At 75.2% G+C, this 56,757-nt stretch carries 47 protein-coding genes (1 of these 47 only partly in view); 25 read left to right on the top strand and 22 right to left on the bottom strand.

The genetic code is table 11. The features are described 5' to 3' along the window. Positions 1-205 precede the first annotated feature (205 nt). Positions 206-1,378: an N-acetylmuramoyl-L-alanine amidase gene (locus tag RMN57_RS35855; RefSeq protein WP_313767478.1), complete on the top strand. Its 1,173-nt coding sequence runs from the start codon at positions 206-208 to the stop codon at positions 1,376-1,378. Positions 1,379-1,587: 209 nt separating this feature from the next. Here the strand turns inward: RMN57_RS35855 and RMN57_RS35850 are convergent, their stop codons facing one another. Beyond that, positions 1,588-2,499, bottom strand: coding sequence for a glutaminase (locus RMN57_RS35850; RefSeq protein ID WP_313768073.1), 912 nt, complete (start codon positions 2,497-2,499; stop codon positions 1,588-1,590). Between the two features lie 268 nt (positions 2,500-2,767). Here RMN57_RS35850 and RMN57_RS35845 point away from each other — a divergent pair, with 268 nt between their 5' ends. The 3 genes from RMN57_RS35845 to RMN57_RS35835 all read left to right on the top strand — a co-directional run bounded on the left by RMN57_RS35845 (position 2,768) and on the right by RMN57_RS35835 (position 8,150). Then, positions 2,768-5,950, top strand: a complete 3,183-nt coding sequence (locus RMN57_RS35845; RefSeq protein WP_313767477.1) for a protein kinase domain-containing protein — start codon at positions 2,768-2,770, stop codon at positions 5,948-5,950. 194 nt (positions 5,951-6,144) lie between these two features. Beyond that, positions 6,145-7,389, top strand: a complete 1,245-nt coding sequence (locus tag RMN57_RS35840; protein ID WP_313767476.1) for a glycosyltransferase — start codon at positions 6,145-6,147, stop codon at positions 7,387-7,389. A 101-nt stretch (positions 7,390-7,490) separates the two neighbouring features. Continuing rightward, positions 7,491-8,150 (top strand): hypothetical protein, encoded by a 660-nt coding sequence (locus RMN57_RS35835; protein ID WP_313767475.1) that lies wholly within the window; start codon positions 7,491-7,493, stop codon positions 8,148-8,150. A 149-nt stretch (positions 8,151-8,299) separates the two neighbouring features. On the opposite strand, the gene RMN57_RS35830 is transcribed toward RMN57_RS35835, so the two are convergent. Then, the gene (locus RMN57_RS35830) at positions 8,300-9,232 is read right to left on the bottom strand and encodes a LysR family transcriptional regulator (RefSeq protein WP_313767474.1); all 933 of its coding nucleotides are present in this window, start codon (positions 9,230-9,232) and stop codon (positions 8,300-8,302) included. 121 nt (positions 9,233-9,353) lie between these two features. On the opposite strand from RMN57_RS35830, the gene RMN57_RS35825 reads away from it, so the two are divergent. From RMN57_RS35825 to RMN57_RS35815, 3 genes are all read left to right on the top strand, one after another. Continuing rightward, entirely contained in the window at positions 9,354-10,325 is a 972-nt protein-coding gene (locus RMN57_RS35825) for a reductase (RefSeq protein WP_313767473.1), read from the top strand. A 1-nt stretch (position 10,326) separates the two neighbouring features. Then, positions 10,327-11,223, top strand: a complete 897-nt coding sequence (locus RMN57_RS35820) for an aldo/keto reductase (protein WP_313767472.1) — start codon at positions 10,327-10,329, stop codon at positions 11,221-11,223. A gap of 456 nt (positions 11,224-11,679) precedes the next feature. Then, complete coding sequence (locus RMN57_RS35815) at positions 11,680-12,879, top strand: transposase (protein ID WP_313767471.1); 1,200 nt, start codon at positions 11,680-11,682, stop codon at positions 12,877-12,879. On the opposite strand, the gene RMN57_RS35810 is transcribed toward RMN57_RS35815, so the two are convergent. The 4 genes from RMN57_RS35810 to RMN57_RS35795 form a co-directional block, all read right to left on the bottom strand. After that, on the bottom strand, positions 12,829-13,149 hold the full coding sequence (locus RMN57_RS35810; protein ID WP_313767470.1) for a hypothetical protein: 321 nt from the start codon (positions 13,147-13,149) through the stop codon (positions 12,829-12,831). The two genes, RMN57_RS35815 and RMN57_RS35810, sit on opposite strands and share 51 nt — an antisense overlap. A 200-nt stretch (positions 13,150-13,349) precedes the next feature. Continuing rightward, positions 13,350-13,589: a hypothetical protein gene (locus RMN57_RS35805; protein WP_313767469.1), complete on the bottom strand. Its 240-nt coding sequence runs from the start codon at positions 13,587-13,589 to the stop codon at positions 13,350-13,352. A gap of 281 nt (positions 13,590-13,870) precedes the next feature. After that, positions 13,871-14,755, bottom strand: a complete 885-nt coding sequence (locus RMN57_RS35800; RefSeq protein WP_313767468.1) for a PfkB family carbohydrate kinase — start codon at positions 14,753-14,755, stop codon at positions 13,871-13,873. Between the two features lie 4 nt (positions 14,756-14,759). Next, on the bottom strand, positions 14,760-15,686 hold the full coding sequence (locus tag RMN57_RS35795; protein ID WP_313767467.1) for a pseudouridine-5'-phosphate glycosidase: 927 nt from the start codon (positions 15,684-15,686) through the stop codon (positions 14,760-14,762). 112 nt (positions 15,687-15,798) lie between these two features. Between RMN57_RS35795 and RMN57_RS35790 the strand changes: the two genes are divergently transcribed. Beyond that, on the top strand, positions 15,799-16,701 hold the full coding sequence (locus tag RMN57_RS35790; protein ID WP_313767466.1) for a LysR substrate-binding domain-containing protein: 903 nt from the start codon (positions 15,799-15,801) through the stop codon (positions 16,699-16,701). Between the two features lie 36 nt (positions 16,702-16,737). Here the strand turns inward: RMN57_RS35790 and RMN57_RS35785 are convergent, their stop codons facing one another. Together RMN57_RS35785 and RMN57_RS35780 are read right to left on the bottom strand one after the other, a co-directional pair. Then, positions 16,738-18,312: a S8 family serine peptidase gene (locus RMN57_RS35785; protein WP_380235211.1), complete on the bottom strand. Its 1,575-nt coding sequence runs from the start codon at positions 18,310-18,312 to the stop codon at positions 16,738-16,740. Positions 18,313-18,594: 282 nt separating this feature from the next. Further along, positions 18,595-19,326: a hypothetical protein gene (locus tag RMN57_RS35780; RefSeq protein ID WP_313767464.1), complete on the bottom strand. Its 732-nt coding sequence runs from the start codon at positions 19,324-19,326 to the stop codon at positions 18,595-18,597. A 263-nt stretch (positions 19,327-19,589) separates the two neighbouring features. Between RMN57_RS35780 and RMN57_RS35775 the strand changes: the two genes are divergently transcribed. Beyond that, a complete protein-coding gene (locus RMN57_RS35775) occupies positions 19,590-19,871 on the top strand; it encodes a hypothetical protein (protein ID WP_313767463.1) in 282 nt (93 codons plus the stop codon). Positions 19,872-19,971: 100 nt separating this feature from the next. Here RMN57_RS35775 and RMN57_RS35770 read toward each other — a convergent pair whose 3' ends face one another. The 3 genes from RMN57_RS35770 to RMN57_RS35760 form a co-directional block, all read right to left on the bottom strand. Further along, complete coding sequence (locus RMN57_RS35770; RefSeq protein WP_313767462.1) at positions 19,972-21,627, bottom strand: phospholipase D-like domain-containing protein; 1,656 nt, start codon at positions 21,625-21,627, stop codon at positions 19,972-19,974. A gap of 395 nt (positions 21,628-22,022) precedes the next feature. Beyond that, positions 22,023-23,672: a phosphoglucomutase (alpha-D-glucose-1,6-bisphosphate-dependent) gene (pgm, locus tag RMN57_RS35765; protein ID WP_313767461.1), complete on the bottom strand. Its 1,650-nt coding sequence runs from the start codon at positions 23,670-23,672 to the stop codon at positions 22,023-22,025. A gap of 192 nt (positions 23,673-23,864) precedes the next feature. Further along, the gene (locus RMN57_RS35760) at positions 23,865-24,164 is read right to left on the bottom strand and encodes a YciI family protein (RefSeq protein ID WP_313767460.1); all 300 of its coding nucleotides are present in this window, start codon (positions 24,162-24,164) and stop codon (positions 23,865-23,867) included. Positions 24,165-24,494: 330 nt separating this feature from the next. Here RMN57_RS35760 and RMN57_RS35755 point away from each other — a divergent pair, with 330 nt between their 5' ends. The 4 genes from RMN57_RS35755 (at position 24,495) to RMN57_RS35740 (ending at position 28,464) form a co-directional block, all read left to right on the top strand. Beyond that, a complete protein-coding gene (locus RMN57_RS35755) occupies positions 24,495-24,800 on the top strand; it encodes a hypothetical protein (protein WP_313767459.1) in 306 nt (101 codons plus the stop codon). Positions 24,801-24,909: 109 nt separating this feature from the next. After that, positions 24,910-26,439 (top strand): FAD-binding protein, encoded by a 1,530-nt coding sequence (locus RMN57_RS35750; protein ID WP_313767458.1) that lies wholly within the window; start codon positions 24,910-24,912, stop codon positions 26,437-26,439. A gap of 243 nt (positions 26,440-26,682) precedes the next feature. After that, positions 26,683-27,483, top strand: coding sequence for a VOC family protein (locus tag RMN57_RS35745; protein ID WP_313767457.1), 801 nt, complete (start codon positions 26,683-26,685; stop codon positions 27,481-27,483). Positions 27,484-27,618: 135 nt separating this feature from the next. Then, a complete protein-coding gene (locus RMN57_RS35740; protein ID WP_313767456.1) occupies positions 27,619-28,464 on the top strand; it encodes an SMP-30/gluconolactonase/LRE family protein in 846 nt (281 codons plus the stop codon). A 112-nt stretch (positions 28,465-28,576) separates the two neighbouring features. Here RMN57_RS35740 and pstS read toward each other — a convergent pair whose 3' ends face one another. Further along, positions 28,577-29,707 carry a phosphate ABC transporter substrate-binding protein PstS gene (gene pstS, locus RMN57_RS35735; RefSeq protein ID WP_313767455.1) on the bottom strand — a complete coding sequence of 377 codons (1,131 nt, stop codon included), beginning with the start codon at positions 29,705-29,707 and terminating at the stop codon, positions 28,577-28,579. A 287-nt stretch (positions 29,708-29,994) separates the two neighbouring features. Continuing rightward, positions 29,995-30,435 (bottom strand): carboxymuconolactone decarboxylase family protein, encoded by a 441-nt coding sequence (locus RMN57_RS35730; RefSeq protein WP_313768072.1) that lies wholly within the window; start codon positions 30,433-30,435, stop codon positions 29,995-29,997. A gap of 292 nt (positions 30,436-30,727) precedes the next feature. On the opposite strand from RMN57_RS35730, the gene RMN57_RS35725 reads away from it, so the two are divergent. From RMN57_RS35725 to RMN57_RS35715, 3 genes are all read left to right on the top strand, one after another. Next, a complete protein-coding gene (locus RMN57_RS35725; protein WP_313767454.1) occupies positions 30,728-30,895 on the top strand; it encodes an SflA family class IV lanthipeptide in 168 nt (55 codons plus the stop codon). 2 nt (positions 30,896-30,897) lie between these two features. Continuing rightward, positions 30,898-33,474 carry a class IV lanthionine synthetase LanL gene (lanL, locus tag RMN57_RS35720; protein ID WP_313767453.1) on the top strand — a complete coding sequence of 859 codons (2,577 nt, stop codon included), beginning with the start codon at positions 30,898-30,900 and terminating at the stop codon, positions 33,472-33,474. Positions 33,475-33,558: 84 nt separating this feature from the next. Beyond that, positions 33,559-34,053 (top strand): hypothetical protein, encoded by a 495-nt coding sequence (locus RMN57_RS35715; RefSeq protein WP_313767452.1) that lies wholly within the window; start codon positions 33,559-33,561, stop codon positions 34,051-34,053. Positions 34,054-34,197: 144 nt separating this feature from the next. Here the strand turns inward: RMN57_RS35715 and RMN57_RS35710 are convergent, their stop codons facing one another. Genes RMN57_RS35710 through RMN57_RS35695 form a run of 4 tightly spaced genes read right to left on the bottom strand, consistent with a single transcriptional unit; the run spans position 34,198 to position 40,725 of the window. Beyond that, positions 34,198-37,245, bottom strand: coding sequence for a bpX6 domain-containing protein (locus RMN57_RS35710; RefSeq protein ID WP_313767451.1), 3,048 nt, complete (start codon positions 37,243-37,245; stop codon positions 34,198-34,200). Next, positions 37,242-38,930, bottom strand: a complete 1,689-nt coding sequence (locus RMN57_RS35705; RefSeq protein ID WP_313767450.1) for a hypothetical protein — start codon at positions 38,928-38,930, stop codon at positions 37,242-37,244. Before RMN57_RS35705 ends, RMN57_RS35710 begins: the two co-directional genes overlap by 4 nt. Next, positions 38,927-39,523, bottom strand: a complete 597-nt coding sequence (locus RMN57_RS35700; RefSeq protein ID WP_313767449.1) for a hypothetical protein — start codon at positions 39,521-39,523, stop codon at positions 38,927-38,929. Before RMN57_RS35700 ends, RMN57_RS35705 begins: the two co-directional genes overlap by 4 nt. Continuing rightward, positions 39,520-40,725: an AAA family ATPase gene (locus tag RMN57_RS35695; RefSeq protein ID WP_313767448.1), complete on the bottom strand. Its 1,206-nt coding sequence runs from the start codon at positions 40,723-40,725 to the stop codon at positions 39,520-39,522. The genes RMN57_RS35700 and RMN57_RS35695 overlap by 4 nt, the downstream gene beginning before the upstream one ends. A 197-nt stretch (positions 40,726-40,922) precedes the next feature. Here RMN57_RS35695 and RMN57_RS35690 point away from each other — a divergent pair, with 197 nt between their 5' ends. Then, positions 40,923-41,609: a transcriptional regulator gene (locus RMN57_RS35690; protein ID WP_313767447.1), complete on the top strand. Its 687-nt coding sequence runs from the start codon at positions 40,923-40,925 to the stop codon at positions 41,607-41,609. Positions 41,610-41,718: 109 nt separating this feature from the next. On the opposite strand, the gene RMN57_RS35685 is transcribed toward RMN57_RS35690, so the two are convergent. Further along, the gene (locus RMN57_RS35685) at positions 41,719-42,270 is read right to left on the bottom strand and encodes a hypothetical protein (RefSeq protein ID WP_313767446.1); all 552 of its coding nucleotides are present in this window, start codon (positions 42,268-42,270) and stop codon (positions 41,719-41,721) included. A 370-nt stretch (positions 42,271-42,640) separates the two neighbouring features. On the opposite strand from RMN57_RS35685, the gene RMN57_RS35680 reads away from it, so the two are divergent. Next, a complete protein-coding gene (locus RMN57_RS35680; protein ID WP_313767445.1) occupies positions 42,641-44,194 on the top strand; it encodes an MFS transporter in 1,554 nt (517 codons plus the stop codon). A gap of 82 nt (positions 44,195-44,276) precedes the next feature. Here the strand turns inward: RMN57_RS35680 and RMN57_RS35675 are convergent, their stop codons facing one another. After that, positions 44,277-45,296, bottom strand: coding sequence for a chitinase (locus tag RMN57_RS35675; RefSeq protein WP_313767444.1), 1,020 nt, complete (start codon positions 45,294-45,296; stop codon positions 44,277-44,279). A gap of 367 nt (positions 45,297-45,663) precedes the next feature. Between RMN57_RS35675 and RMN57_RS35670 the strand changes: the two genes are divergently transcribed. Next, positions 45,664-46,242, top strand: coding sequence for a hypothetical protein (locus RMN57_RS35670; protein ID WP_313767443.1), 579 nt, complete (start codon positions 45,664-45,666; stop codon positions 46,240-46,242). Positions 46,243-46,322: 80 nt separating this feature from the next. Here RMN57_RS35670 and RMN57_RS35665 read toward each other — a convergent pair whose 3' ends face one another. Then, positions 46,323-47,180, bottom strand: coding sequence for an alpha/beta hydrolase (locus RMN57_RS35665; protein ID WP_313767442.1), 858 nt, complete (start codon positions 47,178-47,180; stop codon positions 46,323-46,325). A gap of 57 nt (positions 47,181-47,237) precedes the next feature. Between RMN57_RS35665 and RMN57_RS35660 the strand changes: the two genes are divergently transcribed. Together RMN57_RS35660 and RMN57_RS35655 are read left to right on the top strand one after the other, a co-directional pair. Further along, positions 47,238-47,723 carry a MarR family transcriptional regulator gene (locus RMN57_RS35660; protein ID WP_313767441.1) on the top strand — a complete coding sequence of 162 codons (486 nt, stop codon included), beginning with the start codon at positions 47,238-47,240 and terminating at the stop codon, positions 47,721-47,723. 313 nt (positions 47,724-48,036) lie between these two features. After that, complete coding sequence (locus RMN57_RS35655; RefSeq protein WP_313767440.1) at positions 48,037-50,388, top strand: calcium-binding protein; 2,352 nt, start codon at positions 48,037-48,039, stop codon at positions 50,386-50,388. A 73-nt stretch (positions 50,389-50,461) separates the two neighbouring features. On the opposite strand, the gene RMN57_RS35650 is transcribed toward RMN57_RS35655, so the two are convergent. Continuing rightward, complete coding sequence (locus tag RMN57_RS35650) at positions 50,462-51,673, bottom strand: ROK family transcriptional regulator (RefSeq protein WP_313767439.1); 1,212 nt, start codon at positions 51,671-51,673, stop codon at positions 50,462-50,464. Between the two features lie 162 nt (positions 51,674-51,835). After that, entirely contained in the window at positions 51,836-52,681 is an 846-nt protein-coding gene (locus tag RMN57_RS35645) for an SDR family NAD(P)-dependent oxidoreductase (RefSeq protein ID WP_313767438.1), read from the bottom strand. 109 nt (positions 52,682-52,790) lie between these two features. On the opposite strand from RMN57_RS35645, the gene RMN57_RS35640 reads away from it, so the two are divergent. From RMN57_RS35640 to RMN57_RS35625, 4 genes are all read left to right on the top strand, one after another. Continuing rightward, entirely contained in the window at positions 52,791-53,273 is a 483-nt protein-coding gene (locus tag RMN57_RS35640) for a MarR family winged helix-turn-helix transcriptional regulator (protein ID WP_313767437.1), read from the top strand. A 184-nt stretch (positions 53,274-53,457) separates the two neighbouring features. Further along, a complete protein-coding gene (locus RMN57_RS35635; RefSeq protein ID WP_313767436.1) occupies positions 53,458-55,266 on the top strand; it encodes a SpoIIE family protein phosphatase in 1,809 nt (602 codons plus the stop codon). A 115-nt stretch (positions 55,267-55,381) separates the two neighbouring features. Further along, complete coding sequence (locus RMN57_RS35630; RefSeq protein WP_313767435.1) at positions 55,382-56,386, top strand: helix-turn-helix domain-containing protein; 1,005 nt, start codon at positions 55,382-55,384, stop codon at positions 56,384-56,386. A 165-nt stretch (positions 56,387-56,551) separates the two neighbouring features. Next, positions 56,552-56,757, top strand: the 5' portion of a protein-coding gene (locus RMN57_RS35625; protein ID WP_313767434.1) for an RICIN domain-containing protein. 391 nt of this gene lie beyond the right edge of the window; only the first 206 of its 597 coding nucleotides appear in the window; its start codon is at positions 56,552-56,554; its stop codon lies off the right edge, out of view.

Raw genomic sequence — 56,757 nt, 5'->3', positions numbered from 1 at the left:
CGGGCAGCTCGGTGGGCACCGCGGCCCGGCGGGCCGCGCGAGCTGCACCTTCGGGCAAAGATGATCAGAAGGGCTCTCTGCGGAAACGATCATTCGGGTAGATTCACGGAGGTCTGACGATCAGTCGGCCAGGCTGTCGCGGCGGTGCGAGCCGCCGCGCGCCGCGCCGGCGCCCGCTCCGCCCATCCCCGAGGACAGGACGCCCATGCCCGTTCCGCACCCCGCCGTCAGCCGGCGCGCCGTCGTCGGCGCGATCGGCGCGGCGGCCGCCGCACTCGCCGTCTCCCCCGCCGCCCCCGCGGCCGCCGCGGTGACCACCACCCCCGCGCCCGGCACGGGCGCCACCGGGGGCCGGCCGCAGACCGCCCGGGCCGTCAGCGTCCCCGCCACCCGGGCGCAGTCCGCGGCCGGCGCGGAGGCCGCGAGCGTGCAGGCCGACTTCCCGATCCGGTACGTCGGGGTCAGCTGGGACGGCCCGCACCGTGGCGCCGCGATCCGGCTCCACCGTGACGGCGCGGCGCCGGGCCCCTGGCGCGCCCTGCCCGCAGGCTGCGCGGGCGGCCCCGACCGTCCGGCCCACCAGGACGCCGGCGCGAGCCCCCGCACCGCCACCGCGCTGATCGCCGCCGACGGCGCCTCCGGCTACGAGCTGCGGCTGCCCGACGGCGCGGGCAACCTGCGCACCACCGCGCTGGACACCGTGCACGGCCCGGCCCGCACCGCGGTGGTCGCCGCCGCCGCGCCGGCCACGCTCTGCGGTGCCGAGTACCTGCCGCGGGCCGCGTGGGGCGCCGACGAGTCGAAGCGCTTCAAGAACGGCGTGGAGAACTCCCCCGCCAAGTACTACCCGCTGCAGACCCTGACGGTGCACCACACGGACACCGCCAACGCCGACCCCGACCCGGCGGCCACCGTCCGGGCGATCTACGAGTACCACGCCGTCACCCTGGACTGGGGCGACATCGGCTACCACTTCCTGATCGACGAGGCCGGGCGGATCTACGAGGGCCGCTGGTCGGGCGACGACGGCCTCCCGGCGCAGGACGCCACCGGAAAGGTGGTGACCGCCTTCCACACCGCCGGCTTCAACTCCGGCAACCTCGGTATCGCGCTGCTCGGCACCCTCACCGGCCAGGAGCCCACGCCGCAGGCCCGCCGCTCGCTGACCGGCCTGCTCGCGCTGGCCGCCCGCACCCACGGGCTCGACCCGCAGGCGAAGGTGACCTACGTCAACCCGGTCAACGGGGTGACCAGGCCGGTCGACATGATCAGCGGCCACCGCGACTGGCTCGCCACCGACTGCCCGGGCGGCGTGATGTACGCGTCCCTGCCGGCGCTGCGTACCGAGGTGGCCGCGCTGGGCGGCGCCGGGAACTGAGCGCCGGGAACCGAGCGGCGTCCCCGGGACGCCCACAGGACGCCCGCGCGGGTCGCCCCCGTGCCCGCGCGGGCCCGGCCCCGGTCGCTCCGGTCCGGAGCGACCGGGGCCGCACCACACGGTGCGGCGACCGGGACCGGCCCGCCCCCGTGCAGCCCGGCCCGCGGTCCGGTGCAGCCGACCGCGGACACCGCCCGCAGCGGCGCCGCTCAGAACACCGACCAGCCCGTCGCCGTGGTGAGGGCGTCCAGCGCGGCCACCCCGAGGACGGAGTTGCCGGCCGCGTCCAGGCCCGGGCTCCAGACGCAGACGGTGCCCCGGCCCGGCAGTACGGCGAGGATCCCGCCGCCCACGCCGCTCTTGCCCGGCAGTCCCACCCGGTAGGCGAACTCGCCGGCCGCGTCGTAGGTGCCGCAGGTCAGCAGCACGGCGTTGATCCGCTTGGCCTCGCTGCGCGAGAGCAGCCGGCTGCCGTCGGCCCGGATCCCGTGGCGGGCGAGGAAGAGGCCGGCCAGCGCGAGGTCGCGGCAGCTCGCCGTGATCGCACAGTGCGCGTAGTAGTGGGCGAGGACGCTGTCGACCGGGTTGCGCAGGTTGCCGTAGCTGGCCATGAAGTGGGCCATGGCCGCGTTGCGGTGCCCGTGCCGGGCCTCGGAGGAGGCCACCGAGTCGTCCACCCCGACCTCGGGGTTGCCCGACTCCGCCTGGAGGAAGCCGCGGACCGCCCCCACCGCGTCGCCGGTCAGCTTCAGCAGCCGGTCGGTGACGATCAGGGCGCCGGCGTTGATGAACGGGTTGCGCGGGATCCCCTGCTCGGTCTCCAGCTGCACCAGCGAGTTGAACGGGTTGCCGGAGGGCTCGCGCCCCACCCCGGCCCAGAGGCCGTCGCCGCCCTCCGCCAGGGCCAGCGCCAGGGTGAACAGCTTGGACACCGACTGGATCGAGAACGGGTGCTGCCAGTCCCCCGCGCCGAACACCTCGCCGTCGACGGTGGCGATCGCCATCCCGAAGGCGGTCGGGTCGGCCTGGGCCAGCGCCGGGATGTAGTCGGCGACCCGACCGCGCTCCGGCGACCGGCGGGCCGTCTCCATGGCGTCGTCCAGCAGTACGCGGTAGTCCACATCGTTCACCCGGACATTCTGGGCCACCGCCCCGAGCTGGCACGATCCGGGTCCGCCCGGCGGCCCCGGGCCCGGGGTGCGCCGGCCTGCGGGTGCCCCGCCGACCACCGCCGCGCGAACCTGATGCCACGTCAACGTTCTCGACACACCGGCGTACACGCAGCTCCGGGGACAGTAAGGTGTCCCGACCGGCATGACGCCGTGATCACGGCGGCGGGAGCGGCACACCCCCGGGCGGGGCCCGGGGGCGGGGAGGGGAGCGGGCGGGATGGCCGACGGTACGACGGCGGAGCCGGGCGCGGCGGGCGGCGGGCGGGAACGCCCGGGCGTCCCGCGCACGAAGGTGGACCGGCTGCTCCGCGGGCGGCGCGGCGGCGGACGGGACGGGTCCCGGGAACCGTCCTCGCGGCTCGGCATCCCCACCGCCCGGCCGGCGACCGGAGCCGTCCCGAACCCGCCGACCAGGGTGCTGCCGGACGCCCCGACCCGGGTGACCCCGCCGGACCCCGGAGCCACCGCCGTACCCGCGCCGCCCGCCGCACCGCCGTCCGCACCGCCCGCCGGGGCCGCCCCCGGCCGCGGCGGCCAGTTCGGCGGCGCCTTCCCGGCCGCGCTGCTCGACCGCTACGAACCGCTCGGGGTGGCCGGCTCGGGCACCGAGGGCACGGTCTGGCACGTGCGCCGCACCGACGGCGGCGGCGACGCCGCGGTGAAGGTCACCGTGGCCGGGCAGGCCATGGACCCGGAGCTGCTGGAACACCTGCGCGACGACGGCTACCGCCGCCACGTGCCGCTGATCACCGGGCACGGCCGGGTGGAGCACGCGGGGGCGCGCTGCGACTGGGTGGCGATGGAGTACCTGCCGGTCACCCTGGCCGACCACTTCGCCGAGCTGCGGCGGGCGGGACGGGCGGCCGACGGTACGGAGACCGAACGGATCGTGCGCGAGCTCGTCGCGCTGCTGGACTTCTGGCAGCAGCGGATCCGCCGCAACCCGGTCGACTTCAAGCCGTCCAACATCCTGCTCCGCCCGACCACGGCGCCCGACGGCGCGGCCGGGGCCCCCGAGTTCGTGATCGCGGACTTCGGCGGCGTCGCCCGGCTCACCGCCAGCCGCAGCTTCTCCCCCGAGATGCAGGTGACCGTCGCCTACATGGCGCCCGAGCAGCTCGCCGGCACCAACCGCGCGGAGGGCCCCTGGTGGGCCCTGGGCAACGTGCTGTACGAGCTGTTCACCGGCCGCCCCCGCTACCTGGACGCGGACGGGCTGCTGCTGAGCGACGAGGTGCTGCAGTACGACCTGGTGATGGCCGCGGAGGTGGACCTGTCCGGCGTCGCCCATCCGCGCCGGCAGCTGCTGCTCCAGGGCCTGTTCACCCGGAACCCGGCACACCGGTGGACCGCGCCGCAGGTCCGGACGTGGCTGGCCGGCGGCAGCCCCGAGGTGGTGCGACCGGCCGTCCCGCCGGGCGGCGCGCCCGTCGCCCCCGCCCACCGCCCGATCACGTTCCTCGGCGACCTCTTCCACGACCCGGCCGCGCTGGCCGTGGCCATGCTCGGACGGTCCGCGGACGCGGCCCACTGGCTCGCCCGGGGCGGCGCCCAGCGGCTGCGGGAGTGGCTGAGCGAGGACGTACGGGACACCGTCGTCGACCTGAGCCAGCTCCGCGACGTGGAGCGGCTGCGCGGCCCCGAGCGGGCCGCCGCGGCCGCGGTCGCCGTCCTCGCCTTCGGCGCCGCGTTCGCGCCGGGCGCCGTGCCCTCCTACCGGAACCGCCCGATCGACTCGGCCGGGCTGGCCCGGCTCGCCGCCGATCCGGGGCTGGTCGCGCTGGTGGACGAGCTGATCGCCGGGTCGGTGCCGGCCGTCGCGGCCCGGTACGACTGCGACCACCCGGAGTGCTTCGGCGAGCAGTGCGCGCGGCTGCTCGCCCTGGCCGAGCTGCCCGCCGTCCTGGCCGGGGTGGAGGAGGCCGCCCGCGAGGTCGGCGGCGGCCGGCGCGGCGGTGACGGGCTGAGCGCGGACGAGCGGGCCGAGGCGTACCGCCTGGTGGTCCTGCTGACCGTCCGCGCCGAGGAGCACCCCGAGCTGGTGGCCCGGCTCTCGCCGCTGCCCGCCGTCCTGCACCGGCTCGCCGAACCGGCGCTGCTGTCCACGCCGGTGGCCGTGGCCTCGGCCGTCGCGGTGAACGCCGCCCTGGCCGCGCGCACCGCCGTCCGCCGCGAGGCGCCGGACCCGGTACGCCGGCGCTGGTCCGCACTGCGGCGCCGGGCCGTGGGCGCCGACCCGGCGACGGTGCCCGGCCGGGCCGCCCTGGTGGCCGCCGCGGTGCTGCGGGCCAGGACCACACCGACGGCCGGCCCGAACGGGCGCCGCCCGCCGGCGCGGCGGGACTGGCTCGACGTCTGGTGGTCCAACGCCCGGACGGCGCTGCCGCGACAGGCCGGCGCGGTCGCGCTGGTGACCCTCGCCCTCGCCCTGATGCTCTGGTCGGGCGCGGTGTGGCGGTTCGCCGTCGACGCGCGGGCCGAGCTGCTGATCCTGCCGAACGGCGGCTTCGGCGGCCCGCTGCGGGGCGCCGGCGAGCACGCGGCCCGGCAGGTGGTCGGCCAGCTCGGGGCGGCCCTGGTGACGGCCGTCGTCGCGGCCGTCTTCCCGGCCCGGGTCGGGCGCTGGACGCTGCTGCTCGCCGCCGCCGCCGCGTTCGCCGTCGGCTACCTGCGGCTCGGGCCGCCGATGACGTTCGCCGAGCCGCCGCAGGCGCTGGCCGACCGGATCGTGGTGTTCGAGGGCGGCTTGGGCAGCTGGGCCGGCGTGGCCGCGGCCCTGGTGGTGGTGCTGGCCGTGTTCCTGGTCGAACGCGCCGCGACCGGGATGCTGAAGCCCGTACACGAGGCCCGCGGGCGCACCGCCCGCGAGTGGCGCCGCCTCGCCGCCCGCCGCCGACCGGCCGGCGCGGGCTCGCCCGAGCCCGCGCCCGAGCCGGACCCGGCCCGGTGGCGGCCCGGTCGTGCGGGCCTGCGCGACCGCGTGCTGTACGCCCTCGGCACCACCCATCTGCTGGTCGTCCTGCTCTGGGCGACCGTCGAGGTGCGGCTGGCCGCCACCGGCCACCACCCCACCCCGGCCTCCTGGGGCACCGGGCAGGCCGGTGCCGGCTACCAGGCCGACTTCGCGCTGCTGTTCGCCGCCCTGGCCGTGCTGAGCACGCTCGCCACGCCGCGGACGGCGCGCCGGCTGCTCGGCCTCTGGGTGGTCGGCGCGATGGTGCTCGGCTCCTGGCCGCCGCCGCTCGGCCCGCTGGAGGCGCTGCGGATCCCGGTGGCGCGCGGGCAGTTCGGTGCCGTCGCCGAGTTCTGGGGCCACGGCGCCTTCTGGGCCGCCCTGTTGGTGGCGCTCCCGGTGGTCGGCCTCGGCGTCCTGCGGACGGTGCGCCGCACGATGCGGTGACCGGGACGCCCGCGCCGGTCGGCGGGAGAGTCCTCAACTCTTCACCACGAGTACTTTTGTGATGATGCGTGAGGACGACGCGCTTCCTTCCACCGCCAACATACCGTGCACCGGGGGGCTTGCGGCAAGGCGGTGATCATGACGCATGATCTTCGACCGAGACCGGAAGTTCACAGGAAGACGGGGGACCACGAATGCGCGTGTTGTTGATGGCCTACGGATCGCGCGGGGACGTCGAGCCGATGATCGGGCTCGCGGCGCAGCTGCGGGCGCTCGGCACGGAGGTGCGGGTGTGCGCGCCGCCGGACTTCGCCGAACTGCTGGACGCCGCCGGCCTCCCGCTGGCACCGATCGGACAGCCGGTACGCCCGGTGGCGACGGGGGCGGTCACGGGGAAGGCGCCGATGCCGGCGGAGGGTCTGGCCCAGCGCGCGGCCGCGCTGGTCGCCACGACCTACGACGCGGTCGCCGCGGCGGCCGAGGACTGCGACGCGGTGGTGGCGACCGGGCTGCTCCCGGCGGCGGCCGCCGCGCGGTCGGCGGCCGAGAAGCTGGGCATCCCGTACGTGTTCGTGGCCTACTTCCCGAGCTACCTGCCGTCCCCGCACCACCCGCCGTTCCCCCGGCCGGGCCGGCCGTTCCCGCCGGAGGTGACCGACAACCGGGTGCTGTGGGACCTCGACGTCGAGAACATGAACGTCCTGTTCGGCACGGGTCTCAACGCCCATCGGGAGACGATCGGCCTGCCGCCGGTGGACCACTTCCGCGACTACGTCCTCACCGACCGGCCGTGGCTGGCCGCCGACCCGACGCTGAGCCCCTGGCTGCAGCCGGCGGACCTCGACGTCCTGCAGACCGGCGCGTGGCTCCGGGCGGACGAGCGCCCGCTCCCGGCCGGGTTGGAGGCGTTCCTGGCAGCCGGCGCACCCCCGGTGTACGTGGGCTTCGGCAGCATGCCGATCCGCGACGCGCCGGACGTCGCCCGGGCGGCCGTCGAGGCGGTGCGTGCGCAGGGCCACCGCGTGCTCCTCTCCGGCGGCTGGGCCGACCTGGCCCTGACGGACGACCAGGGCGACTGCCTCGCCGTCGGCGAGGTCAACCACCACGCGCTGTTCCCCCGGGTGGCCGCGGTCGTGCACCACGGCGGCGCGGGCACGACGACGACGGCCGCGCGGGCCGGCACGCCCCAGGTGGTGGTGCCCCAGCTGGCCGACCAGCCGTACTGGGCCGGCCGCGTGGCCGACCTGGGCATCGGCGCGGCCCACGACGGTCCGACGCCGACCTTCGAGTCCCTGTCGGCCGCGCTGGAGGTGGCCCTGGGTGCGGAGAGCCGGGCCCGGGCGGCCGCCGTGGCCGGGTCGATCGGCGCCGACGGCGCGGCGGTGGCGGCGAAGCTGCTGCTCGACGCCATCGGCGGGGCCCGGGGAGTGTCCGGGTGAGGCGCGGGACCGCGTAGCGCCCGTCCGACGTGCCGCATCCGGCGCCCGGTGTCGGCCGGGTGTGGCACGCTGGCCTCCGACCGCACAGGAGGGGAACGATCATGCACAGGCCGAGCCGACCCGAGGACCTCGACCGCGCCGACCGGGTGTGGGCGCGGGCCGTGGCCTTCGCCCTGCTGGAGGCCGCCACCGAGAAGCCCGAGGGCTACTGGCTGGACGAGCACGGCGTCTGGTGCGACGCCAGCGCCGGCTCGTACTGGTGGCGGGCCAGCCGGGCGGAGAACGGGAACGTGGTCTTCTGCGGCCAGGACTCCGACAGCAGCTGCACCCACGTCGACGGCCGGCAGATCGACTTCCTGGCCGGCGGCCCGGACTGGCTGCCCTGGGAGCAGCTGCGCGAGGACGCCGAGGGCAACCTGTTCGGCTTCGTCTACTGGTCCCAGGACGGCGTCTGGCACCGCATCGACTACCCCGAGCAGCTCGACGACGACGGGCTGCAGGGGGCCGCCGAGTGGCTGGGCTCGGAGGAGGAGTTCCGCAGCGAGGCGGCCGCGCTGGCCTGCGTGCGGCGCTCCGACGAGGCCGCGTTCACCGACGCGCTCACCCGGTTCCTGCGGCGCGCCGAGGCCCGGACGGTCGACGCCGCCGTGGTCGCCGAGCTGCTGACGGCGGCCGGCCCCGGGGACGAGGACCGCGGGCCGCTGCGCGTGGAGCCGGCGCTGGACGTCGCCGTCCGGGCGGGGCTCACCGGGCAGTCCTGAGCCGAACGGCGGTGGGCCCGGCGACTGGCCCAACGGCGTTGGGCCCGAAGGCGGTTGGCCGAGCGGCCGCTGACCGCAGGGACCGCTGCGGCCCGCGCCGTCACCCGGTCCCGGCGCCGCCGACCGCCCCCGGCCTCCGGCCGCTGCCTCTACTGCTCCGGCCGCTCCTGCTGCTCCTGCTGCTCCTGCTGCTGCGCGGCCTCGCGCAGCAGCCGGGCCAGGGCGTCGGCGTGCGGGTGGGGGCGGCGCCGGGCCCGGGCGATCCCGAAGTGCCGGGCCGGGCGCGGCGGCGTCACCGGCACCGTGCGGGTGCCGGGCAGCACCGGATCGAGCGCCACGTACGGCACCAGCGAGACCCCGACGCCCGCGGCGACCAGCGAGCGGGCGAAGAAGTAGTCGGTGGTGGAGCCCGCCACCCGGAGCTCGAAGCCGGCCACGGCCGCGTGCCGGCGCAGGAACGCCTCCGTCTTCAGGCACCCCATGACCCAGCGCTCCTCGGCGAGTTCGGCCAGGTACAGGGTGTCCCGGCCGGCCAGGCGGTGGCCCTCGGGCAGCACCACCGAGAGCGGATCGTCCATCAGCGGCTCCCAGTCGAGCCCGGAGCGGTCCCCGGGCAGGACCGGCAGCGGTCCGTCGAAGTGGTACGCGAGGGCGAGGTCGGCGGTGCCCTCGCGGACCATCGGCAGGCTGTCCTCCGGCTCCCGTTCGAGGATCCGCAGTTCGACGTCCGGGTGGTCGGCCGCGAAGCGGCTCAGCACGCCGGGCAGCAGGTGGCGGCCGCCGCTGGTGAAGGTGGCGAGGGTGAGCCGGTGCCGGGCCGCGCCGAGGCGGCCGATCTGCTCCTCGGCGTGCCGCAGCTCCGCGGAGATCGCCGTGGCCGCGTCCACCAGGAGCCGCCCGGCCTCGGTGAGCCGCACCCCGCGCGTGGAGCGCTCCACCACGGCCGTCCCCAGCCCGCGTTCGAGCGCCGCGACCTGCTGGGAGACCGCGGACGGGGTGAGCAGCAGCGCGGCCGCCGCCCGGTTGAAGCTGCCGTGCTCGGCGACCGTGCGCAGCACGGTCAGCCTCCGGACGTCGATCATCGTGCTCCCCCGGTCATGACGGCCCACCGGTCATGATGCTCCCCGGTCGACAGTTCTGCTGATGACGCGTTCAGTAAGTCGGCAGTTCTGCTGGGGAGCATAGACGAGCAGAGTGGTGGCCATGAACAACGCCCTGCGAAACGTCTGCGTCATCGGCGGCAGCCGCTACTTCGGCCTCCGCCTGGTCACCCTGCTGCGGGACTCCGGCGCCCGCGTCACCCTGGTCAACCGTGGTTCGGCACCGCCGCCGCCCGGGGTCGACCACGTCGTCGCCGACCGGTCGGACGAGGTCGCCCTCGCCGCCGCACTCGGCGGGCGCACCTTCGACGCGGTGCTCGACCAGGTGCTCTACACCCCCGCGGAGGCCGCGGTGGCCCGTCGGGTCTTCGCCGACCGCACCGCCCGGTACGTGATGACCTCGACGATGGAGGTGTACGACCCGGCGACCTCGCCCCTGGTGCACACCACCCCGGGCGTCCCGGTGCCCGAGGAGGCCGTGGACCCGGCGCAGTGGCCGGTCGACCTCGGCCTCCCCTGGCAGGACCGGGCAGCGCTCGCCCGCCGCTTCGACGAGGCGACGCACTACGCGGAGGGCAAGCGGCAGGCCGAGGCGGTGCTGGCCCGGGACGCGCCGTTCTCCTGGGCCACCGTGCGCAGCGCGCACGTCCTGGGCGGCGGCGCCCGGGACTTCACCGGCCGGCTGGCGCACTACACCGGCCTGATCGCCGCGGGCCGGCCGGTCGCCGTGCACGCGCAGCCGCAGCCGACCTCCTTCGTCCACCACGAGGAGATCGCCGCCGCGCTGGTCCGGGTGGCCGCCTCGGACGCCGTCGGGCCGGTCAACGCCTGCTCCCCCGAGCCGCTGAACGTGCTCACGCTGGGTGACCTGATCGCCGATCGGCTCGGCACCTCCGCCCGCCACCGGGTGGTCGGGGGCGACGAGGCCTCGCCGTTCTCCTTCGACCGCTGGTACCCGATGGACGGCCGGCGCGCCCGCGGGCTGGGGCTGCAGTTCTCCCCGGTGGCCGACTGGCTGCCCGGGGCCGTCGCGGAGGCCGCCGAGGCCGAGGCCGCGTCGCGAAAGGCGGCCTGACGTGCGACAGCGCACCATCGGCGGAACCTCCGTCGGCGCGATCGGGCTCGGCGCCATGCCGCTCTCGGTCGAGGGCCGGCCGGACGAGGCGACCGCCCTGGCCACCCTGCACGCGGCGCTCGACGCCGGCGTCACCCTGATCGACACCGCCGACTCCTACCACTGGCACGCCGCCGAAGTCGGCCACAACGAGAGGTTGGTGGCCCGCGCGCTGGCCGAACGCCCGGCCGCCGACCGCGCGGCCGTCCTGGTCGCCACCAAGGGCGGGCGCGGCCGGCCCGGCGACGGCTCCTGGACGGTCGACGGCCGGCCGGAGCACCTGCGCCGCGCCTGCGAGGGCTCGCTCCGGCGCCTCGGCACCGAGGCCGTCGGCCTCTACCAGCTGCACAAGCCCGACCCCCGGGTGCCGTGGGCCGAGTCGGTGGGCGCCCTGCGCGAGCTGGTGGACGCGGGCAAGGTCCGCGCGGCGGGCGTCTCCAACGTGGACGCGCAGCAGATCCTGACGGCCCGGGAGATCCTCGGCCCGGCCCTGGTCTCGGTGCAGAACCGGTTCTCCCCCGCCGTCCGCACCGCCGAGCCCGAGCTGCGCCTGAGCGAGCGGCTCGGCCTGGCCTTCCTGCCGTGGAGCCCGCTGGGCGGCCTCGCCCGCAGCGTCCTGGACGACCCGGCGGACCGGGCGGTCACGGCCGGCGCCTTCCACCGGATCGCCGCCGCGCGCGAGGTCTCGCCCCAGCAGGTCGGCCTGGCCTGGCTGCTCGCCCTCTCCCCCGCCATGGTCCCGATCCCGGGCGCCCGCCGCTCGGCCAGCATCCGCGACTCCGCCGCAGCCGCGGACCTCGCCCTCGACCCGTCCGAACTGGCCGACCTCTCGGCCCCGTTCGACGCCGGCGGGGTCTAAGGCGCCGGGCTGATGGTGTGGCCGCGACCAGCCGATGAAGCACCCCTTCGAGACGTCGCTCGTGCTGCGGATGAAGTTGACGACAATGCCCACCTCGCCGCGCTCACCGGCCGCACCCCGGCCCAGGCCCACAGCCCCCGGCAGCCGCACCGCGGACGGCGGTCTGGTCGCTCTGGGAGTTGGTCAGCACAAAGGCGTAGCTCACGATGCGCGCACCCATCAGCGTGGGCTGACGAGGTCCTACTGGAGGGGATTGACGTTGCACGGGCTCTCCATCCGGGCCGCGTCTACCGCCCCGAGCCCTGGATATCCGTCCCTCGATCTTGCGTGGGTACCCCCGGCTTCAGCCGGGGAGGGAAGCGCAGCCTTGGCCCGGAGCCGCGAAGCGGCGGAGAACCCTGCGTTGTCAGTAGGCCGCACTATGGTGGTTGTGCTGGCTGAAAGGGGGTGGGCCGGATGATCCGTGCGTATAAGTTCCTCATGCGGCCCACCGTGGGCCAGACGCAGGCGCTCACCGAGATGCTGCGGGATCACTGCTCGCTGTACAACGGGGCTCTTGAAGAGCGCCGCGACGCCTACCGGCACATCGCCAGGACTTCAGTCACGTACGGGATGCAGTCCGCGCAACTCAAAGAGATCCGGGCGTTCGACCCGGAGTGTCAGGGCCGCTGGTCGTTCTCCAGCCAGCAGGCCACGCTTCGCCGCCTGGACAAGGCGTTCGCGGCGTTCTTCCGCCGCGTCAAGGCCGGCGAGAAGCCCGGCTACCCGCGCTTCCGGTCGGTTAAGCGGTTCGACACTGTGGAGTTCCCGAAGGACGGCGACGGCTGCCGCTGGGACGCTACCGCGCACGACCCGGTGACGCGCGTTCGTCTGCAAGGCGTCGGCTGCGTGCGCGTGCACCAGCACCGGCCCGTGGTCGGCAAGGTCAAGACGATCAGCGTCAAGCGGGAAGGCCGCCGCTGGTATGTCATCCTCACTGCCGACCAGGCGAAGCCCGAACCGCTGCCCGCAACGGGCAGCGCCGTCGGCATCGACCTGGGCATAGCCAACTTCCTCGCCGACTCCAACGGCGAGTTCATTCCCAATCCCCGCCACGGGGACAAGTCTGCCGCGAAGCTCGCAGCCGCGCAGCAGAAGCTCAGCCGGTGCAAGCGCGGCTCCAGGCGCCGCCGCGAGCAGGTCAAGACCGTCGCCCAGCTGCACCGCAAGGTCCGCCGCCAGCGCCTCGACCACGCACACAAGACCGCTCTCGATCTCGTACGCGAACACGACTTCATCGCGCACGAAGGCCTCAAGATTCGCAGCATGGTGCGTGCTCCCGCACCCAAGCCCGATCCCGCTCAGCCCGGCTCGTTCCTGCCGAACGGCGCTGCGGCCAAGTCCGGGTTGAACAAGTCGATCAACGATGCTGGATGGGGGGTGTTCCTCGCGATCCTCACCGCCAAGGCAGAATGCGCCGGACGGGAAGTGATGGCTGTGGACCCCCGCAACACCTCGCGGCGGTGCCCCGAATGCAGACACACCGCCAATGAGAACCGTCCCACCCAGAAGACATTCCACTGCGTCAACTGCGGCCACCGGGCGCACGCTGACACAGTGGGGGCCCTAAACGTTCTCCGGGCCGGGCTGGCCCGTCGCAAAGCCAACCAGGCTTAGCGAGAAGCCCCCGCATTCACGTGGGGGAGGAGTCACCATGAACACGTCGTACCCCGCCTGGGCGAGGGCCTTGCTCCACCCGTACGAGGTGTGGTCGAGGTCGTAGGCCGCCAGCGTCGGCACGCTCCGGCCGTGCAGCATGAGGACGGCCTCGTGGGCCGCGGGGCCGGAGGGTCGGTGCTCCCGCACGAAGAGTTCGACCTTCTGGCCCGCCGTGGCGGGGACGGTCGAGGTGTGCGGGACCTGGTGGTCGTAGGTGTCGATGGCCATGAAGGGGCTCTTCCGCCGGGTGGGTCGAGACGGTCGTCTCCGGACATCCCCACAGTCGGATGGGGCACGTACTCCCCGCCACAGCGGAGCCGCCGTCCGAGCGGTCCTCCGGGTGGCCGTCCGAGCGGCGGCCCCGGCGGACGGGGCCGGCGAAGTCCGCCGGTCCGCCCGCGCGGCGCTCGGGGCACGATCAGGAGCCGTCAGGAGCCGTCGGCCGGGACCGGCTGGACGGTGCAGAGCGCGTTGACGCCGCCCGCGCCGAACAGCGAACCGCCGAAGAACGTGTTCAGCACGCCGCGGCAGGCGGCGGCCTCCTGCGGCGTCTTCGGCCCCTCGGCGGCCGCCGGCTGGGCGAGCACCAGCACGGGCGCGGCCAGCAGCAGTACGGAACAGGCCGCGCGGGCGGCGTACTTCGTCGACTTCGACAGGACGGGGTTCATCTCGGGGACCTCCGGATCGGGATCGGGATCGGGACGAGCGATTCCTATCCGAAGCAGCCCGCAGGGGCGCGGACGCTGAGCCGTCCGAGGGCGTGTCAGCGCTCCCGTCCCGACGAGCGCCCCCGCGCGGCGGCACCCGTGTGGCGGCCCTCACGCGGCAGCGCCCCTGCACGGCGCCCCCTGCGCGTCAGCCCCCTGCCCGGGCCCGGGCGGGGGGCTGACGACGGGTCGGCGGGCGGGCCCGCCGGTCTCGGTGGCGCGGTGGCGCGGCGGCCGTGCGCTCAGCCGCCGGTGAAGGAGGCGCCGGGTGAGGCCAGGACCTTCGCCGCGCAGGCGTGGCCCCGCTCGGCGGCGGCCCGCAGGTCCCGGTCGGCCAGGTAGCCGGCCAGGAAGCCGGCGGCGAAGGCGTCGCCGGCGCCGGTCAGGTCGCGCACCTCGCCGACCGGCGGGACGGGCACCGCGAACCGGTCCCGGCCGGGGGCGTCGACGGTGGTCGCCTCCGCTCCGGACTTGGTGACCACCGTGGTGGCGGCCAGCCGGGCGCGCTCCGGGCCGGGGCGGCCGTCGACGAGCAGCCCGAGGAACGCGGACTCCTCCCGGTTGGCGAACAGTAGGTCGGGCGCCAGGCCGGCGGCGAGGGCGAGGAAGCGCTCGCGGCCGAACGCGGCCAGCATGCCGGTCGAGGAGGCGTCCAGCGAGACGGTGCCGCCGGCCCGGCGAACCCGCCGGACGGCGTCCACCGCGGCGGTGCCGATCGGCTCCCCGTCGAAGGAGTAGGCGGGGACGTGCAGGTGGGTCAGGCCGGCCAGCCAGGCGTCCGGGACGGCGTCGAGCAGCCGTGCGGCGCCCCGGTCGGGCAGCATGGTCCGCTCGCCGGCCTCGTCGATGAGCACCACGATGCTGCCGGTCTCGCCCCGGCGGGCGACCCGGACGTCCACACCGTGGCCGGCCAGTTCGGCGACGACGCCGTCCCCGGCCGGGTCGTCCCCGACGCAGCCGATGAAGCGCACGGGCCCCTGGCCGGCGGCCGCGAAGCAGGCGGCGACGTTGGCCGCGCTGCCGCCGCGCCGCCGGAACACCCGGGCGCTGGAGTCGGTGCCGTGCCGCAGCGGGCCGTCCACCCAGACGACGACGTCCTCGACCAGATCGCCGAGTACCCCGAGCACGGGCTCAGGCCTCGTCGCGCAGGGCCGCCAGCGCGGTGGCGATCTCGCCGCCGAGCCGGACGTTGCCGCGGTAGACCTCGACGTTCACGTCCAGGCTGCGGCCCTGGGTGTCGCGCTGGATGAAGTCCAGCAGGAACGGCGTCGAGGCGTTCCCGGTGATGCCCCGGCGCTCGGCCTCGGCCCAGGCCCGGTTGAGGAGTTCGTCCAGCTCCTCCGGCGGGAGCTGCTTCGCCGGGTCGACCGGGTTGGCGATCAGCACCGCCTGCGGCAGCTCCAGGCCGTCCCGGGCGGCGATCACCCGGGCGGCCTCCTCGGGCGTGTCCACCTTGAAGTTGATCTCGTGGCCGGAGTCGGTGATGTAGAAGCCGGGGTACTTGCGGGTCCGGTAGCCGATGACCGGGATGTTCAGCGTCTCGAACCGCTCCAGGGTGGCCCGGATGTCGAGGATCGACTTCACGCCCGCGCTGACCACGGTGACCGGCGTGGCGGCCAGCGTCGTCAGGTCGGCCGACTCGTCGAAGGTCTCGGCCGCGCCGAAGTGCACGCCGCCGAGCCCGCCGGTGGAGAAGACCCGGATCCCGGCGCGGTGGGCGAGGAAGGCGGTGGCCGCCACCGTCGTCCCGCCGTGCCGGCCCAGCGCGGCGACCACCGGAAGGTCGCGCAGGCTCGCCTTGTCGAGGTGGTCCGACTCCGACAGCTCCTTGATCTGCTCGGTGGCGAGACCGACCGTCGGCGCCCCGGCGTACACGCCGATGGTGGCCGGCACCACGCCCGCGGCCCGCAGCCGCTCCTCCGCCTCCAGCGCGACCGCGAGGTTGCGGGGGCGCGGCAGCCCGTGGGTGAAGATGGTCGACTCCAGGGCGACGACGGGACGCCCGTCGGCAACGGCCTGGGTGACTTCGTCGGAGATACGGATGGGCAGTCCGGTCATGGCACGAACTCTCTCTGCGATGCCACCACGGTGTGGCAACCGCGGCTCAGCCTAGGGATCGTTCGCATCGGTATCCAGAATGAGTCCTGGTCCATCCCATAGCCTTCCGCCTATGGGATTCACCTTGCGTCAGCTCGAAGTCTTCCTCGCCGTCGCCGACACCCTGCACTTCGGCCGGGCCGCCGAGCGGCTGCACATCTCGCAGCCGACGGTCAGCCAGGAGGTGGCCCGGCTTGAGCGGACCGTCGGGGTCGAGCTCTTCGACCGCAGCCGCCGGGCGGTGGTGCTGACCTCGGCGGGCGAGGTGATGGCCACCGAGGCCGCCGGGCTGCTCGACCGGGCCGGCACGCTGCTCGCCCGGGTCCGGTTGCACGAGGAGTCCCGGCTCGGCCTCGCCCGGATCGTCGCCTCCCCCAGTGTGATGAACCGTCTGCTGCCCGCCGTGGTCAGCCGCGCCGAGCGGGAGCTGCCGGCGCTGGAGACCGTCGAGCTCGCCGTCGACACCGGCCAGGTCTCCGCCACCCTGGCCGCCGAGCTCGCCGACATCGGCCTCGGCCGCTTCCTCGACGAGACGCCCGGCTACCGGCGCGAGAAGCTCCTCGACGAACCCGTCCGGGTGGCGCTCAGCCGCGGCCACGCCCTCGCCGGGCGCGCCGCCGTCCACCTGCACGACCTCGGCGACCTCCCGCTGCTCCTGTGGCCGCGCGAGCAGCACCCGCGCTACTACGACCACGTCCTCGGCCTCTGCGCCGACCACGGCGTGGAGCCGCCGGTCCTGGTCAGCCCGCCCAGGATCGTCGGCTCCCGGCTCTACCTGCTCTCGCAGAACCGCGCCTTCTCCCTCGTCCCGGCCTCACTGGCCGGCCACCTCACCGAGGACGTGGTCACCGTGCCGCTCGCCGGACCGGCCGCCCTGCCACTGGAGATGCAGTGGCGGCTGGACGACCACCGGCCCCGCCTGGCCGCACTGCGCGAGCTGATCCGCGAAGAGGCGACCCCCCTCGCCACCGGCTGAGCCCCCTCGCCCCGGCCGGGGCGCCACCGGACACTGTCAGAACCGCAGTGACCAGCTGTTGATCGTGCCGTCCCAGTACCCGTGGAGGTCCGTCACCCGCAGCCGCCACACGCCGGCGGCGGTGTGGGCCGAGGCGTCGGCGCCGAACACACCCACGATGTCGGGCGTCCCGTCCGCGATGTCCTCGTCCCGCAGGAGGAAGACCGCGCCGTCCGGGGCGACCAGCTCGACCCGCAGGTCGCCGCGCCACTGGTAGCCGATGTCGACCAGGACCTCCAGGTCTCGGGGTGCCTTGCCGGACACCCCGCCGACGGTGACCCGGGACTCCACCGCCCCGACGCCCGAGATCGGCACCCCGGGCGTACCGGCGAACACCGGACCGCGCGGCCGGTTCGGCACCGTCCCGGTGTAGAGCAGCCGGTCGGGCGAGCCCGGGCCCGCGTCGACGACGGACCCGATGGTGGCCGCAGCGGTCAGTGCGGCCACCACCTGCGCCGGCGTGGCCGTCGGGTGGTCCGCGAGGTAGAGCGCGGCCGCGCCCGCCACGTGCGGGGCGGCCATCGAGGTGCCCGACATGGATATACCGAACCCGCCGTAGTCGCTGCAGTTCAGTGTCGACACGATGTCCACCCCGGGGGCGAACAGGTCCACCAGCGGGCCGTAGTTGGAGAAGGAGGCGCGGGCGTCGTCCGAACCGGTGGCGCCGACCGTGATCGCGGTGGGCACGCGCGCCGGCGAGTGGTCGGAGGCGTCGATGGAGTCGTTCCCGGCCGCCACCGTGTAGGTGAGCCCGCTCGCGATCGAGTTGGCCACGGCCGCGTCGAACACCGGGTCCGGCTCGCTGCCCAGGCTCATGTTGACCAGCGCGGGGCGGACGGCGTGCCGGGTCACCCAGTCGATGCCGGCCACCACCTGCTCGGTGGTGCCCTCACCGTCGTCGTTCAGGACGCGCACGGCGACGATCGAGGCGTTCTTCGCGACCCCGAACTCGCTGCTCGCCACCGTGCCCGCCACGTGCGTGCCGTGGCCGTGGCCGTCCTCGGCGACGGTGTCGCCGTCGACGGCGTCGAAGCCGTACGAGGCCCGCCCCGCGAACTCCTCCTGGGTGACGCGGACACCGGTGTCGACGATGTACGCCGTCACACCGCGCCCGCCCGAGTCCGGGTAGGTGTAGCGATTGTCGTACGGGAACCGGCGCTGGTCGATCCGGTCCAGGCCCCAGGACTGCGGTTCGTTCTGGCTGCCGTCCATCCCGACCCGGCGGTTCTGCGAGACCACCGCGACGGCCGGGTCGGCGGCCAGCCGCCGCGCCTGCCGCTCGGAGAGCTCCACGGAGAACCCGTTCAGCGCCGCGTCGTAGACCCGCCGGACCGTGCCGCCGTACGCGCGGGCCAGCCCGTGCGCCCCGCTCGCCACCGAACGCCCGCCGGCCGGCGGCGCCTTGAGGACGACGAGATAGCTTCCCGGCACCGCGTGCGGCGACCGGGCGCCCTGGACCACCCCCTCCGGAGCGGCCGCCGCCGCGGGGAACGCCCCGCCCGTTCCGACCGTCACCACCGCGGCCGACCCGAGAACGACACACACCCGACCGAACCCCTGCCTCAGGCCCATGGCCCACCCCCTCCGCCTCTCCCCCGGAGAACCATGCTGATTGATCGTCAGTTCATCGACAAGAGAAGTCGGTTGATGGACTACATGCACCCTTCCGGCGATCCCGTCATGCCCGGGGGACGGCCGCTCTCCCACGACTGCTTTCGGACCTGCGGGGCACCGAGGTCGCCGGGCCACCGGCTCTCGCCGAAGCTGCGCTGAGCGACCCCGAGACCGAGGCGGTGCGCCCGCCGCGGGCGGCCCGGTGACGCGGCGCCCCGTGCCGTCCTGGCCGGTGGGCGCTCATGGGCGCGCCCAGAAGAAGCGGCCTTCGCGGTGGTCGGGGCTGACGAAGCCGAAGCCGTAGCCATAGCCGAAGTTGAGGAAGTACGGATCGCCCTCGGCCTCGCCGGCGTCGCTGATCTTGAAGAGGAACTGCCACGGGGCGCCGACGCGCGCACGGTGGTTGGGGTAGCAGGCGGTGCCGCCGACGTAGTCGTGCAGGTCCTCGCCGCCGGGCAGCTGTACGCGAGGGCCCTCGCCCCGCATGCCCCGCTCGAACGCCGCCTGATCGTCGATCGAGCGGTCGATCCCGGGGGGAATCGGTTGCAGGTCGACATGCCACTCGACCGGGATCTCGGAGTCGTCCGGGCCCCAGCGCCAGAGCGTCCGGCCCTGCGTGCCGGACGGTCCGATGACAGCGAAGGAGGGGATGCGTCCGCCGGGCTGCACGAGCAGGACGGCGTCACCGGCCTCCGGGTCGGTCCCTCCCATGATGACGTCTTCCTCGTCGATGAAGAGGTAGGCCAGGCGGAGTTCGTCTCCGGGGATCGGAAACTGTCCGACGAAGACCAGGGGGCGCCCGGTGGACGGGTCCACCGGCCAGGTGGGCTCGGCCAGCCATACGGGTTGCCCACCGAGCTTGGCCACCGGATCGGAGATCGGCTGCTCGGCGGCCCTGAGGGTCATCTGGCGGCGCGGCAGGAAGGCGGCATCGTACGGCCCCTCCGCCTGCCCAGTGGGACGCGTGATCATGAGCGGACCCTATGGCATGCCACTGACGGACGTTCGCCAACCGCCGTGCTCCGTAGCGCGCCCCGTGGGTGGCGTGCGGAGTGGGGGTGAGGTGGGTGTGTGGCACCTGTGAGGCGGGTGTGAGGGGGCCGGGCGTGCGGCGCGGAGGGGGCTCGGGCTGGGCCGAGGTGCACGGCGCGGGTGAGGGGCGCGCGCCGCGGCGAGTGCGTCCGCGGGCCCGGTTCCGGCCACAACCACCCTGGTCACCGGCACGTTGCATGCGCGTGAACCGCTTCGCCCGTCCCCTGCAGATCGCCTGCCGGTGCGCCGCCCGCGCGGCCGCCGTGCTGCTCCGCACCGGCCGCGTCCTCGTCGCCGCCGTCGTCCGCGCCGACGCCCGCGCCGAGGCCGCCCTGCGCTCCTGGGCCCGGCCCACCACCACCCGCGTCGTCGAGGTGCTCCGCCGGCTCGCCGCCGCCAACTGCGGTGACGCGCTGAGCCGTCACCTCCCCTGCCGCTCCCGCGAGCGGACCCGCGACGCGAGCCTGCTCGACGACCGGCCCTGATCGACGACCGGCCCTGATCGGTGACGCACCGAACGGCGGAGCGGCCGCGCCCCGGACCAGCACGTGGTCCGGGGCGCGGCCGCCTGTGCGGTACCGGGCGTCAGGCCTTGCAGAGGCCCGTCGTCCAGTCGACGGTCGCGGCGGCGCGGGAGTAGCGCCACTGCGGGGCGAGCAGGTCACGGTCCAGCTGCGCCGCGGCCGGCTTGTCCTCGACGACGTAGCCGAAGTCCTGCAGCCAGGCCGGGTAGAGGTTCTTGGACCCGATGTAGAACGTCGAGCCGTCCACCGCGACCAGCTTGTGGTGCAGCTGGTACGGGTGGCCGTCCGCCCAGGTGGGGGCGTCGGCGACGCGGAAGGAGGCGAGCTGGAGGTTGCCGCAGAGCGCGGCACCGGCCTTGGCCGGGTCGCCGGTGAGGGCGGTCAGCCGGGACTTGAGGACGTCGCTGATCTCGGACAGGGACTTGATCTGCGAGTAGCCGCCGCTGCCGACCGCGCCGCGGTTGGCCGGGTCGCTCACCACGATCCGCACCTTGACGCCGGCCGCGAGCTTGGCGGCCAGCAGCTCGTAGAGCCGGGCGTCGTAGCGGGGCAGCGGCGGGCAGGTGCCGTTCATGTCCTGCTGCGAGATCTCGACGTGGCTGGTGGCGCTGGAGACGAGCGCGCGCAGGGCGTTCTCCTCCGGGTTCACCGTCTCGTAGTCGCGGTCGGCGTTGGTGTTGTCGTGCAGGCCGAGCGGGCCGCACTTGGTGTCGGAGACACCGGGGACCGGGCCCTGACGGTACGCCGAGGACGGGTCGTTGGTCTTGATGCCGACGCCGAGGCCGCCCACCGCGATCACCGGCACGGTGCCGGTGGCGGGCGCCGCGGGGTTGAGGTCGCGCTCCAACGAGGGCCGGCACGAGCCGCCGTTGCTGGAGGCGAACCAGGCGTTGTCGAACACGCCGGTGCGGCCGCAGGTCCACTCCCAGAGGGTGTCCAGGTAGCGGGCGGCGGAGGTGGCGGCCGGGCCGGTCAGGGCGAGGTCGACGTCCGACACCGGGTGGGCGGTGTCGAGGTAGTCGTCCTTCCAGCCGTTGATGCCGCCGGCCACCACGCTGCGCCCGTCGACCACCAGCAGCTTGGAGTGGTTCCAGGAGAGCGCGGTGCGCGAGGTGGTCATGGAGGCCACGGTGAGGGTGACCGAGCCGGCGGCGGGGCCGAGCTTGGCGACCAGCTCGTCACGGTAGCGGGACGGCAGGACGTTGGCGTTGTAGACCGGCGCGGCACCGACCAGGATGCGGACCTGGAGCCGGTTGCCCGCGGCGACGGAGGCCTTGAGCCCGTCGACGAGGGCGTCCTGGAAGCCGCCGTTGGGGAACGGCGCGAGGGTGGAGACGTCGACGGTCCGGGTGGCGGCGGAGACGTCGGCCCGCATCCGGTCCAGCAGGGCGCGGGTGCCGGGGCGGTCGGTGCAGGCGGCGTCGCCCCAGCAGCCCGGGGTCTGCAGCAGCCAGCCGGCCGGGTTGTCGGCGGTGGCGTGCAGGCTGTTGCCCTCGGTCCGCTGCCACACCGTGCCCTCCAGGCCCGGCGCCACCTCGCGGAGGGCGCGCTCGACCGCGTCGAGATGGGCGGTGTCGGCGGCGTCCCCGGCGCTGCCGGACGCGGTGTCCGCGTGGGCCGGCAGGGGCGGGACGACGGCGAGCAGGGTGGTGGCTGCGGCGGCGGCCAGGGCCGCCCGCACGAGGCGGCCGGACCGGCGGGACCAGGACAGGGACACGTGTGTGGTTCCTTCAGGGAGCTGCGGGGGGAGCTGCGGGTGGATCATGGTTCACCCGTGGGACGACCTGAGATTACCGGAAAGTAACTTGATGTCTAATCTGCCCATGACAATGAGTCACCCGGCCTGAAACGCACCCGCCGTTCGGCCCCCGCCGAACGGCCGGGGCGCATCGGCGCAGCTCACCGCCCATCCCCTCCTGACGCAGCGTCGATCGCACCGGATCGGGCGGGCGAGCGAGCGAGAGGGCGGGCGAGCGAGGGGGCGGGCGGAACGAAGCGTCCCCGCCCGGAGGGACCGGACGGGGACGCGGCACGAGGCGCGGACGCCCAGGGGTGCACGGGCCCGGGGCGCAGCGGGGTCGCGCGGGTGCAGGGGGCCCGCGCGGCGCGGGGTCAGCTCGCGGGGCCGGCCAGGACCTCGCTCACCAGCTCGCGGGCCTCCGCCTGGACCCGGGCGAGGTGCTCGTCTCCCTGGAAGGACTCCGCGTAGATCTTGTAGACGTCCTCGGTGCCGGACGGACGGGCGGCGAACCAGGCGTTCTCGGTGCACACCTTGATGCCGCCGATGGCCGCCCCGTTGCCGGGCGCCTCGGTGAGGACGGCGGTGATCGGCTCGCCGGCCAGCTCCCCGGCCTTCACCTGCTGCGGCGAGAGACGCGCCAGCAGCGCCTTCTGCTCCCGGTCGGCCGGGGCGTCCACCCGCGCGTAGGAGGGCGCGCCGAACTTCCCGGTCAGGTCGCGGTAGTACTCGCTGGGCGTGCGGCCGGTCACGGCGGTGATCTCCGAGGCCAGCAGGGCGAGCAGGATGCCGTCCTTGTCGGTGGTCCAGACACCGCCGTCGCGGCGCAGGAACGACGCCCCGGCCGACTCCTCGCCGCCGAAGGCGATCGAGCCCTCCCGCAGCCCGTCCACGAACCACTTGAAGCCGACCGGGACCTCGACCAGCTCGCGCTTGAGGTCGGCCGCGACCCGGTCCAGCATCGACGAGGACACCAGGGTCTTGCCCACCGCCGCGTCCGACGGCCAGTCGGCGCGGTGGCGGTAGAGGTAGTCGACGGCGACGGCCAGGTAGTGGTTGGGGTTCATCAGCCCGCCGTCCGGGGTGACGATGCCGTGCCGGTCGGCGTCGGCGTCGTTGCCGGTGGCGATCGCGTACTCGTTCCGGCGGCCGATCAGCGAGGCCATCGCGGCGGGCGAGGAGCAGTCCATCCGGATCTTGCCGTCCCAGTCCAGCGTCATGAACCGCCAGGTCGGGTCGGTGACCGGGTTGACCACGGTCAGGTCGAGGCGGTGCGTCTCGGCGATCCGCGCCCAGTAGGCGACGGAGGCGCCGCCCAGCGGGTCCGCGCCGATGTGCAGGCCGGCCGCGCGCACGGCGTCCAGGTCCAGCACCGAGACCAGGTCGTCGGTGTAGGCGGTGAGGAAGTCGTGGCGCCCGGTGGTGGCGGCGGCCAGCGCCCGCGCGTACGGGACCCGCTTGACGCCCCGCAGGCCGTCGCGGATCAGCGCGTTGGCGCGGTCCTGGATCCAGCCGGTCGCCTCGGAGCCGGCCGGGCCTCCGCTCGGGGGGTTGTACTTGAAGCCGCCGTCGCGCGGCGGGTTGTGCGAGGGCGTGACCACGATGCCGTCGGCGAGGGCCTGCGGGCGGCGGCGGTTGTGCGCGAGGATCGCGTGCGAGACGGCCGGGGTCGGCGTGTAGCCGTCGGCGCTGTCCAGCAGGACGTCGACGCCGTTGGCCGCCAGCACCTCCACCGCGGTCACCCGGGCCGGCTCGGAGAGCGCGTGGGTGTCCGCGCCGAGGAACAGCGGGCCGGTGATGCCCTGCTCGGCCCGGTACTCGCAGATCGCCTGGGTGGTCGCGGCGATGTGGTCCTCGTTGAAGGCCGCGTCGAGCGAGGAGCCGCGGTGCCCCGAGGTCCCGAACGCCACCCGCTGGCCCGGCTCCTCCGGGTCCGGGTGCAGCGCGTAGTACGCCGTCACCAGCCGCGCCACGTCGACCAGGTCGTCCGGCTGTGCCGGCTGGCCGGCCCGTGCGTGTGCCATGGGTGTCTCCCACCTGTTCCCTGTCGGTGCGCCGGCCCGCGGTCGCGCGGCCCGGCGCGTGCTGCCCCGTGCTCACCGATCGTAACCAGAACATGCCCCCGCCCCGTACCGGGCACGGAACGGGGCGGGGTGAGGCGAGGGCGTGCGGTCCGCCCGTTCGGGGCGAGGACGCACCGGGCCCGGCACCGCCGGTCAGGCGGGCAGCTGCTCGCGGAAGGCGTCGAGCGCCGGAGCGGTGGTGGACGCGACGAACTCCGTCACCCGGTACTCGGCCAGCCCGGCCAGCGTGAAGGGATCGCTGCCGGTGATCGCCTCGATCGCCGCGCGGTCCTCGGCGACGGCGAGGACCATCCCGCCGTCCCGCGGCACCTTGCGCCCCGAGGCGAGGAACGTCCCGGCCTCGTAGTGCCCCTTCAGCCAGGTCACGTGCTCCGGCAGCACGGCGTCGATGCGGTCCAGCGGTGCGGTGTACGTCAGCTCCAGTACGAACATGCCGTCAGGATAGGCCCCTCCCGTGCGGGCCCGGCCGCCCGCTCCGACGCGGCGTCGGCCGGCGACGGCGGGCCGGCGGCTCCGGCAGGGGCGCGGCGTCGCACCGAGGAGTCCGCGGCAGCGTGTCAGACCACATCATGCCAGGTCAGGAGCGCCGCCGGTAGGACTCAGCACACGTCCGACCGGCCTTGTCCGGCACCGCGCCGACACCGCAGACTCGTCGGCATCCACTCCCCCGGCCCCGTGCCGGCACCCGTCCCCGGGCGCCGGCGCGCACGTCGTGCTGCCCAGGCGGCCGGGCGGACGAGTGGCCGAGCGAGGGGGAAACAGATGGTGAACCAGGATGCGGTGCTGCGGGCCCGGATGCTGCTGATGAGCACCGACCGGCGGGTCCTGCGCGGCCCGAACGCCCTCGGCGTGTACCGGCTGCTGACCGCCGTCGAACCGGAGGTGTACGGCTCCAAGCTGGCGTACGTCCTGGTGGAGGCGGCCGGCTCGCCCGCGCTGCGCGACCTGCCGCAGGCCCGGACCGCGCTGCTGGACGAGGCGGTCGCCGTGGCGCGGGCCCTGGACGAGCGGAATCCGTTCCGCGCGAAGATGCTCACCCGGGCCCTGGCGGCCCGTCAGACGCTGTAGTGCCCACGGCCGCCCCGGGTACTCCGCCCGGGGCGGGCCGACTGCACGTGTGTACGTTCCGGCTTGGGTACAACACAGCCGATTTGACGATCGATCGGAGAGAACTGGAATGAGCAAGTCAGCTCTGCCGCGTCGCGGACTGCTCGTGGGCGCAGCCGCGACGGTCATCGGGTGGCACACCGCCGGGCGCTCCTGGGCCGTCACCGGCACCGACGCCGACACCGCCGACACCGACGCCACCGCCGGCGGCCCCGCCCCGGCCGCCGACCTCGCCGCGCTGCCGCGGCTGGACGGGAGCGTCGTCGCCGATCCGGGAACGCTCGCGCGCTTCGGGAGCGACTTCGGGCACCTGGTCGCGACCGCGCCCCGGGCCGTGCTGCGGCCGGGGTCGGTGCGCGACGTCTCGGCGGTGGTCGCCTTCGCGCACCGGCACCGGATCCCCGTCGCGATGAACGGCCAGGGCGGCACCGGCGGGGCGGCCGAGCTGGAGTCGCACTCCAACTACGGGCAGGCCGCCGCGGCCGGCGGTGTCGCGATCGACGCGCGCGGCCTGAACCGGATCCTGAGCATCACGCCCGGCCGGGCCGTCGTCGAGGCCGGGGTCACGTGGGCGCAGCTGACCGACGCGGCCCTGGCCCAGGGCTGGACGCCGCCCTGCCTGACGGACTACCTGCACCTGTCGGTCGGCGGGACGCTGAGCGTCGGCGGGATCGGCGGCGGCGTGCAGCGGCACGGGCTCCAGGTGGACACCGTCGAGTCCGTCGACGTGGTCACCGGCACCGGGCAGCTGGTGACCGCCTCGGCCACGGCCGACCGGGCGCTCTTCGAGGCGGTGCTGGCCGGCGGCGGCCAGGCCGGGATCATCGTCCGCGCGACGCTGCGGCTGGTGCCGGCGCGGGAGCGGGCGCTGGTGGTCAACCTCTTCTACGACGACCTGCGGACCTACCTCGCCGACCAGGAGCGGCTGACCGCCGAGCAGCGGTTCGACCTGCAGGTGGGCGAGGTGGTGCGGAACGCCGCGGGCACCGGGTGGCGGTACAGGGTGGAGGCGGTCGCCCACTACGACGGCTCGGCGGTGCCGGACCGCGGGGCGCTGCTGCGCGGGCTGAACTGCATCACGGCGGAGACCGCGGTGGTGGACCAGACCGCCCGGGAGTACGCCTTCCGGGTGGACGGTTTCGCGGAGTACCTGAAGGCGGCCGGGTTCTGGGGGCAGCCGAAGCCCTGGCTGAGCCTCTTCCTGCCCGCCTCGACCACCGAGGCGTTCATGCGGGAGGCGGCCGAGCTGCTCACGCCTGCGGACCTGGGCGCCGGGCTGCTGCTCTTCTACCCGTTCCGGACCGACCGGTTCACCCGCCCGATGGCGGTGATGCCGGCCGAGCCGGTGGGCTGGCACTTCGACCTGATCTCGTTCCCGGCCCCGGGCACCGATCCGGCGCCGGCGCTGGAGCGCAACCGGCGGCTGTACGAGCGGGCGGTGGCGCTGGGCGGCAAGCGGTACCTGATCGGGGCGATCCCGGGGATGACGCGGGCGGACTGGCGCCGGCACTACGGCGCCCGCTGGGCGGACGCGGTGGCCGCGAAGCGCCGCTTCGACCCCGCGGGCATCCTGACCCCGGGCCAGGGCATCCACGCCTGACACCCGGAGGACCGGTCCGTCCCGGCCCGCCCGCGCCAAGCGGGCCGGGCGGGCCGGGCGCGGCGGGCGGGCCGGGCGCGGCAGGCGCGGCGGGCGGGCCGGGCGGGCCGGGCGGAGCCGGCGTCGAACAGTCACGGCTTCCCCACCTGTGCACCCCGCGTCACCAGGCACCCGTCGGCGAGCGGCCGTCGGCCCCCGGTGTCACGCTGGGTCCACGGAGCATCGACGGAAGGAAGCCATCCCGTGATCACCACGGAGTTCGTCCCCGGATCCCCCTGCTGGCTCGACCTCGGCGCGCCCGACGTCCGCGCCGCCGCCGCCTTCTACAGCGCCGTACTCGGCTGGGACTACGAGTCCATGGGGGGCGAGGGCGAGGAGATGGAGGGGGGCATGCTCCGCAAGGACGGCAAGATCGTCGCCGGCCTCGGCAAGCTCACCGAGGAGGGCGCGCGCTCGGCCTGGATGATCTACTACAGCGTCACCGACGCGGACGCCACCACGCGGGCAGTGCAGAGCGCCGGCGGCACGGTGCGGGTGGCGCCGACGGACCTCGACGGCTGGGGCCGGATGGCGCAGTACAGCGACCCGCTGGGTGGCCAGTTCGCCGTCTGGCAGCCCGGGACGAGCAAGGGCGTCGACCTGGTGGACCGGCCCGGATCGCTGTCCTGGACCGAGCTGTACACGAGCGACGCCGCGGCTGCCAAGGACTTCTACGGCGGCGTCCTCGGCTGGCGGTTCAGCGACATGGAGCTGCCGGGCGGCGAGGGCGCGTACGCCCTCATCACCCCCGCCGGGCTGCCCGAGGAGCGCATGCAGGGCGGCCTCCTGGAACTCCCCGAGGAGCACCTCGCGCTCGCCGGCGGGCGGCCGTACTGGCACCCGGTCTTCGCCGTCGACGACTGCGACGCCACGGTCGCGAAGGTCACCGGGAACGGCGGCAGCGTACAGATGGGGCCTGCGGACGTGGAGGGCGTCGGCCGGCTGGCCGTCTGCCTCGACCGGTCGAACGCGGACTTCGTCGTTCTCGCCCCGGCCCGGAGCTGAGCCCCGCGTTCGGGCCGACGGTCGGTGGTCGCGGGCCGGTCGCTCCGGACGGGATGCAGGTGTCGACCGGAGGCACGGTGTCGACCGGAGGCACGGTGTCGACCGGAGGCACGGTGTCGATGGAAGGGGATTCTCGTGTCACGGCTTCGGACCCTCGCCACGGGCATGGGACTGGTCGAGTCACCTCGATGGCACCAGGGCCGCCTCTACGTGTCCGACTGGACCGCCGGTGAGGTGTGTGCGGTCGGCCCCGACGGCACGGTGGAGGTCGTCGCGTCGGTGGGGGCGCTCCCCCTGTGCACGGCCTGGTCGCCCGACGGCCGGATGACCATCGTCGATTCCCCCCGGTCACGGCTGCTGCGCCGCGAGCCGGACGGCACGCTCGCCGTCCGGGCGGACCTCGGCGCGCTCGGTCGCTGGTGGAACGACATCGTGGTCGACGGCCGTGGCAACACCTACGTCAACCGCATCGGGTTCGACATGCTCGCCGGTGAGCAGCCCGTGCCCGGCCACGTCACCCTCGTCACGCCGGACGGGACGGCCCGTGACGTCGCGGGCGGCCTCCTGTTCCCCAACGGCATGGCCGTCACGCCCGACAACTCGACCCTCGTCGTCGCCGACTCGTACGCCCGGCGTCTCGTCGGGTTCGACATCGGGCCGGACGGGAGCCTGTCGGAGGGCCGGCCGTGGGCGGAGCTCGGCGCCGACGCGCCCGACGGGATCTGCGTCGACGCCGAGGGCGCGGTCTGGTACGCGACGGTGCCGGGCATGCGCTGCGCGCGTGTCCGCCAGGGCGGCGAGGTGCTGGAGACCGTGGAGCTGGACCGGGGCGGATTCGCCTGCACGCTCGGCGGCCCGGACGGCCGAACCCTGTTCGTCGCGGCCGCCGAGTGGCTCGGCCCGGGTGCGGAGCCGGTCCGGCCCGGAAGCGGTCGGGTCCTCGCCGTCGAGGTCACCGTCCCGGGCGCCGGCTGGCCCTGACCGACGCAGCGGCGCCCGGCGCAGCGGCCCGGCCCCCGCTCCGGCCCCCGCCCCTGCTCCGGCCCCGCGGCGGGAACAGGCCCAGCGGCGGTAACAGGGACCGGCGGGCCCGTCAGGAGAGCTGGGGGATCACGGCCTTGACCTTGCTCGTGATCTCGGCGGGCAGCGGGACGTAGCCCTTCTGGCCGATGGCCTGCTGGGCCTCGTCGCTGATGGTGTAGGTCAGAAAGGACTTCAGGGCGGGCAGGGTGGCGGGCTTGTTGCCCTTGTCGCAGACGATCTCGTACGTGACCAGGACGATCGGGTAGGCGCCGTCCTCCTTGGTCGCGTAGTCGAGGTTCAGGGCGAGGTCGCTGCCGGTGCCGGCGACCTGGGCCTTCGCGAAGGTGTTGGCGGCGTTGGCGGCGGTGGCGTCGACGGGCTGGGGGGCTCCGGTGGCGATGGCGGCGCTCTTGAGGTTGTTGGTCTGGGCGAACGAGAGCTCGACGTACCCGATGGAGTTGTCGACCTGCTTGACCTGGGCGGCGACGCCGGCGCTGCCGTTGGCCGACTGGCCGCCCTTGCCGGCCCAGGTCTTGCTCGGCGGGTACGGCCAGGCGCCGCCCGAGGTCGCGGCGAGGTAGGCGGTGAGGTTGGCGGTGGTGCCGGAGTCGTCCGAGCGGTGCAGCGCCTGGATCTCGGCGTCCGGCAGCTTGACGCCCGGGTTCAGGGCGGCGATCGCGGGATCGTTCCACTTGGTGATCCGGGAGTCGAAGATCTTGGCGACGGTCGGACCGTCGAGGACGAGCCTGTCGACGCCCTCCACGTTGAAGACGATCGAGACCAGGCCCGCCACCATCGGCAGGTCGATGCCCTGACCGCCGGTGCAGACCGCCTTGGTGGCCTCGACCTCCTCCGGCTTCAGCGCCGAGTCCGACCCGGCGAACGCCACCTTGCCCTGGGTGAACTGCTGCACTCCGGCACCGGAACCGCCACCGCCGTAGTTGACGGTGATCGCCGGACAGGCGGCGCTGAAGGCGTTCTTCCAGATGTCGATGGCATTGGCCTGCGCGGTCGAGCCCGCACCCAGCAACTGCCCGGACCCGTCGCAGGCGATGGCGGCACTGGTCTGCTGGAGGGGGGCGGGCTCGGTCGAGGCCTCGGTGTCCGCCCCGCAGGCCGATCCCGACAACAGGAGGGCGGCCACGGTGGCGGCGCGGATCAGGGTTCGGCGGCGGCGGGGGGAGGCGGCCTGGAAGGGCATCACGGTCTCCTGGGTGACAGTCGGCGGGGGCCGCGGCCATGATCGGCCGCGGGGCGGCCCCGTCGACCGCGACATGCCGCCGACCGCCGGGAGTCCACGCCGACGGCGGCCCCCACACCAACTCGGCCCGGCGGCACGCTTGATGGGCGACACCGGGGCGACGGCACGCGTTCACCGGAAAGCCAGGCCGGGTTCATGTTCCGCCTCACCCGGGCGTGCCGGTGCCGGACGGCCCGTCGGGACCGCCCGGCACCGGGCCGGGTCGCGCTCGGCGACCGCCCGCGGGCCTACCAGGTCGCGCCGGCGGGCTGGCGGGTGGTGGCGTTGAGGCGGTTGAAGAAGTTGGTCAGGCTGATCCAGAGCACCAGCGAGGCGAGCTGCTTCTCGTCGAAGTGAGCGGCCGCGGCGTCCCAGACCTCGTCCGGAACGACGGCACGGTCGGCGAGGCGGGTCATGTGCTCGGCCAGCTCCAGGGCCGCGCGCTCGGCGTCGGTGAAGTACGGCGCCTCGCGCCAGGCGGCGACGGCGTGCAGACGCTCGTCCGTCTCGCCGTTCTTCCTGGCGCTCGCCACGCCGCCGACGACGCAGTAGCTGCAGCCGTTGACCTGGCTCGCGCGCAGGTGCACGAGCTCCAGCGTCGACTCGGGCACACCGCCCTTGCGCGCCGCCTTCGCGACGCTGAGGATCGCCGGCATCGCCTCGGGGATGACGACGGCGGGGTTGGCCATACGGGCGTCGTTCACAGTAGGTCCCTCTCTCGGGTCTCCGTTGTGCACTGTCACCTCCCCGACGGATCGAACGCCGAGAGTGTGACAACCCGACGAGGCACACCCCACCAAGCACACTATTCCTTCACGAATATGTACTATCCGTGAAAGTTTTGCGTTCTGACCTCTTGTCAGGCCAATCATTCCTACCTACCTTCGTGGAGCAGGACCCCGGCCCCATCCGGCCCGTTGGTTCCGCGACGACCGCACCCCGCGCCGTCGCCCGACGCACGACAAGACCTGGAGGCGTCACATGCCCGCAGCCCTGCTCGAAGAGGTCCGCGACGCTGGCCCGCTCGCCATCGACGACGAGGCCATCGCGTTCGAGGACGACGGCCGCAGCGACCACGAAGCCACGGCGTGCCTCGCGGACCCGTGGGTGACCGCGACCACCCACTACGCCTGCGACTTCAACTCCTGACGATGACCGAGTCCATCGCCGGCCGCAGCGGATGGTCCGACGACACCTGGTCGTACCTGAACGATCCGCGGATGCCGGCGATGGACCACGGTTGGAAGCTGCACATCTCGGCCCGGCCCGGCGAACTGGACACCGTGACCGGCCTCGTCCTGCCGGTGCTCGCCCGCCACGTCTGCCACGCGAAGTGGGCCCGGAGTCCGGAGACCCTGCGCGAGATCAACTCCGGTGCGGCGAGTGCGGGTGTGGTCGGGAAGGCCATCACCGTCTACCCGGCGCCCGGCGCCGTCGTCGCACTCGCCGACGAACTCGTCGCCCTGCTGCGCGACCGGGAGGGTCCGGCGATCGTCAGCGACCGCCGGGTCGATCCGCACGCCCCCGTCTACTACCGCTACGGGCCCTTCACCGGCGACTACCGGACCGGCCGGAGCGGGCGGCTGGAGTCGGTCATGGTGGGCCCGGACGGCCGGGCCTTCGACGGTCTGGCCGGCGGTTCCTACCGGTGCCCGCCCTGGGCCGAGGACCCGTTCGCGAACCGGCCCGGGCACGGCGCCCGCCCGCCGGCCTCCGCCGGATTCGGCGGCGGCCGCTACCGGGTCACCGGCGGCATCGCCCGCAAACCGCACGGCAACGTGTACCGGGCGGTCGACCGGGACACCGGGCTGGCGGTGGTCGTCAAGCAGGCGCGGGCCTTCGTGTCCGAGGACGAGTCCGGCGCCGACACCCGCGACCGGCTCCGCAACGAGCGGACGGTCCTGGCCGCACTCGACAGCGTCCCCGGAGTGCCCCGCGCGCTCGACTACTTCCGGCACCGCTCGGACGAGTACCTGGTGATGACCAGCTGCGGCGACCGCGACCTGCGGCGGGAGGTCCAGGAGAACGGCCCGTACCGGGGCCACGAGGCCCGGCCGGCGCGCACGCTCGCCGGTCTGGCCGCGCAGCTGATCCGCGTCCTGAACGGCATCCACCGCCGGGGCGTGGTCGTCCGTGACCTTAAACCCGACAACGTCGTGCTCGACGCCGCCGGTCGGTGCCATGTGATCGACTACGGGATCAGCGCGCTGAACGGCAGCAGCCCGGACGGCTCGACCCCCGGCTACAGCGACCCGGTCCGCCGCCGGACCGGCACGGCCGAGCCCGCCGACGACTACTACGCCCTCGGCGCGACGCTCTGCTTCGCCGCCACCGGCATGGATCCGGTGATCGTCGACACCGACACCGCCGTCAACCGGGACCGCACCCTCGCCGGCCTGGCCTGGGCCCTGCCCGGCGAGGAGCACCACTGGATCCGGTCGGTCATCGCCGAGTTGACCAGCCTCGACCCGGCCGTGCGGACCGCGGGCGCCGACCGGCTCCGGGCCGGAGCGGCGAGGACGGCCGCGGCACCTGGAGCGGCCGAGGCACCTGTAGCGCCCAAGGCGTTCCGGTCGTCCCGGGGGCCCGACCGGATCCGGTTCGACGGCGGCCTGCTCGACGAGATCGTCGCGCACACGACCGCGTTCTGCGTCGACGAGGCGAACCGGATCGCCGACCCAGAGCTCGCCGCACGCGCGGCCGTCCCGACGCCGATCGACGTCTACGGCGGAAGCTCCGGACTCGGCCTGGAACTCCTGCACCACCTCCACCGGCGCGGGGTGCGCGAAGCCGTCGACGCCCTCGCGCAGTGGACGGCGCGTCAGTCCAGGGCCCTGTCACCGGGCTTCTACTCCGGCCGCACCGGAGTCGAGCTCTTCCTCGCCAGGGCCGGGGCGGGGACGGGAGAGCAGCACCCGGCCCTGCCCACCCGCGGACCTGACGGCGGGCCACCCGAGGCCGACCAGATCGAGGGCGTCGCCGGCATCGGCATCGGCCGCCTGCTGCTCGCCCGGCACGCCGCCGCGGTCGGCGACGGCCCGCTCGCCGACCGGCACCTCGCCGTCGCCGCCGCGTGCGACCGGATGCTGGCCTCCGGCGCCGCCCGGCTGACGCCGGGCGGCGCCGACAGGATCGGCAACGCCGCGCTGCGCCAGGGCCTCGCGCACGGCGACGCGGGTGTCGCGTACTTCCTGCTCGAACACGCCGGCACGTCCGGCGGCCCCGCCGCCGGGCCCCGGGCCGAGCGCGCCTGCGCCGACCTCGCCGCCCTCACTCCGGGCATCATCGCCGCGGCGACCCGACCGGGAGCCACCCGCCGCTACGGCTCGTGGTGCCGGGGCCTGGCCGGGATCGGGGCCGTGCTCGTCCGGGCCGCCGACCGCCTCGGCGAACCCGAGTACCTCGCCCTCGCCCAGGAGGCGGCCCGCACCTGCGCCGCGCTGGCGCCGCGGATGCCGCTGGTCACCCAGTGCTGCGGCCTGTCCGGGGTCGGCGAGCTGATGGTGGACGTCGCCCGGGCGTCCGGCTCCGAGGAGTTCTGGGACGCCGCCGAGACCGTCGCCGCGATCATCCTGAGCCGCAGCGGCGGCACCGCGTCCCGTCCGGTCTTCCCGGACACCGGTCTGACCCGGCCGAGCGCCACCTGGGCCGGCGGCTCCGCCGGTGTGCTCGCCTTCTTCCGGCGGCTGCACGACCGGGGCGGCGAGCGGCTCGGTCTCCTCGGCTGACCGACACCGGAGCCGCCGCCGCACCGCCCGGGACGGACTGCACGATGTTGATCATTTGCCGGGCAGCTCCTAGACTCCGCGGCCATGACGAAGCACAGCCGCCGTACCGGGGCACTGGTGTGGCTGGTCGTGGCGGCCGCGCTGTTCGGCGGGGCGTGGGTGACGACCGGCGCGTTCACCGGTTGCACGCTGCGGGACGCCCGCCTCGCCGACGAGCTGGCCGAGGACCCGATCCTGAACGACGCCCGGCCCGGGACGACCCGGGCCGGCGACGCGTACTCCGGGTGCGACGGGGACGACGGCTTCGCCTACGCGGGCCGGGAGTTCGGCCACCCGGGCTCCCGGGAGGACGTCATCGCCTCCGTCCGGTCCGCCGCGGCCGGGAACGGCTGGCTGCCGGAGAAGCCCGACGCGCCGGCGAGCAGGTCGCTCTGCTTCACCCGCACCCGGGACGGCCTGACCGTCCACCTCTCGCTCTCCTTCGCCGACGCGGCCGCCGCCGGCGGGGTGCGATCCGTGCCGGCGGGCGAGCACACGCTCGAACTGACCGCCAGTCACGACGGCGCCGCCTGGTGCTGACCGCGCCGCAGGCCCGCCGCGACCGGCTCTCCCGGCCGCCGGTGGCCTGCGTCCCCTGCGCCCACCGCGCCCACCGCGCCCACCGCGCGCGCCGGACGGGCCCGGGCCCGACGAGGACCTCGTGGCCGCCGCCGACGGCCGCCGTCAGTCGGCCGTGACGCGCAGGTTGGCCAGCAGCGTGGCGCCGTCCGGGGTGGTGGCGAGGACGCGGCCGGAGCGGTGCCAGTGGGTGACGGCGTCGGCGTGGCGGCGGACGCCCAGGACGGGCAGGTCGGCGTGCGGGACGAACACGGTGGCGGTGGGTGCGGTGCCCGGGCCGCTGCCCGTATGGGCCAGCACGCCGCTGCCGTCGGGGCCCGGCACGGCGAGCGCCCAGTGGTTGCCGTCGGAGCTCGGGCCGTAGGGCGCGAAGCCGTCGACGACGGGGGCGGCGGCGGGCCGGGGGAACGGGTGCTCGGCGGTCCAGCGCAGCTCGGTCCGGCCCCGCGGCCCGCCGTCCGGGGACGCCTCCGCGCCCGCCGACGGCCCCGCACCGGCCGACGGCTCCTCGGCCGTGACCGGGTGCGCGGTGAGCAGGCCGCCGCAGGCGAGCGCCGCCGACCGGCCGGGGACACCGCCCAGCCGCAGCCGCGAGCGCAGCTCCCAGCCCGGAAGGTCCCAGCGCCAGAGCTCGACGAGCGCCGAGCCGTCCCGCGCCGGCGAGAGCACCACGCCCGCGCACCCGGTGGCGGTGCGGGCGATCCCGCCCACCTGCTCTCCGTCGCCCAGTTCGCGCCAGACCACGGTCGGCCGGGGCGCGAGCGTGTCCAGCACCGCGATGCCGTCCTGGTCGACCGTGATGAGGTGACGGCCGTCGAAGGAGCGCACGATCTGCCGCGTGCGCAGCGTCGTCCAGGGGCGGACCGACCGGGTGGCGAGGTCGAGCCGGGAGATCTCCTGGACCTGGCCGTAGCCGGCCACCAGCAGCACGGCGCCACCGTGATCGGCCGGCACCAGTTGGTCGGCCGGCACGTCCCAGCGGGCCTTGGTTCGGCCGTCGGGGGCGAGCAGCCGGACGCCCGCCTGCCCGCAGGCGACCAGGACGGCGCCGGAGCCGAGCAGGACGGCGTCCAGCACCGGCAGCGTCCCGGGCCGGTCGGCCGCGACGTGGGCGTGGACGGTGGTGCCGGCCGCCGGGCGGGCGGCCCGGCGCGGCTTCGCCAGGTCGGCGGCGACCAGCGGATCGGCCCGCTTCAGCAGCCGCTGGTACCGGGCCTGCGCGTCGGGCTCGCCGAGGGTGCCGCCGAAGCCGCCGTCGCGGACGACCGCGCGGACTGCGGCGGTGGCGAGTTCGCGGTCCGCGGCCGGACCGGCCGCCGGGAGCTCCGCCAGCGCGGCGGCCAGTGCCGAACGGCCGGTGGCGACGCCGTCCCCGTCGCTGTCGAGGACGGCGACGGCGAGGGCCCGGGTGGCCTCCCCCGCGCCCAGCGCGAGCAGGTACGGCAGGGCGCGGCCGCGGGTCGGCCCACCGAGGGCGACCGCATCGCGCAGGTCGGCGGCGGCCAAGGGGCGCAGAGCCTCGTCCGGCCAGAGCGCCTCGACGGCGCCCAGGTGGTCGCCGGCCTCCCGGCTGTGGGCGGCCCAGGCCCGGCGCAGCTCGCGGCCGGCGGCCGGGTCGTCGGCCGCGAGGCGCCCGACGGCCGCGGCGAAGGCGGCCCGGCGGTGGGCGATGCGCAGGGCGCGCTCGTGCGCACCGGCCTGCCACCAGAGCCGGACCACGAGATCGGCGGCGAGGTCGCGGCCCTCGGCCAGCTCGGCGGCCTGGCCGCTGCGGCCGTGCCGGTCCAGCAGGGCGACCGCCTCGGCCGGGGCGTCCAGCAGGTCGGCGAGGACGAACGCCGCCTCGTCGATCCGGCCGACGCGCTCCAGTTCCTCGGCGGCGCGCCGGTAGAGGGCCGCGAGGTGCTGGTGGACGGTGAGGCCGGAGAGCGGGGAGGAGGCACCGCCGGCGGTGTCGACGTGCGGGGTGGGGCGGAGGGCGCCGGTGCGGCGGCGGGGCAGGCCGAGCCCGAGCCAGGGCCGGTGCCCGGCCGGCCGGTCGCCGGCCAGCCGGACGGCGTCGCGCAGCGCGGCCTCCCACCGGCGCTGCTCGAACGCCCGGGTCAGCTCGCGCAGGTAGCGGGCGTGGCGGTCGCGGATCAGCGCGCCGGCCGGGCTGCGCAGCGCCAGGCGGGCCAGCAGCCCGCCGAGGAGCGGGCGCCGGGGTCGGCGGCGCGGCCGGGCGGACCCGGCCTCCGAAGCGGACCCGGCCTCCGGGGCGGACCCGGTCTTTGAAGCGGCCCCGGCCTCCGTCGCGCCGCCGGCCGTGGTACCGGCACCGGCGGTGCGGCGGTCACCTTGGGCGGCGGCCAGGATCATCGCGAGCACGACCAGCCCGAGTCCCGGGTACGGGCTGTCCTTCATGGTCAGCTGGCGGTAGAGGACGATGAGCATCCCGGGGACCACCACCCCACCGAGCAGCAGCCGGGGGACGACACGGGCCGGTCCGGCGAGCCGCGTCCGGCGGGCCCGCCCGGCCGGGGACGACCGGCGCAGCTGCCGTCCGGCCCACGACGGCGGCCGGAGCCGGCCGACGAACCGCCGTCGCCGTCCGCCTGCCCGGCCGTCGCCGTTCCCCCGGCGCAGGTGGTCGCCCTCGGTGAGCCGCCGGGCGCGTTCGCTCCGCGGCCCGATGCCGGCCGCCTTCCGCAGGTCCGGCCGGGGGCGCTGCGGCAGGTCCTCCCGGACGGGCGCGGCCTCCGGTTCGGCGGGGCCGACCGGCCGGGGGCGGTGGAGGGTGAGGCCCGACGGGTCGAGCCAACCGGACGGGTCCAGCTCGGTCAGGTCGGACAGCCGGTGCACGGCCGTCACACCGCCCGTGGAGAGGGCGAGTCGGCCCGGAGCGGCGGGCGCCGGGTCGGCACCCACGGCCGAAAGGCCGCCACTGTCCGTCCGCACCACCGGCAGCCCGGGCGCCCGGTCGGCGCGGGCCTCGACCGGTTCGACGAGCGTGAGCAGCCAGCGGCCGTCCGGCAGCGCGTGCAGCGCGGCACCCTCCTGCCAGCCGGCGAGGACGCGTTCGGCGGCCTCGGCCGTGCCGATCACCGGCGCGTCGAGGACGAAGCCGGCGGCCGTGACGGTGGCGCGGAACTCCGCGCCCGGCGTGGCGCTCACAGTGTGCTCCCGAGCTGGAAGGCGATCCGGCCGGTGTTGGCGTCCCCGATCAGGATCAGGCCGGCCGCGTTCTCGACGGCGATCAGCGGCTCGCTGGGGTGCAGGGCGACCGGGCCGCGGCCGCCGGAGAAGTGGCTCAGCGTCCGGGTGCCGTCGGCGCGGACGCTGCGCACCGTCCGCCCGTCCCGGCTGCAGGTGATCAGGGCGGGCTCACGCCCGCTCACCAGGCCGATCACGTCGGCGTGCTCGGGAAGGGAGATCCGGCTCTCCTCCCCCAGCTCGTCCATCACCCGCCACGACCGCCCGTCGTCCGACCAGGCCTGCGTGCCGTTGCTGTGCAGGAAGTGGCGCGCGCCGACGGCCTGGGGCAGCGGCATCAGCATGGTGAACAGCCGCGGTTCGCGGAACGGGTTGAACTGCTCCCGGTCGTGGGTGCCCCGACCGGCCTGGCCGTCCGGGGTGGCGGTGCCGTCCGGTGAAATCCGCCACCAGCGACCGGACAACGGCAGCAGCAGGTCGTCACCCTCGCGCAGCAGCGGCAGGACCGGGCGGGCGAAGTGCTCCGCCACCGCGTCGAGGTCGGTGTCGAGGTCGACGAGGTCGGCGGTGTAGTAGCCGGGCTCACCGAACGGCCGGCCGGCGACGTACGGGACGAGCCGGTCGCCCCGGATGTGGAGGGCGATCAGACGGCGGGCGATGCGCCCGGCGGCGAGCACGGGGCCGGGCAGGTCGTGGCGGCGCGGGCGGACGCCGAGCGTCCGGCGGCCGTCCGCGTGCGGCAGGTTGACGGCGTACAGGGTGCCGGGCTCCGCGCCCCGGGCGATCAGGGTGCGGGCATCGTTGGGGAAGGCGGGCAGCGCCAGGCCACCCGTCGCCCACCGGCGGCCGGCCCGGGCGGCGGCCGGCTCGGCCCGCCGGAACTCCGCGCCGCGCAACGCCCGGACGGCGATGTCGCTTGCGGGCAGCGGGAGTTCGGCCGTGGTGCCGGCGAGCCGGACGAGGACGCGGTCGGCGCCGTCGGCGGTCCACCGGGCCGGTTCGCCGGTCAGCACCCGGGGGTGGGCGGGGAGCCGGTCGGCGAGGCGCGGCGAGGTGAGCAGCCAGGCCTGGTCGGCGTCGTCGAGGGCGGCCCGGGCGCGCTGTACGTCCTCGGGGGTCGGGTCGGTCGCCCGGCGGGCCGAGAGCCAGGCCGGCAGCAGCTCGGCGAGCTCGCCGGCGAGCCAGTGGCCGGGCGGGTCGCCGAGCACGCCGACGACCAGTTCGGTGCCGCGCGCCGCGGCGCGGCGGTGCAGGACGAGGAGCGCGGCGAGCTGGACCAGCCGCCCGGCGCCGGCCTGGGTGGGGCCGGTGTCGACCAGGGCGGCGATCCGGCCGCGCACCGCCGGAGTCCGGAACTCGGTTGCCAGGTGGAGCAGTTCGCCGTCGGCGAGGCGGCGGAGGAATTCGTCCGGGAACTCGTCGGCGAGCAGCCACTCGGAGGGCAGCAGCTGGTCCGGCCGGCCGGTGCGGGCCAGCCCGCCGACGCCGTCCGGCTCGCCGGTGGTGTCGACGACCGGCTCGTGTCCGCCGACCAGGGTGTCCAGGCGGAGCAGCAGCGGGCCGAGGGCGAGGGCGAGTTCGGGGGTGAGGGCGGACAGGGTGGCGGCCCACGGCGCGAGGGCGGCGGGCAGGCGGCTGCTCGTCATGGGCGGACGCTCCGCGGCGCGGCGGTGGATGCGGCTGCGGCCGGGGCGTCGGCCGCCGCCGGGTCGGCCGCGGACGCGCCGGGGCCGGCCGGGGCGTCGAGCGCGTCCGGGGAGGTGAGCGGCGGGGGCGGGTCGGCGACCAGCGCCCGGCCCGGGACGAGGGCGCAGAGCTGCCCCTCCACCGCGCCCAGGGCCCGGCGCCAGAGCGCGGCGGCCGGCCCGGGGCGGGCGGTGGTGGGAACCAGCAGGCCGGCGTCACGGCCCAGGTAGCGGGCGCCGTCGGCCCACGGGAGGTCGGCCTCCGCGCCGAGGACGAGCAGGGCGTGGTCGGCGGCCGGCAGGCCCGGGTCGTCGTCGAGGAGCACGCCGAGCCGGGCGCCGGCGCGCAGCCGCTCCCGGGCGGCGGCGGCCAGGGCGGGCACGGCGTCGCCGAGCGCGAGGACGGCGGCCGCGGGCAGCGGGGGCTCCCGGCGCTCCCAGTGGAGCGGGAACGCCGGCGGCCGGGTGCTCGGCCCGTCGACGGCCCGGTGGTGGGAGCCCGGCCGGGCGGGGTCGTGGCGGTCGGCCGGGGACGGCGGCTGAGCGGTGGTCACGAGGGCGCGACCGCCGCGACCAGATCGGCACGTATCCCCGCCAGGGCGGCGGGGAGGTCGGCCGGGTCGAAACCGGCGTCGATCTCCCGCAGCGCCGCCTCCAGCCGCAGTCGCGAGTCGCGCCCGGCGGGGAGGCCGCGGTGCTCGGCCAGCAGCGCGCTGCCGGAGCGGGCCAGCCGCTCGACGCGCGCCGCGGTGCTCCGGGACAGCTCCTCGGCGGCGTGCGCGAGGCTGCGGTTGGCGGCCTTCTCCACCAGGTCGGCCAGGGTGTCGCGGGCCAGCGCCTGGGTGTCGGCGGTGGGCGCGATCAGCGGCAGCACCCAGAGGTCGCGCGCGGAGGCGGTGGTCCGGCCGTCCAGCACCGCGGCGGCCGCGACCAGGTGCTGCGAGCGCACCGCCCGGCGGTCGCTGAGCGGCACGCCGGCGCTGCGCAGGCGGCGCAGCGCGGTACCGAGCAGCGGGGTGACCTCGTCGAGGTCGCAGGCGCGGGCGGCGGTGGCGAGCCGGTCGATCGCACCGAGCAGGTCGCCCGGAGCGGCGGGGGCGGCCGCCGGGCGGCGGCCGGCCTCCAGCAGTTCCTCCAGCCGGGCGTCGGCGACCGGTTCGACGAAGACCCGGGCCAGGAAGCGGTCGGCGAAGGCGGCCAGGGCCGGGTCCTCCGGCAGGCGGTTGGCGGCTCCGACGCAGACCCGCAGCGGACTGTCCAGGACGGTGCGGCCGCGCCGGAAGACCCGCTCGTTCAGCAGCCCGAGCAGGGTGTTGAGCACGGCGGTGGAGCCGAGGAACACCTCGTCCAGGAAGGCGATCTCGGCCTCGGGCAGCATTCCGGCGGTCTCGAACTCGACCCGGCCCTCGCGCAGCCCGCGCAGGTCGACGGGGCCGAAGAGCTCGTTCGGCTCGGTGAAGCGGCCGAGCAGGTACTCGAAGTACCGCCCGCCGAGCTGTCCGGCGATCCGGCGCACGGCCTCGGACTTGGCGGTGCCGGGCGCGCCGACGACCAGCAGGTGCTCCCCGGCGACCGCGCAGAGCGTGACCACCTCGGCCACCGTCTCGCGGTCGACCAGGCCGCGGCCGGCGGCGGTCACGGCCGCGCCGATCAGCTCGGCGTCGGCGGCCACGCCGGCCGGGGCCGGCCACGTCGCTGCGCCTGCTGCGGTCTCCGCGGGGGGAACGGTGGTCGAATCGGCGTTCGTCTCGGTCACGAGCACCGGAGTCTACGGGCCGGTGATCCACACCCACCAGCGGGTTTCCGGTCCGACGACCGGGTCGGCGCGCCAGACGGCCCGCCGGCTCGTCGACCGGTCGCCGCCGACGGCGGGTCGGCGCCGCGCCGACGGCGAACCGGGGTAGGAATGGCAGCCGGGGACCGGACCCGGCGAACGGCAAGGGCAGGTGCACGGTGGACCAGCGCATCACCGAACAACTCCACGCGATCCGCTCCGAGTTGGCTCCGAACGGCGACGATCCCGCACTGGTCCGGGCCCTCGCCTCGGGCGCGGCCCCGCTCGGCGTGCTCGCCGAACTCGCCGCCCAGCAGCAGCGGATCATCACTTCCGACCGCCGCAGCCTGCTGCTGCTCGCCACCCGGTGTGCCGACCGGCCGCTCGGCACCTGGTTCGCCACCCTCGCCGACGGCGAGAGCGCGGCCCTGCGCACCCTGCCGGCGCTCGCCGCCGCCTGCGGCCCCGGCCCGGACGAGGCCGCCGCCCGCCCTCCGCTGCCCGGCTGCCAGGCCTACCCGGCCTACCTGGCCTGGCTCGCGCTGAACGGCCGCCCGCCCGCCGTCGTGCTCGCGCTGGTCGCCAACTTCACCGCCTGGGGCGGCTACTGTGCCGTCGTCGCCGAGGGGCTCCGCCGCCACTACGGCTTCTCCGACGAGGCCTGCGCCTTCTTCGACTTCTTCGCCCGGCCGGCCGACGCGCTGGAGCTACAGGCCGCCGACGCCCTGGCCCCGGAATCCCCTGGCGACGGTGACGTCGCCACCGCCCGCGAGTACGGCACCCTCCTGCAGGCGTACGAGCAGCTGTTCTGGGAGACGCTGGCCGCCCGGCCCGTCACCGACCCGGTGACCCACCGCGACCACTGAGCCTCCGGGCGCCGGCGCCTGCCGGCGCCCGGTCCGAGTCCAGCTGCGGGCCGGCCAGCCCGTCGACGGCGGAGGACTCCCCCGCGCAGACCCGCCGGCCGGTGGCTTCTCAGGCCTGCCAGTGCGGCTTGCCGCTGACCATGCGGCAGTAGATCACCCGGCCCTTGGCGTCATGGGTGCTCCTGCCAAGGTCTGCGTCGCGGCAGAACTGGCCCGCCTGGTAGCAGTTGCCCGCGTTCGAACGGATCTCGCAGGTGCCATCGGCCTTGGGCTGGGCGGTCTCGGGCTCGGGATCGGCCGGTGGCCTGGCCGTGGTCGCCTTGGGCTCCGGCGCCGCCTTGGTGGCGGGCGCCTGGGGCTTGGCCGTGGTCTGCTTCGGTGCCGGCGGGGCCGGGGCTGCGGCGGTGGCCGGCACCTCCGGCGCAGCCGCGGTCGGCGCGGCGGCCGTCGGTGCGGCGGCCGTCGGTGCGGCGGCGGTCGCGGTCGGGGTGGCCGGCGTCGGCGTCGAGGTGGTCGTCACCGCGGCCGGGGCCGTGGCGACGGGAGCAGTGGCGGCCGCTGTCGCGGCGTCACCGGCCGCCGGGTCGCAGCCGGTCAGCGCCAGACCGACGGTGATGACGAGTCCGGCGACGGCGGCCAGTCCGCGCCGGCCGCCGCGCATCCGTGAAGGCATAAGGGGAGAACGCTCCGTTCCGATGGGATGAAGAGCGCGATTCCATCAGATCTCACGACACACCTTCGACACCGTTCACACACTTGTTGGCAGATCGAGATCTGGCGATCGCGGAGCGTCGACACCGGCCCGCCGCCGATCACTCGCTGCGGCGAATCCCCCTCCACCACCCGGCCCGCGGACAGCGGCGTACGGCCCGTCGCGTGCGGCGTGCCGGCCTGCGCCGGACAGGGCCTCCCCCGGCGCGTCCGGCCGTGTCGGCCCGGGTCCGCGTCCCGGTGTTGCGTACGGTCGGTGGCGTCGCGGCCGAACCCCGGCCGCCGGGCCAGGCGCCCGCCGCCGAAGGAGACCGGCTGCTGTGCAACGCAAGTGGTGGACACTCATCGCCGTCTCGGTCGCGACCTTCATGCTGCTGCTCGACATCACCGTGGTCAACGTCGCCCTGCCGTCGATCCGGGAGGACCTCGGCGCGAGCTTCACCGACCTCCAGTGGGTCTTCGACGCCTACGCCCTCTCCCTGGCCGCCCTGGTGCTGACGGCCGGTTCGCTGGCCGACCGGCTCGGTCGGCGCCGGTCCTTCGCCGCCGGCCTGGTCGTCTTCTCCGGTGCCTCGCTGCTCTGCGCACTGGCGCCGAACCCGGTCTTCCTCAACGTCTCGCGCGCCGTCCAGGGCGTCGGCGGCGCGGTGATGTTCGCGGTCTCCCTCGCCCTGGTGGCCCAGGAGTTCCCGCCCGGCCGCGAGCGCGGCACCGCGATGGGCATCTACGGGGCGACGATCGGCGTGGCCGTCGCGGTGGGCCCGCTGGTCGGCGGGGCGCTCACCGACTCGCTCGGCTGGGAGTGGATCTTCTACCTCAACCTGCCGATCGGCGCCGCGGCACTGGTCGTCACCGCCCTCAAGGTGAACGAGAGCCGCGACCCCAACGCCACCCGGATCGACTGGGCCGGGGTCGCCTCCTTCAGCTGCGCCCTCTTCCTGCTCGTCCTGGCACTGGTGCGCGGCAACGCCGAGGGCTGGGGCAGCGCCCTGATCGTTTCGCTGTTCGTCGGCGCGGTCGTCCTGCTGGCCGTCTTCGTGGCGGTCGAACGCCGCGTCCGCGAGCCGATGCTGCCGCTCGGGCTGTTCCGCCGCCACGCCTTCACCGGCGTGCAGCTGGCCGCGTTCGCCGTCTCCAGTTCGCTCTTCGCGCTCTTCCTCTACCTGACGCTCTACCTGCAGAACTACCTGGGGCTCTCCCCGTTCGAGGCGGGTGTGCGGTACCTGCCGATCACGGCGCTGAGCTTCGTCGTGGCGCCGATCGCCGGCATCATGCTCTCCCGGGTGCAGGCCCGGCTGATGCTCTGCGTCGGCCTCGTCGCCGTCGGCGCGGGCATGCTGCTGATGGGCGACGTCCAGCCCGACGACACGTGGACCGGCCTGCTGGCGGGCTTCCTGGTCGGCGGCGCCGGGGTCGGCCTGATCAACCCGGTGATCGCCGACGTGGCGGTCAGCGTGGTGCCCAAGGAGAACAGCGGCATGGCGGCGGGCATCAACGACACCTTCCGGCAGGTCGGGATCGCGGTCGGCATCGCCGTCTGGGGGGCGATCTTCATCGGCCGGGGCGCCGACAAGGTCCGCGAGCTGACGGCGGGCACACCGCTCGCCGAGGGCGCCCGTCCGCGCGAACTGATCGAGGCCGCCTCCTCGGGCAGCCTGCCGCAGGCGCTCGCCGCCCTCCCCGAACCGGCCCGGGACGCCGCGCAGGCGGCCGCCCGGGCCGGGTTCCTCGACGGCCTCAACGTCGTGCTGCTGCTCGGCGGCCTGGTGAGCCTGGTCGGCGCGGTGCTCGCGCTCTGGCTCGTCCGCGAGGACGAGATCGACCGGGAGGAGGTGCCGGACGGGCAGCAGGCGGTCGACGGGCGGCGGGCGTAGGCGCGGCCGTCCCGACCGCACCCGCCTCGCGTACCCGCCGGCCTGCCGCCCCCGGACCCGCCGACGCGTCAACCTCGTGCGCTCAGCCCTGGTACTGCGCCACGATCCTGGTGAACTCGTAAGGGGACTGCGCGACGCCGCTGCAGGCGTCGGCGTCCGTGCCGGAGCCGCAGGCGCGGTCGCGGTTGACCGCCCAGAACGCGAACCGGGCCAGGTGGTGCTGCTGGGCGTAGCCGAGGATGGTCCGGAAGTCGGCCGTGGTGACGGTCTCGCCGGCCTCGTCGGTCCTGCCGTTCATCGAGGAGACGCCGATGTGGCGGTAGGCGGCGTCGTCGCTGTAGCCGTAGGCGCTCTTCACCGCGGCCTTCAGGCCGTTCAGGGCGCCGACCGTCGCCTGGCCCATGGTCCCGCTGTGGCCGCCGAAGTCGAACGGCATGACCACCCAGCCGTCGTTCGCCAGGCCGGCCGCGGCACCGCGCTTGATCAGGTCCTTGCCGTTGGCGTCCGGGCCGGTCGGGGTGGTGCCCAGGGTGACGTAGGTGACGATGCCGGGGTTCCTGCTCTTGACGATCTTCAGGGCGTCGACCACCCGCTGACGGACCGTCGCGTTGGCGAACTCGGTGTTCTCGATGTCGATGTCCAGCGCCTTGAGCTTGTAGGCGTCGATCACCTTCTGGTACGCCCCGGCGAGCGCGCTCGCGCTGGAGCACTTCTCACCGAGCTTGTTGCCGCTCCAGCCGCCGACGGACACCATGACGTCCCCGCCGGCCGCCCGGATCGACGCGATGGCGGCCGCGTCGGAGCCGCCGGCCAGCGGACGGGTGCCGTCCCACTTCGGGTTGCAGCCGCCGTCGGAGAGGATGAACGCGAGGGTGAACCACTTCACGCCGGTCGCCTTCATCACGTCGGTGGGCTTCTGCGGGTTCCCCCAGCCCAGGTACTCGTAGGGCGCGGCGGCCATCCCGGACACGGCCGCCGCGGCGGCGGGCACGGCGGGGGCGGGGGCGGCCTCCGCCTGGACCGGGGCGGCCAGCAGGGCGGCCGGGCCGAGGACCGCGGCCAGCAGCGGGGCGGCGAGACGGGCTCCAACAGACATGCGCATGCCAACTCACTTTCGCGAACCCACCGCGCGGTGACGGCGGATCAGGGGAGACGGGACGGTATCGCGGTGGACGGCGGTGGCCACCCCGGGCGCCTACAGAATCGGGGGGCCGGGGCGGCGCGGTCAATGGCTTTCGTTAGGAAAGTTTCCCAACCTTCCCGTCCGGCACGGCTCCCCCACTCCCCCGGCGCGCGACCGGATCCACCCGGGGTGCCGCCAAGCTGCCGGTGCATCTGCCGCAACGCCCCACGTCAGCCGCCGTAGCCTGAATCCCGGCGCCCGCACCGAAGGATGACGACACGTCAGAACCGTCGTCGGAATCCGCTGTCCCGCACCCTGCTCCGTCGGAAGGATCCAAGGCCCACCCATGAGCACCAGCACCCGCATACGAGCCGCCGTTCTGGCAGCCGTCGCCGCGATCGGGTTCGGCACCCTCACCACGGGTACCGCCGACGCCGCCCCCACCCCGAGCACCCCCGCGGCCGCGGAGGCACCCGCCGCCACCACAGCCGCGCTCTCCGCACCCACCCGCATCCCGGCGAACAGCGTGCTCTACCGGAACCAGGCCTGGTACTCGCCGGACCACCACATCATGCTGGCCATGCAGGGCGACGGGAACGTCGTCCTGTACCGCGACACCACCCCGATCTGGGTGGCCAAGGGCGCCATGCCCAACGGCAACATCCTGGCCATGCAGGGCGACGGCAACCTCGTCGTGTACGCGGCCGACAACACCCCGCTCTGGGCGAGCAACACCGGCGGCCGCACCGGCGCCGACCTCGCCATCTACAACGAGGGCGCCATCGCGGTCGAGCTGAACGGCAAGGTGCTCTGGAGCTCCGCACCGCCCGCTCCCAACCCCTTCCCGCCGTGCCCGCCGTGGGGCCCGCCCTACCCCGGCCAGTACATCCCGCCGTGGTGCCCGACCTGGCCCTTCCCCAGCTAGGGCAACTCCTTCGAGGGGGCGGCCCCGGAGCGCCCGCTCCGAGGCCGCCCCCTGCGTCAGCGCGCCGCCCGAACGCCAGGTCACTCCATGGAGCCCCACCGCACAGCCTCTCGCGGCAACCGGTCCAGGAAGGAAGCCAGTTCGGCGTTGAAGGCGGCCGGCTCCTCCATGTTCGGGTAGTGGGCGGCGCCCGGGACAGCGACGGCCCTCCCGTCCGGGACGGCCGCGATCAGGCGCAAGGACGCGCCGAGGTGGTCGGGAGTGTCCAGGGCGCCGTTGATCGCGAACGCCGGGACGGCGATGCCCGCGGCACGGTTCCAGGTGTCGGCAACGGGGATCCGGTGGTCGCTCTCGTCGGGCGCGTGCTTGAGAAGCGTCCCCACGGCCATCTCGTTCACCCGGGACACCACTTCGGGGGCGACGTCCGCGAGTTCCCGGTGCGGGCCGACGGTGAACCGCATGAACGCAGCCACCCAGCCCTCCACGTCTCCGGCCTCCAATGCGTCCTGCTGGGCGGCGAACGCGTCGAGCAGCCACGGGTCCTCGAACACCGGCTCGCTGGTACCGACGCCGCTGACGACGATCGCCCGGACCAGCTCGGGGTGTTCCAGTGCCGTGTCGACGGCGATGGCGCCGCCCATCGACAGGCCGACGAGCACCGCGGGGCCCGCGTCGAGGCCGCGGATCAGCTCGGCGAGGTCGTCGGCGGCCCGGAACGGGCGGGTCGCGTTGGCGGAGGCGCCGTGCCCCCGGGCGTCGGGGGCGATCACCCGGTGGTTCGCCGCGAAGGCCGGGATCTGCTGCTCCCACATGCGGTGATCGAGGAAGCCGCCGTGCAGGAACACGAGGGGCGGACCGGACCCCTCCTCGCGATAGGCCAGGTCGCCGTCGGAGGTCGGAAGGAATCGGGTCCGGGCGGGTGACAAGTAGTCAGTCATGACAACCAAGTTGTCATTCTTGGGCAAGATTGGCAACCGAGGTGTCATCCTGAGGGCATGAGAAGCGATCACGCCCCGGAACCTCCCGAGCCGTCCCAGGACGACCTCGCCGAACGCCTGACCGAGGTCTTCGACCTGGTCGGGCCGCTCTACCGGCGGGTCCACCGCAAGGTGGAGGACGCCGCGCCGGTCGAGGGTCTGCCCGTCGGGGTGCGTGCCGTGCTCGATCTGCTACGTACCCGTGAACCCATGACGGTGCCCCAGATGGGCCGGGCTCAGGCGCTCAGCCGCCAGTTCGTGCAGCGCATGGTGAACGACGCGGCGCAGCGAGGCCTGGTGGAGAGCCTCCCCAACCCCGCCCACCGGCGCTCCTCCCTGATCCGGCTCACCACCGCGGGCCGGACCGCCATCGAGGTGGTGCACGCCCGCGAACACACGCTGCTGCGCCGGGTTGACGGCGATCTCACCGGCGCGGACATCGACGCCTGCCTCCGCGTCCTCACCGCGATGCTCGCCCTGTTCGACGACGTGGAGGTGGACTGAGCACCCTGGCCCGAGCGCGCCGGCGGTCGGGAACCCCACCGGCGATCGCCGCCCCACCCGGACGACGCCCCAGCCCGGCTGCAGTCCGCCGCCGGGGAGCCCACGCGGGCGCTCACTCCATGGGGTGGAATCCGGCGGCCAGTGGGCGCAGCGGTGTGCCCGGGCACCGCCGGTGCGCCGCCGGGGCCGCCCGAAGCTGTGTGCCGACGCTTCGGGTGCGAGGGGCACCCGTGAGGAGACGGTGCCGCCGAGTGGGTCGCTGGACGCGGTGGGCGGCGCGACGACGATGAGATGAGAGGCAGAAGTGGACCGCATGCCCATGTCCCTGTCCGGTCTGAGACCGGGGTTCGGCCGGATCGGGGCGGCAGCAGCAGCCGGCCTGTTGCTCGCGCTGTCCGCTCCCGGGGTCGCGCTGGCCGCGCCGGGGGATCTGGACACCACCTTCGGTACGGGCGGCAGGGTGACGACCAACTTCGGCGGCGCTTCGTCGGAGGCCGATGCGGTGGCCGTGCAGCCCGACGGCAAGATCGTCGCGGTCGGCCACGCCGACATCACCGGCGACTTCGCGCTGGCCCGCTACAACACCGACGGCAGCCCGGACCCGACCTTCGGCACCGGCGGCAAGGTGACCACCGACTTCAACGGCGGCGACGACGGCGCCCGGGCGGTGGCGCTGCAGTCCGACGGCAAGATCGTCGTGGCCGGCCACAGCGAGGTTCCCGACGGCGGCGTCGGCTGGTTCTCGCTGGCCCGCTACAACACCGACGGCAGCCTGGACGCGGGCTTCGGCACCGGCGGCAAGGTGGTCGTCGACTTCGGCACCGGCGGCGCCGACGACGCCTTCGGGGTGGCGGTGCAGGGCGACGGGAAGATCGTCGCCGCCGGTCTGACGGCCGGTGACTTCGCACTGGCCCGGCTCACCTCCGGCGGCGGCCTGGACACGACCTTCGACGGCGACGGCAGGGCCACCACCGACTTCGCCGGCGGCGCCGACGCCGCGCGCGGGGTGGCGGTGCAGTCCGACGGCAAGATCGTCGCCGTCGGCTACACCGGGATCGGCAGCAACTACGACTTCGCGCTGGCGCGCTACAACACGGACGGCAGCCCGGACACCGGCTTCAGCAGCGACGGCAAGGTGGCCACCACCTTCGGCGGCACCGACTTCGGGCACGCGGTGGCCATCCAGCCGGACGGGCGGATCGTGGCGGCCGGCTACACCGGCAGCGACTTCGCGCTCGCCCGGTACAACGCCAACGGCAACCTGGACGGCGGCTTCGACGTCGACGGCAAGGTCACCACCGACTTCGGCAACAGCGAGATCGCCTACGGGGTGGCGGTGCAGCCGGACGGCAGGATCGTCGCCGTCGGCGACTCGGTCGCCCTCAACACCAGCGACTTCGCCCTGGCCCGCTACAACGCCGACGGCAGCCCGGACACCGGCTTCAGCGGCGACGGCAAGGTCACCACGGACTTCAGCGGCGGCTTCGACCACGCGCTCGGCGTGGCCCTGCAGCCGGACGGCAGGGCCGTCGCGGCCGGCCTCGGCGGGCCGGGCTCGGACTTCGCGCTGGCCCGCTACGAGGGCGGTGCCGGCACCCCGGCCGGCGTGGACCTCTCGGTCACCAAGTCCGGGCCCGGCAGCGTCACCGCGGGCGCCCAGGCCGCCTACACCGTGACGGTCACCAACAACAGCGCCACCACGGCGAGCGGCGTCACGCTGGCGGACACCGTCTCCGGACCGGCCACCGTGGTGTCGGCCACGACCAGCCAGGGCAGCTGCACCACCACCGCCACCACCGCCAACTGCGCCCTCGGCACCCTCCTCCCCGGCGCCGGCGCCACCGTCACGGTGACCGTCGGCACCACCGCGGCCGGCACGGTCTCCGACTCCGCGACCGTCAGCGGCGCCCAGTCCGACCCCGCCCCGGGCAACAACACCGCGAGCGCCAGCACCACCGTCAACGCCCCGGCCGGGGTGGACCTCTCGGTCACCAACTCCGGCCCGGCCACCACCAGCATCGGCGACACCCCCGCCTACACGGTGAAGGTCACCAACAGGAGCGGCACCCAGACGGCCACCGGCGTCACCCTGGCGGACGGCCTGACCGGCCCGGCCGCGCTGATCTCGGCCACGACCAGCCAGGGCAGCTGCACCACCACCGCCACCACCACCAACTGCGCGCTCGGCACCCTCCTCCCCGGCGCCAGCGCCACCGTGACGGTGACCATCGAGCCGCGGGCCACCGGCACCGTCTCGGACACCGCCACCGTCGGCGGCGCCCAGTCCGACCCCGCCCCCGCGAACAACACCGCCACGGCGACGACCACCGTGAACAACGCCCACGGTTGCACCATCATCGGCACCGCCAACGCGGACACCCTCGTCGGCACCGGCGGAACCGATGTCATCTGCGGCCTCGGCGGCAACGACACGATCAGCGCGGGCAACGGCAACGACACCGTCTACGCCGGCTCCGGGGACGACATGGTGGACGGCGGCTACGGCAACGACACCCTGATCGGCGGGCTCGGCAACGACCGGCTGAACGGCAGCTTCGGCAACGACTCGCTCGACGGCGGCCCGGGCACCGACACCCTGAACGGCGGCACCGGCTTCGACAGCTGCACCTCCACCGCCGGCGACACCCTGATCAGCTGCCCGTAACGGCGGCGGGGACACCACCCGGCACCGCACACCGCGGCCGTCCCTCCCCCCACCCGGGGAGGGACGGCCGCGCTCAGCCGGCCAGGGCGCTGCGCCGCTCGAAGACCTCGGGGCGGGCGATGTCCAGCGCGGTCGCGACGGCGCCGAGCAGGACGACCTCCTCGCCCAGCTCGCTCGGGGCCAGCCTGGGCCGCAGCGGGGTGAGGCGGTGCAGGGCCCGCTCCAGCGGCTCCAGCAGGAGGTCCGCGCTGTTGCCGATGCCGCCGCCGAGGACGACCAGGTCGGGGTCCAGGACGGCCGACAGGACCGCGACCGCGTAGGCGAGCTGTTCGGCGGCCCGCTGCACGGCCTCGGCGGCGAGCGGGTCGCCGGCGCGGGCCGCTTCGAAGACCTGCTTGGCCGTCAGCGGGCCGCGCATGCCGAGCTCCAGCGCGGTGCGGACCACCGCGTCGGCTGCGGCCGTCTGTTCGAGCGTGCCGCCCGGTTCGCCGTCCGGCCGGACGGGCAGCGGAACGAGGCCGACCTCGCCCGCCGCGCCGTGGGCGCCGGAGAGCAGCTCGCCGTCCTTGACCACACCGACGCCGAGGCCGGTGCCGACCAGCAGGTAGGCGAACATCCGGCTGCCCCGGCCCGCGCCCAGGGTGAACTCACCGTGCGCGGCGAGGTTGGCGTCGTTGCCGACGGTGATCGCGGTCTCCAGACCCGCCGCGATCCGGTCGAACAGCCCGCGTCTGCCCCAGCCCGGCAGGCTGGTGGCGTAGCGGACGCCGCGCCGCTCCTCGTCCCAGACGCCGGGTGTGCCGATCACGGCGTGGACGATCTCGCGGGCGGCCAGGCCCGCCTCGGCGGTGGTCTCCCGGGCGGCGGCGACCACGGCGTCGGCGACGGCGTTGGCCGAGCGGCCCTTGTTGGGGACGTCCCGGCGGGCGACGATCCGCCCGGTGAGGTCGGCGACCGCCACCCGCAGCCGGGCCCGGCCGATGTCGACGCCGAGCACGTGTCCGGCGGCCGGGTCCGGCTCGTAGAGCACGGCCGTGCGCCCCCGCTCGGGGACGAACCGGCCCGCCTCCCGGACCAGCCCGGCCTGCTCCAGCGCGGCCAGCGCGGCGGAGACGGTGGGCTTGGAGAGCCCGGTGTCCCGGGCGAGCTGGGCGCGCGAGGACGGGCCGCCGGTGCGCAGCAGTTCGAGCAGCAACCACTCGTTGTTGCTGCGCAGCCGCTGCCGGTTCCACGGCTGCGCCGGTGACGCGCCCGGCGGAACTGCGGTCGGCAGGTGGCGGCTCATCGGACGTCCTCCGGTCTCGGGCGCTGCGCGGGGCGCCCCCGTCGGCGCCCGGCCTGGGCACGGACCAGTATGACCCCTGGTCAATCCGGCAGGCGGACGGAGTGCCACGGAGTCGGCCACCGGCCCACCCGCCGCCGCACGCACGCCGTCAGCCGTCGGTCGTCAGCCGAGCCAGGAGCCGGTGAGCTGCTGGACGGCCGAGCCGTCGAGGTCGGTCAGCTTGGTGCCGACGAAGGCGCGGGCGCGGTCGGAGGTCTGGACGCGGAACGGCGGCCGCTCGGCGGTGAGGGCCTCGACGATCGGCTCGGCGGCCTCCTGCGGGGTCTGCGCCTGGCCGAAGGCGGCACGGGTGCGCTCGACGTAGGCGTTGAGGGCGGGGGCGTACGGGCCCGCCGCGGCGAGCAGCGCGGGGAGGTCGATGCCCTGGTTTCCGATGAACTCGCTGGACACCGCGCCCGGTTCGACGACACTGACGTGGACGCCGACGCTCGCGGCGACCGGGGCGAGCGACTCCATGAAGCCCTCGACGGCGAACTTGGCGGCGCAGTAGGCCTCGTTGAAGGGCTGGCCGACGACACCGCCGACGCTGGTGACGGTGACCACCCGGCCGCCGCTGGCGCGCAGGTGCGGCAGCGCCGCCCGGGTCACGTCGACCACGCCGAAGAAGTTGACCTCCATCGTGGCGCGGACCGGGTCGAGACCGTCCTGCTCGACGGTGCCGACGTAGCCGGCGCCGGCGTTGTTGACCACGGCGTCGAGCCGGCCGTGGCGGGCCAGGACCGCGTCCAGGCACTCGGCGACGGAGGCGGTGTCGGTGACGTCCAGCCGGGCGACCTCCACCCGCTCGGCGACGCCTGCCTCGGCGGCGGCCGCGCGCAGCGCGTCGGCGCGGCCGAGGTCGCGCATGGTGGCGACGACGTGGTGGCCGGCGCGGGCGGCGGCCACGGCGGCCGCGAGGCCGATGCCGGAGGAGGTGCCGGTGATCAGGACGACACGGGTGGTGGCCATAGGGGCTCCCGGTTGGTGCGAGGGTTACGTGTGTGCACACACACCATGTGCGTGCACACACACCATAGGCAATGCGTGCACGCACACGCAAACAGGTAGAGTGCTCGGCATGGCGCGCACCGATCTCACCCTGGGCGAGCTGAGCACCCGCGACCACGCGTTCTACGGCCTGGTCTGGGCGGGCACCACGCTCAGCGCCCTGGTCGACCAGGCCCTCACCAGGGCGCACGACCTGCCGCTGTCCTGGTTCGAGGTGATGCTCTGGCTGAACGGCCAGGACGAACCGGTGGCCGCCTCCGACCTCGGCGCCAAGACGCTGCTCAGCCGCAGCCAGGTCTCCCGGGTGGTCGACGCGCTCCGGGCCCGCGGCCTGGTCGAGCGCGCCCCCTCCCCCACCGACGCCCGCTCGGTGCGGATCGCCCTCACCGCGGACGGCCGCCGGGCCTTCGCCGAGGCCGACGCCACCCGCCGCGCCGCCCTCGCCGAGGTGTTCCACGACCGGCTGGACGAGGCCGACATCGCCGCCCTGGAGACCGTCTGGGCCAAGCTCAAGCAGCGTCGGCCCCAGGACGGTCCGACCACCCCGGGCTGAACCCGCCCGCGGCCGAGCCCGCGCATTCGCACCCGTTTCGCACCCGTGCCCGCGCCTGCGACACATCGCGCCCGCGCGTGCGACGCCCCGCGCCCGCGACGGTCCGGCTACAACACCGCAACCGGTCGGTCAAACCTTCACCGGTCCCTGGGCGTGCCGCGCCGCGGCGCGTGATCATGGACCTATGCGGTTCCGGCACGGCAACGGAGGAGAGCGCGCCACCCCCGCGGGTCCGGTGAGCCGGGCGCGCGCGGCAGCGGCGGCGCTCGTCGGGGGCGGCGGCTCCCCGGCCGGCGACAGTCCCGATCTCCTCCGTGACGTGCTCGCGACGGCTCCGGTCGGCATGGCGCTGGTGAACGAGCGGCTCCGCTGGCAGTACCTCAACGCGGCCTTCACCACCGCCACCGGCCTGAGCCGTGCCGACCTCCTCGGCCGTCCGGTCGACGAGACCGCCTTCGCCGGCGCGGGCGGGACGCTGCGCCGGGTCCTGGGCGACGGCCGCGACCTTGAGCAGCTGACCGGCGACCCGGAGGCCCCCGGCGCGCCGGTGCCGCGCGGGCTGCGGCTGCGCTACCGGGCGCTGGTGACCGGCGGGCGGACCACCGGCATCGTGATCGCGGTCCTGTACGACCCCGAACCCGCCGAAGACCTCCGGCGCGAGCTCACCCGCGCCCGCGCCCGGCTGGCGCTGCTGGACGCGGCCGCCGAGCGGATCGGCACCTCCCTCGACGTCGACACCACCTGCGCGGAGCTGGCCGCCTTCGCCGTGCCCGGCCTGGCCGACCTGGCCACCGTCGACGTCCTGCCGTCCGACGCACCCGTCCGCGCCGGGCGCCCGCCGCGCACCCGGCTGCACCGCACCGCGGTCCAGTACGCCGAGGGGCTGCGCGACACGGTCACCGCGCTGGCCGGGCCGGGCCAGTCGGTGCGCCACCGGGAGGGTTCGGCCGCCGCCCGCAGCCTGGCCTCCGGCACCTCGGTGCTGGCCGACGGGCTCCGGGGCGACGACCTCGCCGAGTCCGCCCCCGATCCGGCGAGCCTGGCGGCGTACCGGGCGACGGGGGTGACCTCGCTGCTGGCCGTGCCGCTGATCTCGCGCGGCCAGCTGATCGGGCTGCTGACGCTGGCCCGCACCGCCGCCTCCCCCGGCTTCAGCCCGGACGAGGCCGTCCTGATCGGCGACCTGGCCGGCCGCGCCGCCACCAGCCTCGACAACGCCCGCCGCTTCACCCGCTCCCAGGGCATCGCGCTGGAGCTGCAGCGCGCACTGCTCAGCGAGCCCGGCAGCCCGCACCAGAACCTCGACCTGGCCTCCCGCTACCTGCCCTCCGGCACCAGCTCGGTGGTGGGCGGCGACTGGTACGAGACGGTGCGGCTGCCGTTCGGGCGCACGCTGCTGGTGATGGGCGACGTGATGGGGCACGGCGTCGAGGCGGCGGTCGACATGAGCACCTACCGCTCGACCCTGCGCGACGTGGCGGGCATGGACCTGCCGCCGCACCGGATCCTGCGGCAGCTCGACACCGTCATCGCAGCCAACGAGTCGGCCCGTCCGGCGACCTGCCTGCTCGCCCTCGCCGACCCGGGCCGCGGCCGGTGGACGCTCTCCAGCGCCGGCCACCTGCCGCCCGCCCTGATCGCCCCCGGCCGGCCCACCGAGCTGCTGCAGATCCCCACCGGTCCGCCGCTCGGCACCGGGCTCGGCGGCTACGAGCAGACGGCACGTGAACTGCGCGTCGGCGAAACGCTCCTGATGTACACCGACGGGCTGGTGGAGCGGCGCGACGAGGACATCGACGTCTCGCTCGAACGCCTCGCCGCCCTCCGGCTCCCCGCGGAGGGCGAGCTGGACGACCTGCTCGATGCCGTCCTGCACGCCCTCGCCCCGGCCGGCCCGTCCGCACCGAGCGCCGAGGACGACATCGCCGTCCTCGCCGCCCGCCCACGCCCCCGCCCGGAGGGGGCACCCCCGAACGGCCCCGCCCCCCGCTGACTCGCCGAGCGCTCGGGCCCCGGGCCCGGTCGGCGATTCGGCCCGTTCAGGGCGCCCCATGTCAGCGGTGCGAGAATGCCCATGCCAGGGCAGGACGCGAATCCAGGGGGTAACCATGCTGACCGAGTCGGTGTTCCGGACCGAGGACGTGGCGCCGACGGACCGCTTCGACTGCTGGCACCAGCAACTCGCCGAGATGAGCGCACCGTTCGATGTCCGCACCGAGCACGCCGCCGACTTCCGGGCGGAGCTGCGCATCGTGACGCTCGGCGAAGTCCGCTTCTGGACCATGGAGCACCCACCGATCACACTCCGCCGCCCGCCGAAGCTGCTCCGCCCGACCGACCCCGAGCTCTACCACCTCTCGTTACCCTTCGGTGGCCCAGCCCGCGTGGTCAGGTCGGACGGCCGCGGCGACTGCAGCCCACACGACGTGGTGCTGCACGACAGCGCGCGGCCGGCCCTCCTCCGGTTGAGCACCGACGATCCCGAGCAGCGGATCACCGGTGCGGGCGTGATCATTCCCCGGCACGTGCTGCCCCTGCCGCCGGGCCGCGTCGGACGGCTGACGGACCAGCGGCTCCCGGGCCGTGAGGGGGTGGGCGCCCTGCTCACGCAGTTCCTCACCGGACTCGCCGCCGACACCAGCGCCTACCGGCCTGCAGACGCGCCCAGGCTGGGCACCGTCGCACTGGACCTGGTGTCGGCACTGCTCGCCCACCACCTCGACGCCGAGGAGGCACTGCCGCCGGAGAGCCGGCGCCGAGCGCTGACGCATCGGATCCGGGCGTTCATCCGCACCCGGCTGCACGATCCGGGCCTGAGTCCCGGCGCCGTGGCCGCCGCGCACCACATCTCCGTGAGCTATCTGCACCGCCTCTTCGAGGGCGAGGAGGAGACCGTCGCCGCCTGGATCCGCCGCCAGCGGCTGGAGCGGGCCCGGCGCGACCTCGCCGACCCAGCCCTGGCCGCCGTCCCGGTGCACGTGATCGCGGCCCGCTGCGGCTTTCCCCGCGCCGCGGACTTCAGCCGCGCCTTCCGAGGCGCCTACGGGCTGGCGCCCCGCGACTTCCGCCACGATGCCGTACCGCTCGCGGCTCCGGACTCGCCCCGCCGTTGAGTGGACACGGCCGAGTGGACGGAGAGCCAAGCGACTGTGAACCCTGTGCCAACGACATCCAGGCTCGGGCCCGGCAAGCTGACAACGCGTCCACAGAACGGGGCCTCGGCGAGGAATCCCTTGGCGGACGCGGCCAGTTGACCACACCTCCGAAGGGATCACGCCATGTCCAGCACCACCCACCACGGGCTCTGGAAGAAGTCGCTGTCGGCCGCTGGGGCCGGCCTCGCCGCCCTCGTGCTGGCGGCCACCGCCCTGGGCGTCCAGGCCCACGCCGAGCCGCAGGACGACGCCGGCACCGCCGTGAGTGCCGAGGAGACCGACCTGGGAGCCCTGGCGACCCACGACACGCTCGCCGCCGGCCGCCTGCT

The sequence above is a fragment of the Kitasatospora sp. CM 4170 genome (genome assembly GCF_032110285.1).
Taxonomy (GTDB): domain Bacteria; phylum Actinomycetota; class Actinomycetes; order Streptomycetales; family Streptomycetaceae; genus Kitasatospora; species Kitasatospora aburaviensis.
The sequence above is the reverse complement of the archived record's forward strand: the minus strand, read 5'-3'. Positions and strand labels throughout refer to the sequence as shown.

What these genes read in the sequence shown, in the direction of transcription:
- RMN57_RS35855 (WP_313767478.1), top strand. Translation starts at nt 206, where the DNA reads ATGCCCGTTCCGCACCCCGCCGTCAGCCGGCGCGCCGTCGTCGGCGCG.
- RMN57_RS35845 (WP_313767477.1), top strand. Translation starts at nt 2,768, where the DNA reads ATGGCCGACGGTACGACGGCGGAGCCGGGCGCGGCGGGCGGCGGGCGG.
- RMN57_RS35840 (WP_313767476.1), top strand. Translation starts at nt 6,145, where the DNA reads ATGCGCGTGTTGTTGATGGCCTACGGATCGCGCGGGGACGTCGAGCCG.
- RMN57_RS35835 (WP_313767475.1), top strand. Translation starts at nt 7,491, where the DNA reads ATGCACAGGCCGAGCCGACCCGAGGACCTCGACCGCGCCGACCGGGTG.
- RMN57_RS35830 (WP_313767474.1), bottom strand. Translation starts at nt 9,232, where the DNA reads ATGATCGACGTCCGGAGGCTGACCGTGCTGCGCACGGTCGCCGAGCAC.
- RMN57_RS35825 (WP_313767473.1), top strand. Translation starts at nt 9,354, where the DNA reads ATGAACAACGCCCTGCGAAACGTCTGCGTCATCGGCGGCAGCCGCTAC.
- RMN57_RS35815 (WP_313767471.1), top strand. Translation starts at nt 11,680, where the DNA reads ATGATCCGTGCGTATAAGTTCCTCATGCGGCCCACCGTGGGCCAGACG.
- RMN57_RS35810 (WP_313767470.1), bottom strand. Translation starts at nt 13,149, where the DNA reads ATGGCCATCGACACCTACGACCACCAGGTCCCGCACACCTCGACCGTC.
- RMN57_RS35805 (WP_313767469.1), bottom strand. Translation starts at nt 13,589, where the DNA reads ATGAACCCCGTCCTGTCGAAGTCGACGAAGTACGCCGCCCGCGCGGCC.
- RMN57_RS35795 (WP_313767467.1), bottom strand. Translation starts at nt 15,686, where the DNA reads ATGACCGGACTGCCCATCCGTATCTCCGACGAAGTCACCCAGGCCGTT.
- RMN57_RS35790 (WP_313767466.1), top strand. Translation starts at nt 15,799, where the DNA reads ATGGGATTCACCTTGCGTCAGCTCGAAGTCTTCCTCGCCGTCGCCGAC.
- RMN57_RS35785 (WP_380235211.1), bottom strand. Translation starts at nt 18,312, where the DNA reads ATGGGCCTGAGGCAGGGGTTCGGTCGGGTGTGTGTCGTTCTCGGGTCG.
- RMN57_RS35780 (WP_313767464.1), bottom strand. Translation starts at nt 19,326, where the DNA reads ATGATCACGCGTCCCACTGGGCAGGCGGAGGGGCCGTACGATGCCGCC.
- pgm (WP_313767461.1), bottom strand. Translation starts at nt 23,672, where the DNA reads ATGGCACACGCACGGGCCGGCCAGCCGGCACAGCCGGACGACCTGGTC.
- RMN57_RS35760 (WP_313767460.1), bottom strand. Translation starts at nt 24,164, where the DNA reads ATGTTCGTACTGGAGCTGACGTACACCGCACCGCTGGACCGCATCGAC.
- RMN57_RS35755 (WP_313767459.1), top strand. Translation starts at nt 24,495, where the DNA reads ATGGTGAACCAGGATGCGGTGCTGCGGGCCCGGATGCTGCTGATGAGC.
- RMN57_RS35750 (WP_313767458.1), top strand. Translation starts at nt 24,910, where the DNA reads ATGAGCAAGTCAGCTCTGCCGCGTCGCGGACTGCTCGTGGGCGCAGCC.
- pstS (WP_313767455.1), bottom strand. Translation starts at nt 29,707, where the DNA reads ATGCCCTTCCAGGCCGCCTCCCCCCGCCGCCGCCGAACCCTGATCCGC.
- RMN57_RS35730 (WP_313768072.1), bottom strand. Translation starts at nt 30,435, where the DNA reads ATGGCCAACCCCGCCGTCGTCATCCCCGAGGCGATGCCGGCGATCCTC.
- RMN57_RS35725 (WP_313767454.1), top strand. Translation starts at nt 30,728, where the DNA reads ATGCCCGCAGCCCTGCTCGAAGAGGTCCGCGACGCTGGCCCGCTCGCC.
- lanL (WP_313767453.1), top strand. Translation starts at nt 30,898, where the DNA reads ATGACCGAGTCCATCGCCGGCCGCAGCGGATGGTCCGACGACACCTGG.
- RMN57_RS35715 (WP_313767452.1), top strand. Translation starts at nt 33,559, where the DNA reads ATGACGAAGCACAGCCGCCGTACCGGGGCACTGGTGTGGCTGGTCGTG.
- RMN57_RS35705 (WP_313767450.1), bottom strand. Translation starts at nt 38,930, where the DNA reads ATGACGAGCAGCCGCCTGCCCGCCGCCCTCGCGCCGTGGGCCGCCACC.
- RMN57_RS35685 (WP_313767446.1), bottom strand. Translation starts at nt 42,270, where the DNA reads ATGCGCGGCGGCCGGCGCGGACTGGCCGCCGTCGCCGGACTCGTCATC.
- RMN57_RS35675 (WP_313767444.1), bottom strand. Translation starts at nt 45,296, where the DNA reads ATGCGCATGTCTGTTGGAGCCCGTCTCGCCGCCCCGCTGCTGGCCGCG.
- RMN57_RS35670 (WP_313767443.1), top strand. Translation starts at nt 45,664, where the DNA reads ATGAGCACCAGCACCCGCATACGAGCCGCCGTTCTGGCAGCCGTCGCC.
- RMN57_RS35665 (WP_313767442.1), bottom strand. Translation starts at nt 47,180, where the DNA reads ATGACTGACTACTTGTCACCCGCCCGGACCCGATTCCTTCCGACCTCC.
- RMN57_RS35660 (WP_313767441.1), top strand. Translation starts at nt 47,238, where the DNA reads ATGAGAAGCGATCACGCCCCGGAACCTCCCGAGCCGTCCCAGGACGAC.
- RMN57_RS35655 (WP_313767440.1), top strand. Translation starts at nt 48,037, where the DNA reads ATGCCCATGTCCCTGTCCGGTCTGAGACCGGGGTTCGGCCGGATCGGG.
- RMN57_RS35650 (WP_313767439.1), bottom strand. Translation starts at nt 51,673, where the DNA reads ATGAGCCGCCACCTGCCGACCGCAGTTCCGCCGGGCGCGTCACCGGCG.
- RMN57_RS35645 (WP_313767438.1), bottom strand. Translation starts at nt 52,681, where the DNA reads ATGGCCACCACCCGTGTCGTCCTGATCACCGGCACCTCCTCCGGCATC.
- RMN57_RS35640 (WP_313767437.1), top strand. Translation starts at nt 52,791, where the DNA reads ATGGCGCGCACCGATCTCACCCTGGGCGAGCTGAGCACCCGCGACCAC.
- RMN57_RS35635 (WP_313767436.1), top strand. Translation starts at nt 53,458, where the DNA reads ATGCGGTTCCGGCACGGCAACGGAGGAGAGCGCGCCACCCCCGCGGGT.
- RMN57_RS35630 (WP_313767435.1), top strand. Translation starts at nt 55,382, where the DNA reads ATGCTGACCGAGTCGGTGTTCCGGACCGAGGACGTGGCGCCGACGGAC.